The following is a 57,671-nucleotide window of genomic DNA, read 5'->3' as shown; positions in this document are numbered from 1 at the left end:
TTTGTTTGAGAATATCAAAGACCATATTTACCCGTGGGTAAAGGAATCTCTTGTAGATCATGAGGCCTTGAATGGAAAAATGATCTCTGAGAAGGATACGCCTATTGTATCTTTCGTTGGTGATCTTATGGTTATCTTTGTCATAGAGCGCGGGGCAGACACATATGAAATCATAAAAGATAATATGCTCCCGCCGGATTGTGATATTGAGGCTCTCTATTATAAGGCATGTGAAAATCTGGCGCGGGATGTGGAATTTGTGGTATCTCATACCTGGTATGGGGGATTTGGTATTGTGGCAGATGGGCATCATGAAGCCAGTTCTCTTTGCTTCAAACATATCTGGAGTATGTGTGCAGACAAACTGGAGGATGATCTGATTATTATGGCACCGGCAAAGGATACGGTTCTTTTTGTTCCGGCGTCCCAGGAAGAAACTGTCGAGAAGATGGTGGAATTCGGAAAAGAAGCATATGCAAGGAATCAGGACAGAATCAGTACCAGGCTGATGATATTTACGAAAGATGGGAAGGAACTGATGATTTATGATGACAAAAAGCATTAAGATGATCGGACTTGACCTGGATGGAACACTGCTTACCAGCGGAAAGGTTTTGACGGCACATACACAGGAGGTGCTGAGAAAGGCTATTGAACAGGGTGTGGTGGTTCTGCCTGCTACGGGAAGACCCTTTACGGGAATTCCGGGAGAGGTAATCCAATTTCCGGGGATACGTTATGCACTGACCGCGAATGGTGCAAGAGTGATAGATATGCAGGAACACAGAATCGTGTATGAATGTCTGGTGCCTTACGAAACAGCAAAGAGGTTACTGGATATTATGGGAAAGTATGATGCGATTCTGGAAGTCTATTATGACGGTGTGGGATACGCCAGTGAACATATGCTGAACCGGGTAGATGAATTCTTTTCGGAGGCGCCTATGGCAGAGTATGTGAGGAGTACCAGAAGACCGGTGCCGGATGTACGTTCCTTTTTTGAAGAACATCATAGAGGTTCAGATAAGGTACAGGGGGTATTTCTGAATCAGGAAGATAAGAAAAAAGCCTTAGAAGAGATATTGAGGGAAGTTTCGGATGTAGAGGTGACAGGCGCACTAATAAATAATATCGAAGTAAATGCAGCAGGTGTGAGTAAAGGGAAGACGCTTGTCAATCTTGGAAAACTTCTGGGGATCAGTCGGGAAGAGATTATGGCGTGCGGAGATGGAACCAATGATACGGATATGCTTCGGGAGGCAGGACTTGGAGTCGCCATGGCAAATGCGGTCGATGAGGTGAAGTGGTCTGCCGATGTTATTACTGCTTCGAATGACGAAGAAGGGGTTGCAAAGGCAATCGAAAAATACGTATTAAAATAGTAGAAAATAAAGGAGAAAAACTATGTTAGATTTTATCAAGGTTATCATACTTGGAATCGTAGAAGGTATTACGGAATGGCTTCCGGTCAGCAGTACCGGTCATCTGATTCTAGTGGGGGATTTATTAAAACCCGGCATGAGTGATGCGTTTATGGAGATGTTTAATGTGGTCATACAGCTTGGAGCCATTATGGCGGTTGTGGTACTGTATTTTCACAAGCTGAATCCATTTTCGCCGAGAAAAAGCAAGAAACAGAAGCTTCTGACCTGGCAGATGTGGATTAAAGTGGCAATTGCATCTGTTCCGGCGGCAGTCATTGGATTAATCTTTAATGATTATCTGGATGCGATTTTTTATAAACCTTTGCCGGTTGCAGTCATGCTGATTGTTTATGGTGTGTTATTTATTATAGTAGAAAATAGAAATAAAGGTGTAAGACCTAAGGTTACCAGAATTTCTGAACTCACAGTCCAGATGCTGATCTGGATCGGTGTATTCCAGATGCTTGCACTGATTCCCGGAACATCCCGCTCGGGAGCAACGATCGTAGGAGCGCTGCTGATTGGCGTGTCCCGTGAAACGGCTGCTGAATTCACATTCTTCCTTGCAATCCCGGTTATGTTTGGCGCAAGTTTCCTGAAACTGCTAAAATTTGGTTTCCATTTTACCGGTGCTGAATTCGGGCTTTTGATGTTGGGATGCATTGTCTCTTTCCTGGTATCCGTTGTGGCAATCAAGTTCCTGATGGGTTATATTAAGAAGAATGATTTCAAAGTGTTTGGTTATTATCGGATTATACTGGGAGCGTTAATTCTGATAATTTCACTTGTAAAAATAATTATTGCATAAAAATAAGTGGCTTTTCTGCATAAAATTAGGCGGGAAAGCCACTTGCTTTTTGACGGAAACGTGTTAGAATATGTACTAGGCTTGAATTATTATGCAAAAAAATGAATCAAAAATAGTGGAGGAAAGAATCATGAAAATGAAAAAGTTAGTAAGTCTGGTATTAGTAGCAGCATGTACATTATCTTTAGCAGCATGCGGTTCCAAATCAGAAGAGGCATCTTCATCTGATGAAGGAAAGAAAGAAACACTGGTTATGGCAACAAATGCTGAGTTCCCGCCATATGAATATTATGAGGGAGAAGAAATTGTAGGTATCGATGCAGAGATTGCAGCAGCAATTGCTGAAGAGCTTGGCATGGAACTGAAGATTGAGGATATGGCATTCGATTCAATCATCGGGGCTGTAACAAGCGGTAAAGCAGATATTGGTGCGGCTGGTATGACGGTTACACCGGAACGTGAAGAGAGTGTTGCATTTACAGATACTTATGCACATGCAACACAGGTTATCATTGTAAAAGAGGACAGCGAAATTGCAGGTCCTGATGACCTTACAGGAAAGACAGTCGGTGTTCAGCTTGGAACAACAGGTGACATCTATGCAGAGGATATCGAGGATGTAACTGTAGAGCGTTACAATAAAGGATTTGAGGCTGTTCAGGCTCTGACACAGGGTAAGATTGATGCAGTTGTTATCGATGGTCAGCCTGCAAAAGAGTTTGTAGCAGATGCTGAGGGACTTAAGATTCTGGATGAAGCATTTACAGAAGAAGATTATGCAATTGCAGTTGCAAAAGACAACACAGAGCTGGTAGAGAAAATTAATGATGCACTTGCAAAATTAAAAGAGTCCGGAAAACTGGATGAGATTGTTGCAAAATACATTTCAGCAGATGACGCTGAGTAATTGGAAAGATAAGGATAGAGGGTATGTTACAGTCATTTCAGGACAGGTTTGATCTTAACTTCATACAGGATAACCGCTGGAAATACATATGGGATGGCCTTGGAGTTACGCTCAGAGTTACGTTTTTTGCGGTCATTATCGGTATTGTAATTGGTTTTCTGGTAGCAATTGTCCGGTCAACTTATGATAAAACAGGAAAGCTCAGAATCTTGAACTGGGTTTGCAAGGTTTATCTGACCGTTATCCGGGGAACACCGGTCGTTGTACAGTTGTTGATTATTTATTTTGTTATTTTCGGAAGCGTAAACATCAGTAAAGTTCTGGTAGCGGTTATGGCATTTGGTTTTAACTCCGGTGCATACGTGGCAGAGATATTCCGTTCCGGAATCATGTCTATTGATAATGGACAGTTTGAGGCGGGACGAAGCCTTGGTTTTAATTATGTGCAGACTATGGTTTACATCATTATGCCGCAGGCATTCAAGAATGTACTTCCGGCGCTGGGTAATGAGTTTATCGTACTTCTTAAGGAAACATCTGTATCCGGTTATATTGCGCTTCAGGATCTGACAAAGGGCGGCGACATTATCAGAAGCCGTACTTACGATGCGTTTATGCCTTTGATCGCCGTTGCAATTATTTATCTTGTAATGGTAATGATATTTACCAAGCTGGTAAATATTCTGGAAAGGAGGCTGAGAAACAGTGACCACTAATGGAGATACATTAATTAAGGTTGAAGAGGTTCACAAGATTTTCGGAGATCTGCATGCACTGAATAATGTGTCAGAAGAGATTCGGAAAGGTGAGGTTGTAGTAATCGTAGGACCGTCAGGTTCAGGTAAATCTACATTCTTACGTTCGCTGAACCTGCTTGAGACTCCGTCCAGAGGACATATTTATTTTGAAGGAACGGATATTACTGATAAATCAGTGGATATCAACAAACACCGCCAGAAGATGGGAATGGTGTTCCAGCATTTCAATCTGTTCCCGCATAAGACTATTTTGCAGAACATTACTCTTGCACCGATTAAGCTTTTGAAAAAAAGCAAAGAGGAGGCAGAAGCACAGGGAATGGAGCTTCTGAAGAGAGTAGGACTGGAGGAAAAAGCAAACGCTTATCCGTCCCAGTTATCCGGTGGACAGAAGCAGAGAATCGCAATTGTCCGCTCTCTTGCAATGGATCCGGATGTGATGCTTTTTGACGAGCCAACGTCCGCTCTTGATCCTGAGATGGTTGGTGAAGTTCTGGAGCTGATGAAACAGCTTGCGAGAGACGGAATGACCATGGTCGTGGTAACACATGAGATGGGATTTGCTAAGGAAGTAGCGACAAGAGTGATCTTTATGGATGAAGGTCAGATCAAGGAGCAGGGGACTCCGGAAGAGTTCTTTGAGCATCCGAAGGATCCGAGACTTCAGGAATTCTTATCCAAGATCTTATAAAATAATAATGAAAATAACAGCCCTGTCGATTGATAGAGATATTGATCGGCAGGGCTTTTTTATGCTGGGATTAATTATAGATAACGCCTATAAATATATTAAAATTATTGATTAGTGTCTGGATTTATCCCTATGTTATTATAAGAGCAGGAAGGTATATAGTGTCGGTGTAAACCGCTGAAAAGGGAATCCGGTGTAAGTCAGGAACAGCCCGCTCTACTGTGAGATGGACAATGATTCAAATGAGCCACTCGTATGGGGAAGGCAGAATCGGAGGGTGAAGTTAAGTCAGGAGACCTGCTATATATGACAAGGTATTTCGGTGGGGAAAATACAGTATGGACTGTATTTTCTGCACCCTTTTTTATACGATAAAAATGCTCTGCGAGAATACAGGACCAGTGTAAAAGAAAATGACGGAGGAAAATGAAATGGAGAAGAAAGAGGAATTATTGAAAAAGCTGTCAGACTGCGTATTTGATATGGAAGACGAGGAAGTCGTGGATGTGGTAAAAGAGTACATTGCCTGTGGATTCGACCCTCAGGAAGGTATGCTTTCAGGTCTTGTTGATGGTATGAAAAGAGCAAGTGCCATGTATGAAGAGGGTGAGTACTTTGTACCGGAGCTGATTGTCTGTTCAGATGCGATGTATGCCGGTATTGAAGAGTTTCAGAAATATCTTCCGGAATCTGCACATACCAGTATCGGTAAGGTTGTGATCGGTGTTGTAGAAGGTGATACTCATGATATCGGAAAGAATCTGGTTCGGATTATGTTGGAAACGGGAGGATTTGATGTACATGACCTGGGACGTGATGTGCCGACAGATGCATTTGTAGATTATGTGAGAAATAACGATGTAGATATTGTGTGTATGTCTTCTCTGATGACGACGACGATGCCGGGAATGAGTGCGGTAATTGAGAAGCTGAAAGAAGAAGGACTTCGGGATAAGGTGAAATTTATGGTAGGCGGAGCACCGGTTTCTCCGGCATTTGCGCAGAAAATCGGTGCAGATGGATATACCAGAAATGCCATTGAAGCGGTGGCTTTCGCAAAAGAATTAGTGGGTGCATAAATCTGAGGAGGTGTTGAATTATGATGGGGAAACGTGAAGCGGTAAAAGCAATTTTAGAAGGAAGAAGTGCAGACAGAATTCCTGTGATTATGAATGCATTTTCATTACCGGTTATGCAGCATGGATATTCTATGCTGGAGGTTCTGACCACTCCTGAAAAGATGGCAGAGTGTATGATAGAGACGCGAAGAAGATTAGGATATGATGGACTTGTCGCCGGAACCTACAGTATCTGTGGTGCTATTGCGGGACATCTGGAGAATATGGATGGGAATATTTCCATGGATGGAAAAGATACCATACATTCATTGGAGGAACTGGAAAAATTAAAACCATATGATCCGAGTCAGGATTTTATGATGCAGAGTCTTTTAAAAACCATTGAGATCATGCGCAAAGAGGAACCGGATGAACCAATCTATGTCATTACCATGCATCCGACTTCAGAAGCATTTTCACTGATCGGTGCAACACCATCCTTTAAGACTATGATTAAAAATCCGGAATTTTTCAGAAAAGTGGCAGAGTATGTAGAGGATGCATGTCTGGAAGCATGTAAGATGATTGCAGCAGCGGATATTGACTTTTTGTGGTTCCCGACACCGAATTTCGGAGGATATTGTATTTCCAGAAAGACCTATGAGAAGTGTATTTATGAGAGTAATGTCAGCTTTATGAACAGGCTGAAAGAAACCGGGACTAAGGTTGTTCTTCACACCTGCGGACTTTATGATGACAGACTGGATCTGGTATTGGACGAGCATGGAGATGCATGGCATATAGCGGATACTACTACGAAAAAGATTAAAGACGAATATGGGGATAAGGTGTCTTTGATGGGGTGTATTCCAAGTGTTGCGGTCATGATGGAGGCACCGGAAGATGAGTTGTACCGGTTCGCATATCAGGAGTGTATGGACGGAGCGAAGGATGGAAGATTTATCCTGAGTGCAGACTGCGATGTTCCGCCTTCTACCTCGGATGAAAATATGAGGGCGGCTGTGCGTGCGGCAAAAGATGCGGAGAAAGTGCTGTTTGGATAGGAGAATGTGAGCGATGGATATTCAGATTGTCTCAGGGTTCCAGGGAACAGGAAAAACTACATTTTTAAATAAATATCTTCCTTTACTAACGGGAAAAACAGCCGTGATCCAGAATGAATTTGGCGAGGTGCCGTTAGAGACGGGGGAGATGGCAGGAGATTTGCCTGTGAAGGAATTGAATGCAGGGTGTATTTGCTGTAGTCTGGCGTTGGACTTTAGAACCGGTATCATGGAGCTTGCGGCAACTTATCATCCGGATCATATTGTTATCGAGCCATCGGGAATCAGCAGTCTGTCAGATATTATTAAAACCTGTATCAGTCTGCGGGAGAAGGAGGGGCTTTCTCTTGAGATTACAAAGATGATTACGATGGTTGATATTGGAGATTATACCGGATGGGCAGAGGAACTGGGGACATTTTACATGGATCAGATTCGGCGCGGACGCTGCATTCTCCTGCGGGGCTTCGGGGAAACGACGGAGGAAGAACAGTTGGAATGTATTCAGGCACTGGAACAGGAGAATCCGGAAGCGGTAATTTGTAAGGAAGACTGGAGAAATCTTTCGGATCATGAGCTGATGCGTCTGATTGAGGAATCCGGGGATTATCTGGAGGAAGCACGGGATGTGCAGGATAGGAAAACGGCATTGAAAATCCGCAGACCGGGAAAATAAGGATGTGTTTTTGAGAAGGAGCAGATTATGAATTATGAAGAATTAAAAAGAGAAATGAGCAAACAGAAAGATGAGATGACGGCAGCGGAACGTATGAAAGCCTATAATGCAGGGGAAGAGGTGGATTATCAGCCATATACATTGCAGGCACCGGATCCGGCTATGGCGGATATCTTCGGCTATACAACAACTCAGTTTGCAAAAGATTTTGAGGTGAAAAGTGAGATTATCCGGAGACGGAAAGAGGATTTTGGATTAGACAGCTTCAATGTTGGTCTGGGACTGAAAACGATTGGTGCTGCGCTGGGATCTAAATTAATGGCTCCGGAGCATGGTATTGACTATGTAGAAGAGCATGTGTTGAAAGATTATGCGGATTTTGATAAACTGGAAGTAACGGATCCTTATAAAAATCCGGTTCTGGCACCGATTTTGGAAAGCGCAAAGAGGCTGAAAGACCGGTTTCCGGATATCAGTATGACCACCAGTGTGGCAGGCCCCATATCTACGGCTATTGCTGTCAGACCGGTGGAGCTTGTACTTCGGGATACCCGCAGAAATCCGAAAATGCTGCACAAACTTCTGGATTTAACCGTGGAATGTTCCTTGAAATGGTTCGAAGCTTTTAGGCATGAGTTTGGTCCGGTAGCAACTAATTTTTCGGATCCGGTTACCTGCATGGATGTAATCAGTAAAAAGCAGTTTGATGAATACTCCCTTCCGTATATTAAGCGTCTGATCGATGGAACGGAAAAGATCATGGGCTCCAGGCCGGGAGCACACATCTGTGGAAAGACAAGCCCAATCTGGAGTGATCTGGCAGATGCGGGACTGTTTTCCTTCAGTATTGATAACTGTGAGGATCTGGCCAAAGCTAAGGCAGCAGTTGGAGACAGAATGCGATTTGCAGGAAATGTTCCGCCAATTGAGGTGATGAAAGATGGTACGATTGATGATGTAATCGAGTCCTGTAAGCAATGTATGCTGAAATGTGCGGATAATCCGGCAGGCTTTATTCTGAATACCGGATGCCAGCTTCCAATCGGAACGCCAAAACGTAATGTGGAAGCATTTATTTATGCCGCACGGAAGTATGGTAAAGGGGCAAGACTGGGCCATATGCCGAAGGGACTGGAAAACTAAAAATGGGGATATAAGGAGAGAATAGAATCATGGCAAGGTCAAAAGAAGAATTATTAGAAGCTTTATCTGAATGTGTAGTAGAGATGGAAGACGAAGAAGTTGTAGACGTTGCGAAGGAGTACATTGACGCAGGATATCCGGCATTCGATGGAATTATGGAGGGACTTGTGGATGGAATGAATAAAGCCAGCGATCTTTATGATGCAGAAGAGTACTTTGTAACGGATGTCCTGCTTTGCTCGGATGCCATGTATGCAGGTCTGGATGTGTTAAAACCACACCTTCCGGCTGAGGACAGCAGTGTGCAGAAACCGAAGGTGGTTATTGGTGTTGTGGAAGGGGATACTCACGATATCGGCAAGAATCTTGTGAAAATTATGCTGGATACGGCAGGATTTGAAATGTATGATTTGGGAAGAGATGTTCCGTTGGATAATTTTGTGGATAAAGCACTGGAAGTGGGAGCTTCTATTATCTGTATGTCTACGCTGATGACAACTACAATGGTTGGAATGAAGACTGTAATTGAAAAACTGAAAGAAAGAGGAGTTCGTGACCAGTTCAAGATTATGGTAGGAGGAAGTCCAATCTCCCAGAGATATGCAGATGAAATCGGAGCAGATGGATATTCGGTAAATGCTGTAGAAGCAGTGAAACTGGCGAAGAGCTTAATGGGAATCGAGTAGTAGGAGGAAGCGACTTGTTAACAGAAAAAGAACGTTTGGAAAAAGTATTTCATCATGAGGAGGTAGACCGTCCGCCATGCATCTGCCCCGGAGGCATGATGAATATGATTACAGCGGAACTTATGGATACCTGCGGTGTGACATGGCCGGAGGCACATACGGATGCGGAGATGATGGCAAGGCTTGCACTTGCCAATTACGAACAGGGATGTTTCGAAAATATCGGAGTGCCCTTCTGTATGACGGTAGAGGCGGAGGCACTTGGAGCTGAGGTGACAATGGGAACAAAGATATTTGAACCCCATGTGACCGGATATGCCATTGACTCTGTGCTGGATTGGAAGAAGTTAAAGCCGGTTAATATCGAAGAAGGAAGAGCAAAAGTAGTTATCGATGCAATCCGGATTTTAAAAGAAAAGAATCTGGATGTGCCAATTGTAGGAAATATTACCGGACCGATCAGTACAGCAAGTTCCGTTATGGAGCCGGTGAATTTTTATAAAGATCTCAGAAAACATAAAAAAGAAGCACATGAATACATGACATTTGTGACAGAGCAGATTATTGATTTTGCAAGAGCACAGATTGCAGCTGGAGCAGATGTAATTGCTATTTCAGACCCGAGCGGAACCGGAGAGATTCTGGGACCAAAATATTTCGAGGAGTATGCGGTGAAATATCTGAATATGGTTCTGGATGGACTTCAGGATGAGAAAATGGGAACTATCGTTCATATCTGCGGACAGATGAAGAGTGTATACCGGCAGATTGATATGGTGCACAGTGATGCACTCAGCTTCGATTCGGTAGTCCCGATGAAGGAAGCAAGAAAGAATCTGGAGGATCGTGTGCTCATGGGAAATGTCAGTACCTATGCGCTGGAATTCGGTGATCCGGAGCGCGTGGCAAAACTGACACGTAACTGCGTTGCGGGAGGTTCGAATATCATATCTCCGGCATGCGGTTTGGGAACAAAATCCCCGCTTGTGAATATTCAGGCGATTTTGAAAACATTGAAAGAAGATGAGGTAGCAGCTGATGCCTAAAATAACTGTTTGGCCGGAAGGAAAGATTTACGAATATACAAAAGGAAAAACGTTGTTGGAAATCCTTCTGGCTGAGAAAATATTTGTAGACAATCCCTGTAATGGAAAAGGTGTCTGCGGGAAATGCCGTGTGAAAATTTTAAGCGGTAGTGTGCCCGAAATCTGTGAGACAGAGAGTAAGCTTTTGAAAACAGAAGAGATAGAGGCGGGGATCCGATTGTCATGTCTCGTGAACCCGGAGAATGATCTGGAGATAGAACTGCTCACAAAAGAGAAAAAGCATGAGGTGCTGACTACCGGCTATATTCCGGAATTTGACTTTGACCTCGATATTGAAAAGCGGGTTATAGAAATTCGGAAGCCTACTTTGGAGGATCAGACACCCCTTGAAGATCAGATAAAAGAACAGACCGGAATGAGGAAAATCAGTTTCCGGGCTTTGCAGTCAGCATCATTCATACCGGGAAAAGTGACTGTGGTTCTCCATGAGGGAGAAGTCATCCAGATTGAAGAAGGAGATACCACAGATTCTTTATATGGAGTGGCGATTGATATCGGGACAACTACGGTAGTCTGCGCGCTGATCGATATGATCACTGGAAAAGAGCTGGCGAATGCATCCATGATCAATGCACAGAAGCACTTTGGTCTGGATGTTCTTACGAGGATTACTTATGAACTGGAGCATCCTGAGGATGGAGTAGAAAAATTACGCAGCGCGATTGTGGAGTCTATCAACGATATGATTTGTGATATATGCAGTCAGGCAGGGATTTCAAAGGAACAGATCTATGAGATTGCAGTGGGAGCAAACTGCACGATGATGCATATGCTCCTTGGTGTGGATGCAACTCCGATTGGAAAAGCACCATATGCTCCGATGTTCGTTAAAGCCAGAGATATTCCGGCAGAACTGATAGGCATTCATGCTGCAAAAGGGGCAAGGCTTTATTGTCTTCCGTCTGTATCTGCTTATATTGGTGCGGATATTGTGGCAGGGGCCTATGTATGTGAACTGAAGAAAGAAGAGGGAAATGTACTTTTCATAGATATCGGAACGAATGGAGAGATTGTTTTATCGAATCGAGGGGAGCTTCTGTGCTGTTCCTGTGCAGCGGGACCTGCACTGGAAGGAATGAATATCAGCTCCGGTATGCGTGCAGCCGAGGGAGCCATTGAAGATGTGCAGATTACTGAAGAAGGCGTGAAACTGAAGGTCATCGGAGACGAACCTCCGGCAGGAATCTGCGGAAGCGGAATTCTTGCTGTGGTAAAAGAACTTTTAAAGTCCGGGCTGGTACGTAAGGATGGCGCATTTATAAAAAAAGACAAGCTGGAGGAAACGGATTACCGTTATCCTATGCTGCAGCTTGATGGAAGAAAAAGAGAATTTATTATGACCGAAGAGCCGGAAAAGCTTTTGATCACACAGGGAGATGTGCGTCAGGTTCAGCTTGCCAAGGGGGCCATTTTGTCTGGATTCATTGCATTACTTAATAAAGCCGGAATTCAAATGGAAGATCTGGATAAGGTTATGATAGCAGGACAGTTTGGTGCCCACCTGCCGGCAGACAGTCTGACAGGAACGGGAATACTGCCCAAAGAAGTGGAAGACAAACTGGTATATGTGGGAAATTCTTCCAAGACCGGAGCTTACATGGCACTAATGTCTGCAAAAGTAAAACGGGAAATGGAAGAACTGGCTCACGATATGGACTATATGGAACTGGGGGCAACCAAAGGATATGAGAGACTCTTTTCCGATTGCCTGATTTTCCCGGATTTTAACAAATAGTGACAGGAGAAATATAATATGGGAAAAATTGTGGATTTTCAATGTACCTATGATAATGCAGTTGGTATCAGCGGTGCAGTGACAGAGAAACTGAACCTGACATTTCCGGATGCATATCTTCATTGGGATACCATGGCAAAGATCGCGCTGGAAATTAAGAGACAGGAGGATGTATGCTTTTGTGAGCTTCCGTTCTGCCACACTTTAGAAGCGGAAGCCATGGGTGGAATCGTGAATCTGGGAGATGCACTGACAGGACCAAGGGCAAAAGAATATATCTGTGAGACACCGGAGGATATTCTGGCTCTCCCGGAGATTGATTATGAAAAAGGCAGGATCAGCGAGACTTTAAAAGCCTGTAAATATTTGCGGGAGCAGGGTGAGAATGTAGTTCTTCTGATTTCCGGTCCGTTTACGATATTGAATGTGCTGATGGATGCAAGACTGGTGTTTCGATTTATGAGAAAAACCCCGGATAAAATGCAGCAGGTATTTGATAAATTTGCAGAAGAACTGCTTCGTTTTATTGAAAAAGCAGTCGATAATCAGGTAAATATTATCAGCTATGCAGATTCATCCGGCGGACTGAATATAATCGGACCGAAGAACACAGAGTATATGATGGAGAATTTTACATATCCGTTCCTTGAGCGTGCGGAGAAGATCGTTGCCGGAAAAGCACAGATTTTCCTTTGCCCGAAGATATCCTTTGCCCTTCTGGGTACAGAAAAAATGCGGTGGAAGGATATCCCCGTGGAAGAATCCATGCGTTATGTGGATGCGGCGCTCAGTGTGAAAGAACAGGCACCGATCGTGGGACAGATGTGTATAAAAAATACAGGTTTCCGTGTGCAGAAAGAAATAAAAGCAGTGGAACTTGTGTAGGAAAGGGCAGAAAACATGAAAGCAGTAAAACATCCGGCAGATGCGATGACACCGTTAGAGAGAAAGAAGGCCATTGAGGAAGGGAAAGATATTGACAGGGTTCCATGTATACCATTTATGGGAGAATTCAAGTGTTATCTGACGGGGGTCAGTATCTGGGATTTCTGGCATGATCCGTATAAGATGTTGAAGGCTGAAATAGATACCTTTAATCGATATGGTTATGACAGAATAGTAATCGGACCTAATACCAGAGGAGTTACAGAAGCTCTGGGAGGAAAGGTGGTGTACCCTGAAAAAGGTCTTCCATATGCAGATACACCATTTATTCAAGAGTATTCCCAATTGGATAGTATGGAACCGGCAGATGCAGAGCATCATTCCAGACTTTTGACCTTTGCCGAGGCGGCAGAACTTATATGCCAGGCGGCAGCGGATGTTGTCCCGATAGAAATGAGTATCGGTGGTCCATTTACCATAGCTGCCAATCTCCGGGGTGTGGAAATCCTTCTGCGGGATTGTCGGAAATATCCGGAAGAGATTCAGCGTCTTCTGAGAATAGTTACAGATACACAGAAAAGCTGTATAGATATGGCGGCGAAATATGGGCTTGGAATTGCCATGGCGGATCCGGTGGCGAATCCAGCATTGATAGGACCGAGGATGTATGAGAAGTTTGTATTTCCCTATACAAAAGAACTGACAGATTATGCACTGAAAAAAACGGGGAAGAAAGTTTCTCTTCATATGTGCGGAAGTACTTATAGTATTTGGAAATATCTGAGCCGGTATGAACTGAATGAATTGAGTCTGGATAATATTGTAGACCTTAAGCGGGCTGTTGAGGAACTGGGCAGTCTGATCCCGATTGCAGGGAATGTTGATCCGGTACAGGTTGTAATGAATGGAACGAAAGAGGAGATATTCCAGGCAGTGGAATTCTGTATAAATACCGGAAAACAGGCAAAAAAAGGATATCATCTGGCGACAGGATGTGACATTCCGGAAAGTACGAGACCGGAGCAGATCGTTTTCTTTATGGAGGCTGCACGAAGTAATAAATTGAATTAAATAAAAAGTCGTCACAAAATGATATGATGATTACACATATATTTTGTGACGGCTTTTTTTACCCTTTTAATCCACTTAGCGCCATTCCTTCTTCAAATTTTGATTGAAGGAAAAGATAGAATATAAATGGCGGAAGGAATGTGATGGCGGCGCAAGCCATTGTAAGCCCGACATCGGTGTCATATTGTGTTTTCATTGCAGTAAGTGCAAGAGGAAGTGTACGGTATGCATCTTCTGTTGTTATAATGAGAGGCCAGGTGAAATTATTCCATGCTCCAATAAAAGTGAAAATTGCAACCGTAAGCATTGCAGACTTTACAAGAGGAAGAATAACGGCACGTAATATTTTTGCATTAGAAGCTCCATCAATTTTGGCGGATTCGATCAATTCGTCCGGAACGGCAAGGATGGCTTGTCTCATTACAAAAACACCAAAGGCAGTTGGAAGAGGCAAAATTAAGGCTTTGAAAGTATTTACCCAACCAAAGCCCCGGACAACAAGATACAAAGGGACCAAAATAACTTCAGATGGCACCAGTAGTGTCAATATAATCAGAAAAAATAGTAAGTCATTTCCTTTGAACTTAAGTTTTGCAAAAGCATATCCGGCAGTACAACTGGTGAAAAGTGTCAAAAGAACTCCTGCAAGTGCTACAAACACACTATTAAAAAAATAACGGATAAATGTAGGGTCAGAAAAAATTTTCTGATAATGTGCAAAGGTCATGTCTGAAAGTGACAGAGTAAAATCATATGCATTAGTTGTACTTTTTAATGACATTAATATCATATATAAAAATGGAAGTGTACAAATCAATATTACGCATATGAGAAAAATATTGATTATAATGTTTGATATTTTTTTCATTTTGCCACCTCCTATATTTCCGAAGCATTACGTTTCATGAAACGCTGCTGGAATAACACGATTACCAATATCATTGCCATTAATACATTAGACACGGTCATGGCATATCCTGCTTTGCTGCCTTTGAATGTCAGCTGGTATGCATACATTACAAGGGTAGTAGTGGACATGGATGGACCGCCTCCGGTCATGGTATAAATGATGTCAAACACTTGCATGGAACTTATCGTTGCAAGAAAAGTATTCATAATTATGGTTGGTTTTAATAGTGGAAGGGTAATCTTTGTCAGTTGTTGCCAACTGCCGGCCCCATCCACTCTAGCCGCTTCATAATAGTTGTTTGGAATAGACATCAAAGAAGATAAAGAAATAATCATGTGATATCCCATACCTTTCCAGACAATGAGAAGGGCAATTGTAACGATTGCCGTTTCACTGCTTCCTAAGAGCAATGTCGGGTCTATGCCAAAGATACCGAATATTGCTTTAATAGCAGGGTGTCCTCCGTTCAGGATTGCTTTCCAAACAGTTCCGATTACAGCACTGGAAGACAGAACTGGAATAAACAGGCATGCCTTGGAAATCTTGCCTAATAAGGTATCCTGTTTTGCAGCAATCAACACTGCGAATAATGTGGAACAGATTACCTGGAGAGGAACAGTTATAACTGCTATTTTTAAAGTGTTCAGGATGCAAAGTTTTAATTTAGCATCTCGAAATAGTTTTTGATAATTATAAAGTCCGTTAAATTGAGCCGGGGTAATAATATTATATTTAGTGAAACTGAAACATATTGCAATGATCAAAGATCCTGCCACAAAAGTAAGCAGGATCAATGATATTGGCGTTATGTAAAGATAAGGCGTTAAAACGGACAACCCTTTCTTTTTTTTCATAGGAGCCTCGATTCTTTTTATTCGTTGTCAGCCCAGTATTCATCAAGTGTTTCGTCTGCGAACGCTGCGGATTCATCGAGAGCTTCTTTAACTCCCATTTTACCTTCCATGATGGATTGGATATGAGCGGCATAGTTTTCAAGAATTTCGCTGCCGCATGGACCAACCTGAAGTGGGCGCCATTTGTCACGATCTTCAGTAACGATTCTTTCCATTTTTGCATCTCCAACATATTCCTCGCTTGCGGTAAGAGGAGCACCCGGAGCTACTTTGTGATATTCTGTCATGAATTCAGCACTGGTAATGTATTTGATAAGATCGAAAGCCAGTTCCTGGTTTTCGCTGGCAGTCATTACGGATAAGCAGTCAGCAGCACCGAATGTTCCGTAATCTTTATGCTTTAATGATGTTACGTAGTCCCAGTTAAGATCCGGGTAGTCATTTGCGAAAGTAGTTTCGTGAGACTGTGAAGAACGTGTTACACCAAAAGCAGCTTTTCCTGCACCGAATACTGTGCTGAATGCATCTGTTCCGGAGAGAGACATTACATTCTCAGGCATATATGGCTGAAGACTTTTGAAGAATTCAATTGCTTCAACACCGGCATCACTGTTAAATGCAGCAGATTTTAAATCATCGGCATAGATATCTCCGCCTGCCTGCCATAACAAGCTGTAAATATATGAGTTGAGCATATACAGGTTACTCATATCACCACTATTTAAGCCAACAGCGTAACCATACTGGTCGATTTTGCCGTCACCATCTGTATCCTGCGTCGCTTTTTCGCAGATACGCGCGAAATCTTCCCATGTTTCCGGGGCGGTTTCATTAAGGGAGTCCAAAATGTCCTGATTATAATAAAGAACAAAAGGAACACCTGTTACAATTGGAATGCCATATAATCCGCCCATCATCTCTCCGCGGTCAATATAAAGATACTCATTGTAATCATCTTCTGTCACAAGATCAGTTAAGTCTGCAACAGCACCAGCAGAAATATAAGTAGGGTACATCTCGGCGTACATATATCCGATATCCGGGATATCTCCACCGCTAAGACCGGTTGACCATTTTTCTTCGTAGTTGGCCCATGGGATTAATTCCATTTCAACAGTGCAGTTGTTTTCTTTTTCCCAATCTGCCAGTAACTTTTTGAAGTTGCCTTCTGTGTCATCATCGAGAGGCGGAAGCCACATTGTCAGAGTAGTCGTTTCGCTGTCTGATGCTTTCTCTTCACTGGTGTTCTCTTTGCTGCCACAGCCTACGACAAGTGAAGCAACCATGGAAACACAGAGCAGCGTGCTGAGTAGTTTCTTTTTCATTGTTCGTTATCCTCCTTTTATGAATTCGTAGAAAATACGAATCATTTTTCACACTTATTATAAAATAAATGCAGGATGAAGTAAAATAGATAAGATTTATAAAAAATACTTATTTATAGATAAAAACAATAAGTTGGAAATTGCACCCCTAAAAAGAAAATGATAGAATAATCAAAGGAGTATATTTAGACGAAAAAACGAGAGGTATGAAAATGTTAATAGAAGAATTGATGGAGCGAATCTTCCTCCCGGAGGAAGCCAGACAGGCGGTACGTAAGGAAAACATGACGGAGGCAGTTTATACGGAAGAAAAGCAATTGTTTTATGACAATTTTCCGGTATTTTTTGAAAACTGGAAGAAGGAGACTGGAAAAGAAAAGTACACTCGTGTACTGGTTTTTTATTTGCATCTTGCTTGTGAGGTATATCCGAAATACAAAGAAAAAGGGATAGAAGATGCGATTTTTGATAAGACATTCTATGACATTACTATCTGGTGTGAGGAATGTTACCGGAAGCATCAGGTATATGGCTTGGAAGAACTCTGGTGGCTTGCCCAATCTGTGAAGATGAATCTCTTCCGGCTTGGAAGATTGCAGTTTGAACCGATTGTTTTGGAGAAGGACATACATACGAATCCTAAATTGCAGGAAAGTTCGAACATTAGCATTTCAGCGGGAACCAAAGTCCTGAATGTACATATTCCGGCAGGGGAACCGCTGGATTATGAGGCGTGTCTGGATTCTTTCCGTCAGGCGGAAGCTTTCTTTGGGAAAAATCAGATTTATATGTGCGATTCATGGCTGCTTTCTCCGCATTTAAAAGAGGTGCTTTCTGAGGAGAGTAACATTCTGAAATTTCAGAACCTCTTTACAGTAACAAGTGTGTATTATGCATATCCACAGGCTGAGCAGAGGATTTTTCAGAATGTAATTGAGAACAAACAGGAGTATCCGGAGGATACTTCTCTTCGAAGAAGGGCGAAAGCGTATATTCTGTTAGGAAAAGACCTGGGAATCGGTATCGGAATTATTGAAAATATCTATAAATACATTTGATTTATTGAAAATATCAATTTGAGGACCGTTGAAAGCAGATATATAATAGATTTGGATTTGTGAGAGAATCCATTGTAAGCAGTGAGATTCTGTACTCACAGAAAGATAAAAAATTCGGGAGGAAACAAAATGAAAAAGAAACTTTTGAGTGTACTTTTGTGTACAGCAATGGTTGCTTCACTTGTAGTCGGCTGTGGCTCAAAGAGCGAGAGTGGAAACGAAAGTGAAGAGACTGAGGCCGAGGGGGAAAAGATTACACTTACCTTCTGGTGCCACGAAAATGAGCCATGGGTAAAGGCTTACAAGGAAATGGGAGAAAAATTCTCCGAGGAACATCCGGAATATGTAGTGGAGGTTCAGGATTACCCATTTAATGTGTACAATGACAAGATTCAGACTGCACTGACATCCAGTACCGCAGGTCCGGATATTATCGCTGTATGGGGCGGTATGGCACCGTCATTCATTAAGTCTGATGCACTTTCCGAAGTGCCGGAGGATCTTGCGGCAGAGATGAAAGAAGATTATATGGAACCTACTCTTGGTATTTACACCAAAGAAGGAAAATATTATGGAGTGCCGATGGAGTATAACCTGGAATATGGCGGAATGATCGTTAATAAGAAGTTATTTGATGAAGCAGGACTTTCCTATCCGGAGACATGGGAAGAACTTCGTGAGACATCAAAGGCAGTCTCCAAACAGAATGGTGATGTAGTCGAAATGAAAGGTTTTGAGATGGTTGATTCCGATTCCCTGATCTGCAACTATCTTGCCATGATTCTTCAGAGCGGAGGACAGTATCTGCAGGATGATAATTCCATTAACTTTGCAACACCGGAAGGTATTGCTGCAATGGAAGAAATCCTCAGCACTGTAAAAGATGGAGAAGCTGACCTTCAGAATCTGACAAATGATGAGTACTGCTTCAATGATGTATATCAGGATAAGGGATATATGGCGTCCGTAGGTTCCTGGGCAATCGGTGAGGGTACAGATTCCTACGAGCTGACTTATGGTGAGGATTTCGAATATGTTCCGGTTCCGCAGTATGGAGAGAAGATGGCATTTGCATCTGAGACAGGATGGGGTATCATCGTTCCGAAGAACAGTGCAAATGTTGATGCAGCATGGGAATTTGTAAAATTCTTCAGCCAGCCGGAGAATCTGGTACAGCATAATATTGCATGTAATCAGCTCCCACCGAGAAAGTCTCTGCTTGACAGCGAAGAGTATATCGAGGCAATGCCGAATGTAGCATTCCTGCTTGACATTCTTCCGAATGGACAGTGGATGGGACCATATCATACTTCTGATATGAGAACTATTTTTAATCAGATGTTTATTGACTTATGCCAGTCAGAAAACCCGGATGTAGAAGGGGCACTGAAGACAGCATCTGAGAAGATTACAAGTGAATGTCAGCTTGGATACTCTATGGAGTAATCAGTGAAATAAAGTATTCCTGAATAAAACCGGCAGAGAATTCTAAACAGGGTTCTCTGCCTTTTCCCTATTATGATATTTCCTTTAAACAAAAGAGGTTGGCAGTTTTATGAAAAATAATCGTTTTGTGGCATCGGTTCTGGTGCCGGGATTTTTATTCCTGTTTTTATTTTCGGTGTTTCCGGTGATATATGGTCTGGGTATTTCTCTGTATGATTATAATCCGGCAAACACACATAATGTATTTCTTGGATTGGAACATTACAGGCGACTGATTACGGATGAGACGTTTTGGAAGTCTGTTAAAAATACAGTCTTCTTCTGCGTGGCAGCAGTTGGGGCAAATATAGTTATTACGCTGTTTCTGGCAAAAATTATTTCAGTAATACCTTCCAAAGGGATAAAGACTTTTTTCAGAACCATTCTTTTTATTCCCTGTATAGCGCCGATGGTAGGAACTTCAATGGTATGGAAATACGGAATTGTAGGTACGGATGGAGGTCTGTTAAATCAGATCAGAGCATTGTTCGGGATGGCACCGAAAAACTGGTTTCTGACGACAATGCCGCTGATGTTGATCATCATTGTATATACGCTGTGGGCGGATATCGGTTATAATGTAGTCCTTTTCACTGCGGGTATTGAAGGCGTGCCAAAAGAGTTTGACGAGGCGGCGGCCATAGATGGAGCGGGACCGATACGGACATTTCTTTACATTAAGCTTCCCCTGATGGGCAGAACTTTTGCATTTGTGTCGATTATGACTATGGCAAATTATTTTCAAATGTTTGCGCAGTTCAGGATTTTTGCACCTCAGGGCGGAATGAATGATTCGGCGCTGGTGCTTACGAACTATGTGTATCGCACCAGTTTTGAGAGCTTCAATATGGGGTATGCCTCTGCCATAGCTATGGGACTGTTCCTGCTGGTATTTGTAATTGCTCTGATTCAAAATAAGATGATGCGGGCAGATTGGAGTTATGAATAATGAAGAAGAGAAAGAATGAATATAAAACTTATCATTATGTGATTATTACCGGTATGACAATTTTTTCGATATTAATGATGTTCCCGATGATGTGGATGGTAATGACATCTTTTAAATCGAATGCGGATATCAGGAAGAACCGGACAAAGTTTTTTCCGACGGAATGGACTTTAGAGGGATATCAGAAGGCTTTTGAAAAAGCACCTATTGGACACTGGTTTGTAAATAGTGTTATGATTGTAGCATGTATTGTGGCGGCGGTCATTCTGACCAGTACGCTGATTGGATTTGTGTTTGCCAAATATGAATTCCGATTTAAGAAGCTTTTGTTTGTCCTGCTTCTTGCAACGATGATGGTGCCGCCGCAGGTGACCATGATTCCAAGATATCTGATGATCCAGAAGCTTCATCTTTTTAATACGGCGGGAGCTTTGATCGTGCCTGGAATTGTCAGCGCCTTTGCCATTTATCTTGCGAAGCAGTTTATTGCGGATATTCCGGATAGTCTGTGTGAGGCGGCCAAGATAGATGGAGCGGGACCGCTCCGGATCTACTGGCATGTAATTCTGCCCAATATTAAGCCGGCCATTGGATCGATAGGCATTTTCACAGCTATGATGAACTGGAATGATTATCTAAATCCGCTTCTGATGCTGAATGACATTGAGAAGATGACACTGCCTCTGGGACTAGTATTTTTTGACAGCCAGAGGTCAACAGATCTGTCTGCTACTATGGCGGCCGCGACGATGATCATGATACCGATGATTATTATTTTCCTGTTGTTCCAGAAGCAATTTATTAAAGGAATGACCATGAGCGGAATAAAATAAAGAAATGAGAGGTAAAACTTATGTGGAAAAAGAAAGAAATCAAGTATGAGATGAAGCTTTTGAGTTCACTGGCAAAGGTGTTCCAGGATGAGACCCCTGTCTATCGGCCGGAGTGTCTGGGACTTAGCGCTCTTTGGGGAGAAACGGTATCTTTCCAGGCTGCATATACCGGAGACTTTTTCATGAGAGAGCGGCTGGATGTGAAGGTGGTATCTCCGATTGCAGACCATGTCAGGGTCAGAAGCGTGGAGCAGGTTCCGGTAGGGCGTGCTACAAATGGGATTGTGGACGATAATTATTTGCGTACAACATCGGGGCTTTATCCGGATCTGTTAAAGGATATTCCGGATGGCAAGGTGATCGTGTGCTCGAATCAATGGAGAAGCCTCTGGGTTGATGTTGAGGTTTCAGAGGATATTCCGGCAGGTCGATATGAGATAGAGATACAGCTTGTAAAGGAAGAAAAGGTAGTATGTTCGTCCGTGATGAAATTAATGGTAGTGGGAACGGTACTTCCACAGCTGGATATTATGCATACGGAATGGATGCACGCGGATTGTCTGGCAGACTATTATCATGTAGAGGTATTCTCAGAGGAACACTGGCAGATACTGGAAAACTATTTTCATGAGTATGTAAGCCGGGATTGCAACATGATGCTGGTTCCGCTTTTTACATCACCGCTGGATACGGCTGTGGGGTTGGAACGAACCACTACGCAGTTGGTGGAAGTAGAAGTAAAGGACGGGGAATATTTCTTCGGATTTGATAAGGTGAAACGATGGATTGATCTGTGTAAATCCTGTGGAATCCGGTATTTTGAGATGTCTCATCTTTTCTCCCAGTGGGGAGCAAAATATGCGCCTAAGGTGGTTGCAATGGTCAACGGTAAAGAGGAGAAGATTTTCGGATGGCATACTCCTGCTGTGGGAGAATATACAAGATTTCTCGAGAGCTTCCTTCCTCAGTTGATTGAAAAGCTTCGGGAATGGGAGATTGCAGATGTTACGTATTTCCATATTTCTGATGAGCCAAGAGAGGAGCATCTGGAGACTTACCGGGCAGCGAAGGAATCACTGGGACATATGCTGGATGGATTCCATACTTTTGATGCGCTGTCAAGCTATGAGTTTTACAAGCATGGTCTGGTTGATAAGCCGATTCCGGGCAATAATGAAATCGAGGAATTCCTGGAACACGGGTTGACGGATATGTGGACCTATTATTGTACCGGTCAGTTTTATGAGGTGAGCAATCGTTTTATGTCTATGCCTTCTGCAAGGAACCGAATTTATGGCGTGCAGCTTTATAAATACAATATTATCGGAATACTTCACTGGGGCTATAATTTTTATAACAGCCAGTTCTCCATTGAGCATATTAATCCTTATGAAGTGACGGATGCGGGCAATGCTTTCCCATCAGGAGATCCGTTCCTGGTATATCCGGGAAAAGACGGACATCCGGAGGAGTCTATCCGCATGATGGTTCATTATGAGGCGATGACGGATCTGAGAGCCCTTAAGCTTTTGGAGTCTTTAACCAGCAGAGAGCATGTGATGGAGCTTATCGAGGGTGAGCTGGCGGAGCCGCTGACATTTAAGAGATATCCGAAATCCGATATGTATCTGATTACATTAAGAAATCGTGTGAATCGGGAAATTTCGGAAATTGTCAGCAGAAAAGAAGCTTAATAAAGTAAGAGGTTTCTAAAGTAAGGGAGACGAACTATGAGTGAGACAAAAGTCGTAAAAACGAGCTGCAGTACCTGCGGTCCCTGCTGCCAGGTAGATGCGTATGTCAGAGACGGGAAATTGATTTCTGTGGAGGGTTCCAGAAATACTCCGCAACAGTCAGGAAGCCTGTGTGCAAAAGGGGCAGCAGCCCTTCAGTATGTTTATAATAAAGAGCGGATATTGTATCCGATGAAAAGAATCGGGAAAAAAGGAGAAGGAAAGTTCGAGCGTATTACCTGGGAGGAAGCTTATGACATGATTGCAGAGAATCTGCTTCGGATCCGGGAAGAGTACGGTGCAAAGTCGACAGTGTTTTATGTAGGATATCCAAAGTGGTTCCGTCCGGCACTTTTGCGTCTGTCAAATGCCTATGGGTCACCCAATTTCTGTACAGAATCCAGTACCTGTTTTCAGGCGGCGGCGCTGGCATGGCGTTCCGTTTATGGAAATGAAATCTGTCCTGCGGATCTTCAGAATGCAAAGACGATTCTGATGTGGAGTTCCAATCTCTACCATTCTAATACGCCCATGAGCCGCATGTATCAGGGACTTAAGAAGCGGGGAGTCAAAGTAATTAATGTTGACCCACGCCATACCGTAACTGCTCATGAGGCGGATATTCATTTGCAGTTGATCCCGGGAACGGACGGAGCGCTTGCATTGTCCATGGCGAACGTTATAATTGATGAAAATCTGTATGACCGGGAATTTGTAGAAAAATATGTCTATGGATTTGAGGAATATAAGGAGTATGTGAAGCAGTTTCCGCCTGAGCGTGCAGAGAAGATTACGGGAGTGCCTGCAGAGAAGATTATTCTTGCGGCGAGAACATTTGCATCGAATGGACCGGCAGGAATTATGTTTTCGGCATCTCCGGTCGTACATAATATTAACGGTGTACAGAATTACCGTGCGGTATTTATGCTGTCAGCTCTTACAGGTAATTATGATGTGGAAGGCGGAAACCGTTCACAGCCGGGACCATTTTCTCCGGCAAATGAATTCCATAAGGTGAGACGTCTGGACACAGAAGAAGCTATCGGGCAGCAGGATTTCCCTGTATGGTTTGATCTGTCCTGTGATGAAGCGCAGTGCACAAAGCTTGCAGATTATATCCTGGAGGAAAAACCATACCCGATTAAGGCGGTGTTTGGAATGGGGCTGAACCACAGGATGTGGCCGCAGCCATCCTATCTTCTGGAAGCACTTGCAAAACTGGATTTTTATGTGGATGTTGATATTTTTATGTCGGAGTCTGCCAAAGTGGCGGATCTGATACTTCCTGCATGTACATCTTATGAGCGGGAAGAGGTTCATGTGCTGAGGGGAGGAAGATTCTTCTTCTCCAACCGTGCTATTGAACCACTGGGTGAGTCGAAAAATGATATTGAGATTATCATGGAAGTTTTAAAAAGGATGGGGCTTCATGATGAAGTGCTGGAGCGTGGCTATGAAGGATATATGCAGTATATCCTGGAACCGTCAGGACTCACGCTGGAGGAATTAAAAGCTCATCCGGAAGGAATGAATGGCAGGAACATTTTTATGCCAAAGACAAAGACTTATGAAGAACAATCGTTTCATACACCTTCCGGCAAAATTGAATTCTGTTCTCAGGTACTTGAAAAATATAAAGACAGCCATGGATACAGCGGACTTCCGGAATATAAGGATTATCGGGAGATATCCAATATAGATCAGGAGAAATATCCAATGATTTTAAATACGGGCAGCAGGAAACCTCAGTTCTTTCATGCGCGTGTATACCGGATGCCGTGGCTTGCAGGGCTTGAGGAGGAACCGTTGGTAGAGATTCATCCGGAAGATGGGCAGAAGTATGGCATTGATAACGGAAGTCTGGTGAAAGTGATTTCTCCGGCCGGAGAGGTGACGGGAGTTGCTGCTTATCATGTCGGAGGGCAGCCGGGGACCGTTCATCTTTATCATGGAAGCGCAAAAGGGGATGCCAATGAGCTGATCGATAAGGATTATGTGGATCCTATCTCGGGATTCCCCGGATATAAGAGTTATTTCTGTCGACTGGAAAATGTTGCAATTGCGGATGCGGGGGAATTAGGATAAAATGAAGATAAAATTTGATAAAGAAAAATGTGTGGGATGCTATGCCTGTCATTCTGCCTGCCTGGCAGCGCATTATGCTCCGGATCAGGAAGGAGTCAGAAGCTTTCGCTCGATTAAACGGATATGCTGTGAGGATGAAGGTTTCGAGAAGAATGTGTGCCCGGGCTGCATTCACTGTGGCGCCTGTATGCATGTCTGTGAGCAGGAGGCGATTTTCCGGGATGAGAAGACGGGACTGATACTTGTTGATCAGAATAAATGTACCGGATGCAGAAAATGTGAATCTGTATGTCCGATGCAGGTGATATGCTATGGCGAAAATGGGAAAATGGTCAAGTGTGACGGTTGTATCGAACGTATTCGGGAAGGCAGAGAGCCTGCCTGTGTGAGGATGTGTCCGACAGGAGCAATTACCGCATCAAACGCATAAGGAGAATGTATGAAATATTCGAGGATACAGAAAGGGACGTTCATAGAACGTCCCAATCGTTTTATTGCCTATATAGAAATCAATGGAAAAAAAGAAACCGTGCATGTGAAAAATACAGGAAGATGTGCCGAACTGCTGAAATCCGGTGTGACTGTTTATGTGCAGGAAAGTGATAATATTTCTCGTAAAACAAAGTGGGATCTGATTGCAGTGGAAAAAGAGACTACCGAGGGAATACGTATGATCAACATGGATTCTCAAATTCCCAATAAGGCGGTACAGGAATGGTTGGAGAAGAATGAGAGGGGAATCCGATGTATCCGGCCGGAGTATACTTATGGGAATTCCAGAATAGACCTGTATCTGGAGATAGAAGAAGAGCAGAGGGTTCGAAAAATTCTGATTGAGGTCAAAGGGGTGACACTGGAGGAAAACGGAGTAGCTCGATTTCCGGATGCACCCAGCGAACGTGCTGTCAAACATGTGGAAGAACTTGAAAAAGCTGTTAAAGAGGGATATGAGGCCTGCATTTTCTTCGTGATACAAATGAAAGGGGTACGATATTTTACGCCAAATATAGATACCCATCCGGCATTTGGAACAGCTCTGAAAGAAGCAGCTGAAAACGGCGTGAAGATAGAAGCCTGGGACTGTCAGGTGACCTGTGACGGTATCGAACTTGATTGTCGGGTGCCGGTGGTATTGGAGGCGCCGGAACTGCACGAGATGGCAGAGCCTGTGACAGACTGGTACAGGGAGAATAAAAGGGATCTTCCCTGGAGAAATCATCCGGATGCTTACCGGGTATGGGTATCAGAAATTATGCTGCAGCAGACCAGGGTGGAAGCGGTAAAGCCCTACTATGAGAGATTCCTGAAAGCCTTACCGACAGTAAAAGACCTTGCGGAAGCGGAAGAAGATACCCTGCTGAAATTGTGGGAAGGGCTGGGCTATTATAACCGGGTGAGAAATATGCAAAAGGCTGCACAGCAGATTGTGGTGGATTATCATGGTAAATTTCCAGATACTTATGAAGAAATTCTGTCACTAAAAGGTATTGGAAATTACACGGCCGGGGCAATCAGTTCCTTTGCTTACGGAATTCCAAAACCGGCAGTGGACGGTAATGTTCTGCGGGTGGTTTCACGTGTTCTGGGAAGCGAAGAAGATATTATGAAGCAAAGTGTCCGGAGAAAATGGGAAGGATGGCTGGAAGCTGTAATCCCGGCAGATGCTGCCAGTGATTTTAACCAGGGAATGATAGAACTTGGAGCAATCGTCTGTGTACCCAATGGAGAGCCCAAGTGTGATATTTGCCCCGTGGCAAACATCTGTCGGGCTCATGCACAGGGCCGGGAGACGGAACTGCCGGTGAAGACAAAGGGAAAGGAACGTAGGATTGAAAAGCGTACGGTGCTTATTTTCCGGGACGGAGATACGGCTGCCATTCGGAAACGTCCGAAAAAAGGTCTGCTGGCAGGGCTTTATGAGCTTCCAAATGTAGAAGGAGAATGGACTCAGGATGAAGTTATTGCCTATAGCAAGAGCATCGGGCTTACTCCGGTGCGGGTAAAGACGTTGGGAAAAGCAAAGCATATTTTCAGCCATGTGGAATGGCAGATGACAGGATATCTGATACAGGTGGATGAGCTGGAAAAGAACTGTCTGGAGCCAATGATTTTCCTTCATCCGGATAAGGTACAGGAGTCATATCCTATTCCGTCAGCTTTTGAAGCATACACCAGTTACCTGAATATCCGGCTGGGGCAGGATAAATACCGATAGATTTTTTCTATAATTAACCTCTTTTATTATATTTATTGATTAGTGTCATGTATCTTAAAGTGATAAAATAGTACTTAAGGAAAATAATTTAGTCAATGGAGGGACAGCAATGGAAGTAATTAAAGATTTGCCAGAGGTGTTTGAAGAATTCGCAGAACAGCGCAAGAATTCTTTTCTTGGGGTAAAACAGTTAAAAGATAAGGGTGTGCCGGTTGTGGGAGCATATTGTACCTATTTCCCACAGGAGATTGCAATGGCAATGGGAGCAGCAACTGTTGGTTTATGCTCTACATCTGACGAGACAATTGCAGAGGCAGAGAAGTATCTGCCGAAAAATCTGTGTCCGCTGATCAAATCCAGTTATGGATTTGCAATTACGGATAAATGTCCGTTTTTCTATTTCTCAGATGTAGTAGTAGGGGAAACTACCTGTGATGGGAAGAAAAAGATGTACGAGTATATGTCTGAATTTAAAGATGTATTCTTAATGGAACTTCCGAATACTCAGGGAGAGGAAGCGCTGAAGCTTTGGAAGAGTGAGATCATCCGTTTTAAGGAATATCTGGAGAAGAAATTCGACGTGGAGATTACAGAGGATATGATTCGTGGTGCAATCAAGACCAACAATGAAGTAAGACGTTCTCTTCGTTCTCTTTATGAAGTAATGAGGAATGACCCGGCTCCGATTAAAGGACAGGATCTTTTCAAAGTACTTTATGGAAGTACATTCAAATTCGACCGTGCTGCAATTCCGGGAGAGGTAAATGCTCTGGTAGAGAAAATAAAAAAAGAATATGCAGAGGGAAAGATGGAAGAGAAGAAACCACGTATTCTGGTGACCGGATGCCCGATCGGAGGAGCAACAGAAAAGGTAATTCGAGCTATTGAGGACAATGGCGGTATTGTTGTAACTTATGAGAGCTGTTCTGGTGCAAAATCTATTGACAAGCTGGTTGATGAAGATAATCCTGATGTGTACGATGCACTGGCAAGACGGTATCTGTCTATTGGATGTTCAGTTATGACACCGAACCCGAATCGTCTGGAGCTGTTGGGAAGACTGATTGATGAGTATAAGGTAGACGGTGTGGTAGAGATGATTCTGCAGGCCTGTCATACATACAATGTGGAATCCTTCGGAATCCGCAGATTTGTAAATGAGAAGAAGGGAATTCCTTATATTTCAGTGGAGACAGATTATTCTCAAGCAGACATTGGTCAGCTGAATACAAGAATTGCAGCATTTATCGAGATGCTGTAGGATGCTTTTATATCAAATAGAGTTTTAAAGTAATAAAAAAACAGATTGCGCCAAAACGCAATCTGTTTTTGCTTACAGTCTCTCGTTATTATCACGCATGTTCTTATATTCTGCAACGGAGCGGTCAAAGCCTTCGATATGTACGTAAAGCCACTCAACAACCTTTTCCTGAACCTTTGCAACAAATGCCGGGGAAGGACCTTCTTCTTCCTGAAGCATATCCTGCAGATCAGCAATTGTCTGTTTGAATGCATCGTGCTGCGCTTTGTGTTTTGCAAATCCTGGATAGTCGATCTCTCTCTGAAGCTGTTCTTCAGCAGAAAAATGATAATTTGTATACTCTTCCAGGAAATCCAGAGTATTAACGGCAACGACTTTATCATTGCTCTGCTCACAGCTCTTCAGAACAGCGTTGATTTTTTCAATCAGTTCTTTGTGCTGGGAATCAATCATCTCATTTCCTGTAAGTAAGTTTTCACTGAGTTCTGCGTAAATTGTCATGGTTTATTCCTCCTTTATAAATGTAAATACGCCAGTCATGTGAATACATGATTTATATTACCGGCTGATGGGAGAGGCTCGTAGCCTTCCGGTTGGCCGGAACATATACAAATGGATAGACCGCTCCGGCCATCACCATTGCGGCGATAACATCGGTAACGGAATGCTGTTTCAGAAAAACGGTGGACAGAATGATCAGTCCCGCCAGAATATAGGCAGCATACTGAATATAAGGTTTTTTCTTTAACCGTTCACTGTGGGCGATTGCAAAGCTGACACCCAGTGAATTGAATACATGAATGCTGGGGAGTACATTGGTTGGAGTATCCGCCGCATACAACTGCTTTACCATATCCACAAAAATATTATCCCGTGCGAAAGTATCAGGACGGAGATTCAATCCATTAGGGAAAATGGTGCATATAATCAGGAAAATTGTCATGCCGGTAATCAGAAAAGTGGCTAATTTGTAAAATCCCTGTTTATCCGTGAAAAAGAAATACAGTGCAGTGATTGCAATAAATGCAAACCACAGCAGATACGGTATGATGAAATACTCAACAAACGGAATGTAATCATCAAGCGGAGAATGTATCCGATAATAATGAGTTGTTACATGACGTTCCAGGTACAGGAACCATGGCATGTAAATAAATCCATACAGAAGTACCCATGCGTGACTGTATTTCTTTAAGAACTTCTTTAATTTCATTGGTCATTACACCTCTCAAAACATGTGTGAAATACTATACTCATGATTCATTGGGATTATAACATGAAAAAAAGGAATCAACAACCTTGTTCACGGTTTCTTAATAATTTTCAGCTTTTTTCTCGAATATCTGAATGTGATATGATTTCAGCCCCTGTTTCAGTGCACTTTCGGTTCTGAGAGTCCACACTGCAACTGTAATCCCAAAAAGATGACGACACAGTGAGACTGACAGGTTGGGGAGATCCTTCATTTTATATGAAATGAAATCCGGCCGGGCGATCCAGTTGGATAGCAGGTGTCTGACCGGAAAAGTCAGGAACCATGGCTTGTCCGGATCGGAAGCGGTCAGGTTGGAAGAAAGCTGCCCCCGCAGGACGTGAGGAGCATGCAATCGAAACCAGAGAATCCCCAGTGTGTGAAAGGACTGGATCAGATAAACACCTTTATAATCCTTTAATACAGTATATGCAGCCTGGCAGAGTTTTAATGATCTGCCGGGAATTTTTAATTCAATTAAGAGAGGAACTCTTCCGTTTACCAGTGTGAGAACATCTGACAGAAGGGGAATTCGTTCACTGGTATTCAACAGATGAAATTGCTGTAGCTCCTCAAAGGTATAAGACTCTATTTTTCCTGACACATGGCAGATCCGTTCCAGGTCATCATCGTGAAATACGGCAATTTGACCGTCGCGGGTCAGATGAATATCCAGCTCTATTCCGTATCCGTGATCCAGAGCAGCCTTGAATGCAGCCATGGAGTTCTCAGGAATCAGACGGTCTGCACAGTGATATCCCCGATGAGCAAACATAGTGTGATGTAAACGTGCCATGTTCTTCTTTTTTGTAAGGCGGGGACAGATGGCAAAAAGGTATAACAGGATCAACAGACAAAAAATTGTCAGGATAAAAATTTTCATATGGGACTCCTTAACTGGTAATAATCTTTAAGTGTTCTTGTTCCAGAGACATATGGAGGTTCCGCTGCAGGAATACGGGTTCTCCGTCGGTGTGTACGGGAAGAGCCTGTTCGCTTTCTATCTCTGCTTCTTTACAGGTGTATGTATATACTCCGTGAAAATGTGTGTGCCATCCGAAATAAGCGGTTGGAAGGAGCAGAAGAATCTTCCATTTGGGTAGCCCTGCGATGACCGTCACGTTTAGAACATCATCACAGGGATTGGCATTCGGGCAAAATTTGAACCCGCCACCTTCGTAGGGGTGATTCATGGCTGTGGCAAAAAAAGTTTTTTCGAATTCCAGAACCTTGCCGTTATCAAGTATAAGCTTCATATGCCCCGGCGTAGAATGAATGATTCGGTCCAGAGCAATGCCTACGTAAGTCAGGCGGCCAAGATGCAGGCGGTTTAAAATAATCTTAAGCCTGGATATGACAGCCTGATGACAGACGGCAGCATCAAAACCAATACCCGAGCTTACCGCAAAACGCCTGCGCTTATTCTGGTATGTCACGACGCCCAGATTCATATAAGAATATCCGGTGGGGGAAAGGATTCGCTTTAGAGCTTCCACAGGACTTGAGTTCAGGTGAAAATATCGGGCAAAATCATTGCTTGACCCGATGGGAATATAGCCCAGAGTAACTTTGGTGCAGTCTTTAATTCCATTTATAACTTCATTAACGGTACCGTCACCACCCAGAGCGACAATGGTGTGTTTCTGACCATCTGAGGTTAATTCGGCAACAAGCTGCGTGGCATGGCGCTGATATTTGGTGAAAAGTACGCGGTAATCAACATGTTGTTTTTGAAGCTCCGGCTCCAGTTCCGACCAGACCTTGCTGCCGAGACCGGAGCGGGCATTGGGATTTATGATGAATGTATACATGTCTCTTCCTCTGTAAATAATTGCTATGTATTCTGAGATTCTTATAAAAATTATAGCGCTTTTGTCTGGATTCGACAATGTTTTTTGTGGTTGAGCGAAGTTTGTTTTCGGGGATGGTGAATGGAGGAATAGTTGACGGTGTGGAGGGCAGGTGATATATTGAAAACAGAAAAATTGAAGAATCTGGAGGAAAGGTAAATGAAGTTGGGATTTATTGGAACCGGAAATATGGCAAGTGCCATGATGGGGGGCATTATTAAAAATAACATTGTTCCGGCAGGTGAGATTATCGGATCAGATCTGTCGCCGGCAGGGCGGAAGAGAGCGGAAGAAAGCCTTGGAATTCATGTTACAGAGAGTAATATGGAAGTTGTGAGACAGGCAGAGATAGTTGTATTATCTGTAAAACCACAGTTTTACGAAGCCGTTATCTGTGAGATTAAGGATGAGGTCAGGGATGATCAGATGATTATAACGATAGCACCGGGCAAGACCCTGGAATGGCTGGAAGATAAGTTTGGTAAAGCTGTGAAAATTGTCCGGACGATGCCGAATACTCCGGCAATGGTTGGGGAGGGAATGACGGCAGTCTGCTATAATTCCCATGTAACAGATGAGGAGCTGGAGCAGGCAATTACTCTGTTAAAGGGATTTAGCAAAGTAGAAGTTGTGCCCGAACATCTGATGGATGCGGTGGTTTCTACGAGCGGAAGTTCACCGGCATATGTTTTTATGATGATTGAGGCAATGGGAGACGCGGCTGTGTCCGGTGGTATGCCAAGACAGCAGGCATATCAGTTTGCAGCTCAGGCAGTGCTTGGAAGTGCGAAGATGGTTCTGGAAACCGGTAAGCATCCGGGTGAACTGAAAGATATGGTCTGCTCACCGGCTGGAACGACGATTGAAGCGGTAAGAGTTCTGGAAGAACGTGGATTTAAGAGTGCAATCTTCGAGGCAATGAAGGTTTGCGAAGAAATGTCAAAGAATATGTAATTTTGGCGGATTTTGAATATAATAGTAGTATCAGACATCAGGAAAGGAGACAGACAAAATATGCCATCAACGTATGCACATTACCGGTTGGGAAAGGAAGTATGGGGAAAGCTCCCGGCAGAGATCAAGGAAGAGCTTTCGGGACAATTAGATTTATTTAAGATCGGTCTTCACGGGCCGGATATTTTGTTTTATTATGGAGCACTTGGTTCAAATAAGGTGAACCGGACCGGATTTGGAATGCATGATAAACTGGCCAAGGATTTCTTTTTGCCGGCACTTCAGATTATGCGACATGTAAAGGCAGATAAGGAATATCATGCAATGCAGGCGTATCTCTATGGATTTATCTGTCATTTTGCCCTTGATCGGGCTTGTCATGGCTATGTAGAGGAGAAGATGGAGGCGAGTGGCCTGTCTCATTCTGAGATAGAGACGGAATTTGACCGTGCATTGATGCTGGAGGATGGACTTGATCCAATCCGTCAGAAGGTGACGGGACATCTGCATCCGAATAAAGAGGGAGCCAGAGTAATCAGCAGATTCTTCCCCGACATTACGGAGGAAGAAGTCTACAAGGCATTAAAGTCCATGAAAAGGTGTCTGGACTTCCTTGTCGCTCCACATTGGCCCAAAAGAACACTCATTATGAAAGGGCTGAAAGTTAGCGGGCATTATGAGGGGATGCATGGGCTGGTGATGAATCCGGAAGCGAATCCGGAGTGTGCAGACAGCAACAGGGAATTAAGAAAAAGGTATGGGAAGGCAGTAAGGAATGCATTGGAACTGATTGAAGAATTTCGCAAAGAAGAGTCGGATGCAGAACTTCCAATGGATGAACGGTTTGATCATACGTTCGGGGCTGAGAAAGGAACAGAGTAAGATTTATGAGAGGGAAATTAACGAAACTTGAAAAAGCATGGGTTCTGTATGATGTGGGAAATTCGGCGTTTGTCCTGTTGGTATCAACGATTATTCCTATCTATTTTAATTACCTGTCAGAAAGCGCGGGGATATCCTCTGCAGAGTATCTGGCATACTGGGGATATGCGGCGTCCATTGCGACTCTTGCGGTAGCGGTGATCGGACCGGTATTTGGTACATTGGCGGATACGCGTGATTTTAAGAAACCGGTGTTTGTGGTGTCCCTTATGGTAGGTGCGATCGGATGTCTGGCACTGGGGCTTTCAGAATCGTGGATTGTATTTCTGGGTATATTTATTATTGCAAAAATAGGATATTCATCCAGTCTTGTGTTTTATGACTCGATGATTCAGGATGTGACGACACCGGAGCGATTAGATGTTGTATCCTCTCAGGGGTATGCATGGGGATATATCGGAAGCTGTATCCCATTTGTTGCAAGTCTTGGAATCGTACTGGGAGCCGGAAGTCTTGGAATCAGTATGAAAACGGCTATGATGATTTCCTTTCTTATTGTGGCAGTCTGGTGGGTGGGAACGACCATTCCGTTGCTCAGAGGGTACAAGCAGATTTATTATGTGGAAGTCAGAGGCAATGTAATTTCACAGAGTTTTGGACGGTTGTTTGACACAATGAAAGATATGAAGAACGAGAAGAGAATTCTCTGGTTTTTGATTGCATATTTTTTCTATATCGATGGTGTTTATACAATCATTGAAATGGCGACGGCATACGGAACGGCATTAGGGCTCAATACTACGGGACTTCTGCTGGCGCTTCTTGTGACGCAGATCGTGGCGTTCCCGTTTGCGATTATCTTTGGTCGTCTGTCTGAAAAATATCCTACGGAGCGCCTGATTATGATATGTATCGGAGCATATTTTGGAATTGCAGTATTTGCATTGTTCATGAGAACTCAGATACAATTCTGGATACTGGCTGTATGCGTGGGTATGTTCCAGGGAGGCGTTCAGGCATTATCCAGATCGCATTTTGCAAAATTAATTCCGCCTCAGAAATCCGGAGAATATTTCGGGATTCTGGATATCTGTGGTAAAGGTGCTTCTTTTATAGGAACAGCGCTGGTTGGTCTGGTATCACAGGTTACCGGAGATGCGAATAAGGGAGTAGGGGTTCTGACGCTTGTGTTTGTGTTGGGATTCTTCCTTTTCAGAAAATCTGTGAAAGCAGAGCCTCAAAAAGAAGGATAGACATATCCTGTAAAATTGATTTTGAAATATATCTGTGATAGAATATCCGTATCTAAATTGAAAATAAAAAAGTGAGGAAAATGATATGGCAAATCCAGTAATAACAATTGAAATGGAAAACGGAGATATTATGAAAGCAGAACTTTACCCGGAGATTGCACCGAATACAGTGAATAACTTTATTTCTCTGGTAAAGAAGGGATACTATGATGGATTGATTTTTCACCGTGTGATCCGTGGTTTTATGATTCAGGGCGGATGTCCGAAGGGAATCGGAACAGGCGGCCCGGGATATAACATTAAGGGAGAATTCGGACAGAATGGTTTTAAAAATGATCTGAAGCATACCAAAGGCGTGCTTTCCATGGCGCGTGCAATGCATCCGGATTCCGCAGGTTCCCAGTTCTTCATCATGCATGAGAATGCACCGCATCTGGATGGTGCTTATGCAGCATTTGGTAAGGTGACAGAGGGACTTGATATTGTGGATAAGATTGCAGAGACGGCAACTGATTATCAGGATCGCCCGTTAGAAGTACAGAAGATGGCAAGGGTTACGGTAGAAACCTTTGGAGAAGATTATCCGGAGCCGGAAAAAGCGTAGAAATTCAAGAAAAAAAGTCGTTGTAACATAGAAGATTACAGCGACTTTTTTTCATTGAGAGAGGTTCAAGAGGTAATAGCCTCTTCTGTATTAGTTCAGCATTTCAATGAATGCACCAGGTCTTGTATTAATAGAAATTATTGTGTTTGTTTGTATATCACTATCATAGAAAAAAATTCAGAAAATGTACAATAGAAAAAAAGGATGATTGTATTGGATTTGTCTATTATTGAAAAGTCGAAAAAAGAAAATGTCAAAAGTGAGACTGGCGGATTTATTGACAAAATCCCAAGTTATGATACAATATACGTAAATCCGGTGAGAGAAGACCAGCCGATCAGGGAAACCTTTTTGATGATTCGGGTGGTTTTCTTTATTTGACGGAGTGTTATGGAAAATAGAAAAGATTAATGTAACGGAGGGAACAATTATGGTAATTAATAAAAATGTAGAAGGAAAGAATATGACAATCGCATTAGACGGAAGATTGGATACCACTACAGCACCGCAGCTGGAAGCTGAACTGAAAGATAGTATAGATGGAATTGAGAAATTAGTTTTTGATTTTGAAAATTTAGGATACCTTTCTTCTGCCGGTCTGCGTGTTCTTCTGTCTGCTCAGAAGACTATGAATAAACAGGGAGAGATGGTAATTACCAAAGTAAATGAGACCATTATGGAGATTTTTGAGGTAACCGGATTCGTTGATATTCTCACAATCGAGTAAATTACATCGAAGTCTGAGACAAGGATGGAATAAGGAGGATATCGAATGCGTGAAATAACGGTTGATGCAGCCATTGAAAATATTGCAGAAGTAACCGCTTTTGTAGATGAACAGCTTGAGGCATTTGATTGTCCCATGAAAGTACAGATGCAGATAGATATTGCAATTGATGAGCTGTTCAGTAATATCGCACATTATGCTTATAAACCAGAGGTCGGAAAGGCAACGGTAAGAGTGGAGCTTGACGAAGATCCCCGTGCGGCTGTTGTGACTTTTATTGATAATGGAGTTCCATATGATCCGCTTGCAAAAAAGGATCCGGATGTTACCCTGTCTGCAGAGGAGAGGAAGATAGGCGGATTGGGAATATATCTGGTAAAAAAAAGTATGGATGATATGTTCTATGAATATAAGGATGGACAGAATATTCTTATTATCAAAAAATTATTATAAGAGCTGATGCCTGTCAGGCGAAGCAACGGAGGTACAGACGGCATGAACCAGATGGTTCGGACAGAGAATCTTGTATTTGAATATGACAAACGTGATGAAGAAGGCAATGTGATTGGTAAGTCCCGTGCCATTGATGAAGTTAATATTGACGTTGAAGCGGGACAGTTTATTGCGATTCTTGGCCATAATGGATCGGGAAAATCTACCTTTGCCAAGCATATAAATGCAATACTGGTTCCTACGGAGGGAACCATGTGGGTGAATGGAAGAAATACAAAGGAGCCGCAGGAATTATGGAAGGTAAGACAATCGGCGGGAATGGTATTTCAGAATCCGGATAATCAGATTATTGGAACAGTGGTAGAAGAAGACGTGGGTTTTGGACCGGAGAATCTGGGTGTGCCTACAGAGAAGATCTGGCAGAGAGTGGAAGACAGTCTGAAAGCGGTCGGGATGATAGAATACAGACATCATTCACCGAATAAGCTGTCCGGAGGTCAGAAACAGAGAGTTGCAATAGCAGGTGTGATTGCTATGCGCCCAAAGTGTATCGTGTTGGATGAACCAACTGCGATGCTGGATCCTAACGGACGAAAAGAAGTACTGCGAACAGTTCAGGAACTTCGGAAAGCGGAGAAAATAACAGTGATCCTTATTACGCATTATATGGAAGAAGTTATCGATGCGGATAAGGTATTTGTTATGGATCATGGACATGTAGTCATGGAAGGAACTCCCAGGGAGATTTTTTCAAGGGTAGATGAGCTTAAGAAATATCGTCTGGATGTTCCGCAGGTAACCATGCTTGCGGATGAAATTCGGAAACGCGGACTGGACATCCCGGCAGGAATTCTGAGAAAAGAAGAATTAGTGGAGGCGCTATGTCAATTAAAATCGAACATTTAAATTATGTATATGGCGCAGGGACTGCTTATGAGTCACATGCACTGAAAGATATCTGCCTGGAGATTCCGCATGGAGAGTTTGTAGGTATTATAGGACATACCGGATCGGGAAAATCTACTTTGATCCAGCACTTGAATGGGCTTTTAAGAGCGACAGACGGGGCGTTATATTATAATGGAAAAAATATTTATGAAGAAGGCTATCCCATGCGGGAACTTCGTAATCAGGTAGGACTGGTGTTTCAATATCCGGAACACCAGCTTTTTGAGGTAGATGTTCTGACGGACGTATGTTTTGGCCCTAAGAATCAGGGATTGTCGCCGGCAGAGTGTGAGCAGTGTGCTCTGGAGGCATTGAGGCTGGTTGGACTGAAGGAGAAGTACTACAGGTCTTCGCCTTTTGAACTTTCAGGAGGACAGAAACGAAGGGTAGCAATTGCGGGAGTTCTGGCCATGCATCCGAAGGTTCTGGTACTGGATGAACCAACTGCAGGTCTGGATCCAAAAGGGCGGGATGAGATACTGGATCAGATTGCTTACCTGCATAAGGAGAGTGATATGACGGTTATACTGGTGTCGCACAGTATGGAGGATATTGCGCGTTATGCAGACCGCATTATCGTGATGAATAAAGGACAAGTACTCTATAATGATAGACCTAAGGCAGTATTTGCCCACTACCAGGAGCTGGAGAAGGTTGGACTTGCGGCCCCGCAGGTGACTTATATTATGCATGAGTTGAGGGAACATGGAATTGACGTTGGAGTAACGGCGACTACAGTGGACGAGGCTGCAGATGAAATCATGGGAGCGTTAGGAAGATGATTCGAGATATTACTATAGGACAATATTATCCGGCTAAAAGCGTGCTGCATAGGCTGGATCCCAGAGTGAAACTGGTGTGTACACTTTTTTATCTGGTTTCACTGTTTTTGTTTAAAAGTATTCCGGGATACATTGTGGCAACCTTGTTTTTAATATCGGTGGTTCGGCTTTCCAAAGTACCCTTTTCTTATATAATGCGGGGAATGAAGCCGGTGTTTATGCTGCTTATGATAACGGTTTTATTTAATTTGTTTCTGACAAGGGGAGGAGAAGTCCTGCTTCATGTGTGGGTGTTTACGGTTACGGAGGAAGGGCTTCGTACGGCAGTTTTTATGGCAATTCGTTTGATTTATCTGATTGCCGGTTCCTCTTTAATGACTTTTACGACTACACCGAATGAACTGACAGATGGTATAGAAAGCCTGTTGGGACCTTTAAATAAACTGCGTGTTCCGGTACATGAAGTTGCAATGATGATGTCTATTGCGCTTCGTTTTATTCCAATCCTTCTGGAAGAGACGGATAAGATTATGAAAGCTCAGATTGCCAGAGGTGCAGATCTTGAAAGTGGGAATATTATTCAGAAAGCGAAGAGTATGGTTCCTATCCTGGTTCCGCTTTTTGTGTCTGCTTTCCGTCGGGCGAATGATCTGGCTATGGCCATGGAAGCGAGATGTTATCGAGGTGGTGAGGGAAGGACAAAGATGAAGCCGTTGCATTACCGAAAGAGGGATTATGCGGCATATGTTCTGATGCTACTTTATGTGGTAGCAGTTGTTTTGATTGGAAGATATGTACCGTTCCATATATGGATATTCTAAAAGGAATTGGAAATTATGAAGCAGAAAAAGACTCAGAGATTAAAAAGAGTAAAGCTGACGGTTGCATATGACGGCACGGGTTATTGCGGATGGCAGATACAGCCGAATGGTATTACTGTCGAAGAGGTTCTTAATAAAGCGCTTTCCAGATTGACAGGTGAAGAAATTCATGTCATAGGGGCCAGCAGAACGGATTCGGGAGTCCATGCACAGGGGAATGTGGCTGTTTTTGACACGGTATCCTCTATCCCTTCGGAGAGAATGGCATATGCGTTGAATCAGAGACTGCCTGATGATATTGTAATAGTAAAGTCGGAAGAAGTTCCTCCGGATTGGCATCCAAGATATCAGGATGTAATAACCAAGACTTATGAATATCATATATATAATTCGCAGGTGCCGGATCCGCTGAAACGCAGAACAACAGCTTTTGTGTCTTTTTCCCTGGATGTGGAGAAGATGAGGGAAGGAGCTGCATATCTTGTGGGGACTCATGATTTTGCGAGTTTCTGTAATGTGCGAACGAATGTAGAGGATACAGTGCGGACAATTTACAATATTGAAATTCGCCGGGAAGGCAGGGAAATTATTCTGAAAATTACCGGAAATGGCTTTTTGTACAATATGGTCAGAATCATTGCTGGGACTTTGATCCGCGTGGGAAGAGGTTTTTATACGCCGGAGCGTGTGAAGGAAATACTGGAGGCGAAGGAACGGACGGAGGCAGGAGTGACGGCACCGCCTCAGGGGCTGGTTCTGGTGGAGGTACGTTATGGAGAGTAAGAGGAGAAATATCTATTTTGATAATGGAAGCACATCCTATCCAAAGGCACCGGGAGTTGCGGATGCAGTAGCGCATCTGTTGACGCACGGTGCCTTTAATATTAACAGGGGAAATTACGAGGGGGCTTATGAGGTTGCAGAGATGGTGCTGGAAACCAGAGAAAAACTGGCAGCACTTTTCGGAGCGTCAGATTCCAGGCAGGTGGTTTTTACACCGGGAATTACATTCTCGCTGAACTATTTTATAAAAGGTTTATTGAAGCCGGGAGATCATGTGTTGATTTCCGGTCTGGAACATAATGGAGTGATGCGTCCTCTGCATCAGATGGAGAAATGCGGTATTACATGGGAAATTGTGCCTACAGATATGGATGGAACAGTATTACCGGAGAATGTGGAGTCCTGTATTCGAAAAGAAACAAAGGCTGTCATTATGCTACATGCTTCGAATGTGTGTGGAACGATTCTTCCTATTGGAGAAATTGGGGAAATCTGTCATCGGTATGGGCTTTATTTTGCAGTGGATACAGCTCAGAGTGCGGGTTCGATTCCTGTGAAAATGCAGGAGTGGCATATTGATTTTCTTGCGTTTACAGGACATAAGGGGCTGCTGGGACCGCAGGGAATCGGCGGCTTTCTGCTTTCTGATCGCCTGAATGAGGTGCTGGTACCTGTGATAACGGGAGGAACAGGAAGTCAATCGGATTCGTATGATGTGCCGGATACTCTTCCGGATAAATTCGAGAGTGGAACGATGAATCTTCCTGGAATCGCAGGTCTCCATGCCGCGCTGTCTTATATAGAAAAAGTGGGGATGGATAAGATTCATGGAAAGAAAATGGAATTAACGGAATATTTTCTGGAACAAATCGGGCAGTTCTCGGATATACGCGTGGTGGGAAAACAGGGAATCCATGACAGAGTAGCTGTAGTTTCATTGGATTTTCAGGGAAGGGATAATGCAGTTGTAGCATTTGAACTGGAACAGAATTACGGAATCATGACACGGGTGGGATTGCATTGTGCCCCTTTGGCTCATGAGACGCTTCATTCATATCCGCAGGGAACGGTTCGCTTTGCTTTCAGCGCCAGCAATACAAAAGAAGAGATTGATGTGTGTATTCATGCAATACGGGAAATCGACATATAGAAGTTATCAATAAATATTGTTTTTTTATTATAAAAAACAATAAGAGAACCGCCCTTATGGCATTGCCTGACCTCCTAAAAAATGTTACGGTTATCTAAGAGAGAAAGAGGATGCGGAACAGGGGAATCCGCTCTTCGAGAAACGAACATAGGAGGAAACAAAAATGGCAGATTACAGAAAAATGTGGGAAGATCTGGGGATGGATGTGGAGACGCATGATCAGTTATGCGAGGTGCTTCCACAGGCATTTGGAGATGTATATCTCTCACAGGAGAACAGACCGGAATCCATGGATTATTATAACTTTGTGGTAGCGGAAATTCACGGGGTTCGTCCTGCGGAGTTGATCGAGCATCAGAAGAAGGGTGGAAAAGTATTCGGAACCTTCTGCATATATGTGCCGGATGAAATTGTATTTGCTGCAGATGCTATTGCTACCGGATTGTGTGGTGGATCTCAGTTCTGGGTACCGGGAGGAGAGAAGGTGCTTCCTACCAATACCTGTCCACTGATCAAGGCGTCTGTTGGAGCACGACTGGATAAGACATGTCCATTCTTTAGAATTGCAGATATGTATGTTGGTGAAACCACATGTGATGGAAAGAAAAAAGCATGGGAGATCCTGGCAGAGGATGTACCGGTTCATGTAATGGATATTCCACAGATGAAACGTGCAAAAGATATCAAAGCCTGGGCAGAAGAAATCACAGATTTTAAGAAGGTAGTAGAAGAATTTACCGGAAATGAAGTGACAGCAGAAAAGCTGGGTGCAAGCATTCACATGATTAATGAGAAGAGAAAAGCGCTGAAACGTCTTTATGATCTGAGAAAGAACGATAAACTTCCAATCAGTGGAAAAGATGTCCTTTTGATTTCTCAGATCGCATTCTATGATGATCCGACCAGATTTACCCAGATGACACACAAACTGTGTGATGAGCTGGATCAGAGAGTGGCAGACGGAGTCAGTGTATTTGCAGATGGAACAAAACGAATCATGCTGACGGGAACACCGCTTGCAATTCCGAACTGGAAGATTCATAATCTGGTTGAGACCAGCGGAGGAGCTGTTGTATGCGAAGAAATGTGTACCGGAACCAGATATTTTGAGAATCTTGTGGATGAAACAAAGACTACAGTAGATGACCAGATTCAGGCTATCGCAGAGCGTTATATGGGAATCAATTGTGCATGCTTTACACCAAATTCAGCGAGAATTGATGATATTATCCGCCTTGCTAAGGAATATAAGGTTGATGGAGTTATTGATGTAAATCTGAAATTCTGCAGCCTTTATGATGTGGAAGGCTACACAGTAGAGAGAGCATTGAAGGAAGCAGGAATTCCGGTTCTTGGAATTGAGACGGATTATGTGGACAGCGATGCACAGCAGCTTCGTACGAGAATCAGCGCATTTATCGAGATGCTGAATAAATAAGAAAGTCGGGATTTATCATGAAGGAGATACAGTATTATGTGTTGTTTCCCAACCATGATAATGGAATGCGGCTTCATAAGGAACTAAAAGCACTCGGGGTAAAGGCGGTAATAGCCCCAACCCCGAGGGTTGCCAGTAAATGCTGTGGGATTTCTTTGCTGATTCAGAAGGAAGATGTAGAAATCGTTGAGCAGTGTGTCCGGGACCATCATATTGAGATTTTAAAAATCGCCGAGGTGGAGAAGGACGTGAATCCCAACCGGGACAGATATTGTTAAGAATCAATAGAGAAGGAGACAGATATGTATTACGTAGGAATAGACATTGGTTCTACAGCATCTAAGGTAGTGGTGCGGGGAGAACAGGAAAAGCACTTTGTGATGCCTACCGGATGGAGCAGTAAGGAAACAACTGAGACAATTAAAGAAAAGCTGTTAATTGACGGGATAGATGTTCTGTCAGAATCTGTAAAAGTAGTTGCTACCGGTTATGGTCGTGTGGCAGTGGATTTTGCAGATTATGTGATTACGGAAATCACCTGTCACGCAAGAGGCGGAAGAGAGCTGGCCGGAGATAACGGCGCGATTATCGACGTGGGTGGACAAGACACCAAGGTGATTATTGTAGAACATGGAATGGTGCAGGACTTTTTGATGAACGACAAATGTTCTGCCGGAACAGGTAAATTCCTTGAGATTATGGCGAACAGGCTGGGGATTACGCTTCAGGAGCTTTTTGATATGGCGGAAGCAGGAACAGTTCTTCCTATTAGTTCTCTTTGTACCGTGTTTGCAGAGTCCGAGGTTATCAATTACATCGGAGAGGGCAGAAAAAGGGAGGATATTGCTGCGGGAGTAGTAGATTCAGTAGCAGCCAAGGTGGCTCAGCTCAGTCAGAGAAAGAGTCTTCCGGATCAGATTATTCTGACGGGAGGACTTAGCCACAGTACATATTTTACAAAAATATTATCGGAAAAAATAGGAAAAACAGTGAAGCCGACAGAGTTTGGCCGTTTTGCGGGAGCTCTGGGAGCAGCAATTCTAGCGGAAGAGAAGTCAAGATAATTGACTTCTTTTTTTGTGGAATAGAGATGTATTTTATTCATTTGTAGAAACGATTCGGACAATTAAAGAAAGAAAATGAAATTTATTCTCGTTAAAATTTAAGAAAATGGATAACAATAATAATAAAAATTGTCCAAATGTGTTAAAATTGAAAAAATGGATGGAAATTATACATAACCTTGTGTTAGTATAATTAAAATGATTAAATCTGTGGGAGGATTTTAGAAATGGAGATGTTATTAAAAGTGGTTCCTCTTTTCGGAGTTCTTGCACTGCTTTTTGCAGCATACCTTGCGGCAAAAGTAAACAAGCAGGATATGGGAACCGACAGAATGAAGGAGATTGCAGGCGCAATCAGTGAGGGCGCACAGGCTTTCCTCAAAGCAGAGTATAAGATTCTTGTAATCTTTATCGCTGTTGTATTTGTTTTAATCGGACTTGGCCTTAAGAGCTGGGTAACTGCCATCGCATTCGTTGGCGGTGCATTATTCTCTATTATTGCTGGATATTGTGGTATGACAGTGGCTACAAAGGCAAATGTCAGAACAGCAAATGCAGCAAAAGAGAGCGGAATGAACAAAGCACTTTCTATCGCATTCTCAGGCGGAGCTGTTATGGGAATGTGCGTAGCAGGTCTTGGAACACTGGGTGTCAGCCTTGTTTACCTTGCTACAGGTAATCCGGGAGTTCTCTCCGGATTTAGTATGGGTGCTTCTTCTGTAGCACTTTTTGCCCGTGTTGGCGGTGGTATCTACACAAAAGCTGCTGACGTTGGAGCAGACCTGGTAGGTAAAGTCGAAGCAGGAATCCCGGAGGACGACCCGCGTAATCCGGCTGTTATCGCTGATAACGTAGGAGATAACGTAGGTGATGTTGCCGGTATGGGCGCTGACCTGTTCGAATCTTATGTAGGTTCTCTTGTATCTGCACTTACACTTGGAATTGCTGTTTCAGGTGGTGTGAAAGATGCCGGAGTATTATTCCCGTTAGCAATTGCAGCAATCGGTCTTGTTGCTTCTATCATTGCTTCTTTCTTTGTAAAAGGTGGGGAGAATACCGATCCTCAGAAAGCTCTTTCAAAAGGAAGCTATGTTTCAGCAGCAATTGTTGTTATCTGCGCAGTTGTAATGAGTAATGTTTTATTCGGAAATATGAGTGCCGCAATCGCAGTTATTGCTGGTCTCATTGTTGGTGTTATTATCGGTAACGTAACAGAGTATTACACATCGGCTGACTATAAACCGGTTCAGAAGATTGGTGAGCAGTCCGAGACAGGACCGGCTACAACGATTATCAGTGGTATTGCAGTAGGTATGCAGTCTACAGCGATTCCGATGATCCTGATCTGTATCGGTATCTTTATCGCATTTATGGTATCCGGTCTGTATGGTATCGCTCTTGCAGCGGTAGGTATGCTTTCTACAACTGGTATTACCGTAGCAGTTGACGCATATGGTCCGATTGCAGATAATGCCGGCGGTATTGCGGAAATGTCCGGATTAGATGAGTCTGTTCGTGAAATCACAGATAAGCTTGACTCTGTAGGTAATACAACTGCAGCTATGGGTAAAGGTTTTGCGATAGGTTCTGCAGCACTGACAGCACTTGCTCTGTTCGTGTCCTATGCACAGGCTGTAGAGCTTGATGCGATCAATATCCTTGATCCGTTAGTAGTTATCGGTCTCTTTATTGGTGGTACTCTTACCTTCCTGTTCTCAGCTATGACTATGGATTCCGTATCTAAGGCTGCTTACAAGATGATTGAGGAAGTAAGACGTCAGTTCCGTGAGAAACCGGGCATCATGAAGGGAACAGAGAAGCCGGATTATACATCCTGTGTGGCAATCTCTACAACAGCAGCTCTTCACGAGATGCTGGTTCCTGGTATCATGGCAGTAGTAGTGCCGATCCTTGTTGGTGTTGTTCTGGGACCGGAAGCACTTGGCGGACTTCTTGGCGGTGCACTTGTATCAGGTGTTTTGATGGCAATCTTCATGTCCAACTCCGGTGGAGCATGGGACAATGCGAAGAAGTATATCGAGACAGGACATCACGGCGGAAAAGGAAGCGAAGCTCATAAGGCAGCAGTTGTTGGTGATACGGTAGGTGACCCGTTCAAGGATACATCAGGACCGTCTATCAACATCCTGATCAAGCTTATGACAGTTGTTTCACTGGTATTTGCACCACTGTTCATGGCTATTGGCGGATTATTATAAAATACAGATTTTGAATAAAATTGAAAAGCGGGAATTCAGACTTCGGTTTGGATTCCCGCTTTTTGCACCTGAAAATACCATTCACCCGTCAAAAATAACCGTTCAGACAAAATCTATTGATTAATTCTTAAAAAAATATAAAATAAAATCAAACATTTGAAACGGCCATTTCAAAAACGGAATGAGAAAATGAAATAAGGAAAAGGTGACGAGAGATGGAAAAGAAAAAAGGGTTTTCAATACCTCTTACGACGCAGATCCTGATTGCAACGGTAGGCGGTATTGTATTTGGAGCAGTTGTGGGGCCATGGGCTTCTAATTTGAAATTTATTGGTGATATTTTTATTCGTCTGATTCAGATGTCAGTTGTACTTCTGGTTATGTCTGCAGTAGCAGCGGCAGTAGGAAGCGGTGACGGACAGGATGTCGGAAAAATGGGATTCCATACATTTAAGTGGATTATTGGTTTTACAGTAATTTCAGCAGGTTTTGGTGTAGTTCTTTCCATGCTGTTAAAACCGGGAATCGGAATCGAGATTGCAAGCGCTGAGGAAGTGGCAAATGCAGCTGTAGAATCTTCTTCTCTGCAGGAAACAATTTTAGGATTCGTACCGACAAACATCATTGGATCTATGGCAGACAGTGCAATGGTTCCATGTATCGTATTCTCCCTGTTCTTCGGTATTGCAATGGGTGCATACACAAGACAGAGCGGAAACCGCAACATGGTAGAGTGGGTAAAAGGATTAAATTCTATTATCACAAATATTATCAAGACAGTTATGAACATTGCGCCAATCGGTATCTTCTGTCTGCTTGCTAACGTAGCAGGTTCTACAGGACTTAAGGTTATCATCCCGATGATGAAATTCCTTCTGCTTCTCCTGATTGGTGATGCAATTCAGTTCCTGTTATTTGGACCATTTACAGCAGCTCTCTGCAAGGTAAATCCGGCAAAAATGCCGAAGAAATTTGCTAAGATGTCCATTATGGCTGTAACAACAACTTCCGGAGCTATCTGCCTTCCAACTAAAATGGAAGACGAGGTTACCAAGTTTGGTATCAGCCGTAAGGTGGCAGACTTTACAGGACCGATTACCATGTCCATGAACAGCTGTGGTGCAGCACAGTGCTATGTGGCAGCAATTTTCTTCATGGCACAGTCTACTGGAATTGAAATGACTGTATATCAGATGGGTATGGCAATCTTGTTATCCTGTCTCATGTGTATGGGTACAATCTCTGTACCGGGTGGTTCTGTAATCGTATATACATTCCTGGCATCCTCATTGGGACTTCCTCTGGAAAGTATTGCAGTTCTGATCGGTATTGACTGGTTTGCAGGTATGTTCCGTACACTGATGAACGTAGACGTTGACGTTATGGTAGGAATGCTGGTAGCAAGTAAACTTGGAGAACTGGACCGTGACGTATACAACGAAAAGAAAGTAGTTACTTATTAATTAGCCAATCACGTTTACTAAATCATACATAACTCTCAAAAAAGTCTCTGGTGTATCTGGAATAGATGTACCGGGGACTTTTGCTTTATACAGAAAGATGGTATGATAAGAAAAGAAATGTAGTCAGGAGGAAATCCTTATGAAAGCAAATCAGTTAATATTTCAACTGATATTGAATATCAGCCTTCAGGTTATGGTAGCCAGCCTTCTGTCCAAATTGAAGATTGTCCAGGATGTCATTCTTCAGGAACGCAGAAGCTGGAAAAGTCAGGCCTTTTTGGCAGTGATATTTGGCGGAATGATTATTTTGTCCACGTATACAGGAATTGATATTGGCAGCTACAGTCTGAATACCCGTCTGATTGGTGCGATGGCGGCAGGCCTGCTGGGAGGGCCCATTGTGGGTCTGTATGCGTCTCTGATCGGTGCTATTTATGTATATTTTTTCTCCACACCTCAGGCTTTTGCAATGGCATCGGCTTTTTCTACCATGATATTCGGACTTCTTGGCGGTGGGTTTTATCCATATTTCCAAAGGGGAAAATGGAAGTATAAGGATTTGTTTCTGCTTGCCTGCTTTGCAGAGGTGTGCGAGATGGTGGCACTCCTCCGGCTGACGGTGACGGTCCATGTAAAACTGGAGACCATTCTCCCAAAATCGATTCCGATGATTCTTCTGAATGCAATTGGTATCCTGATTTTTATCTCTGTGTTTAACACGGTGTTCATCCAGCAGGATGAGGAAAGCAGCCGGCAGCTGCAGATTGCGTCCGGTCTTTCCAAAAAAGCTCTGCCTTTACTTCGGGAAGGATTCCAGGGGTCGGGTAATATGGAAGAAATGGCAGATATTATGTTACAGGAAACAGACTGGGTCGGTGTGATGATTACAGACCGAACTAAAATTCTGACATGGAAGAAAAAAGAGATAGAGTATGAACCGGAGAACGAAGAAGATATCCTGCAGATTGGAAAGGATGCCATGGAGCATATGGAGATGGCGACTTTGTACCAGGTGCCTCTTACCAGTCCTTTATATGATTGTATGAAAGAATTCTCACTTGTGGCGGTTCCATTTGTAATTCAGGAACAATCCGTGGGCTGTATGATCGTCTGGATGAAAAAGCAGTGGGTATTTCGCCAGAGTGAGCTGGAGCTTCTGCAGAACTTTGTGACAATCGGTTCTTTTCAGATAGCGATGGCGGATTTTGAACATCAGACTATGATGCGCCAGAAGGCGGAGTTCAAGGCACTTCAGTTTCAGGTAAACCCGCATTTTCTCTTTAACGCATTGAACACGATTTCCTGTGTGTGCAGGGAGGATCCGGAGCGTGCAAGAGAACTTTTGATTATACTTGCTAATTATTTCCGCTATAATCTGGACTATGAAGCGTACCTGGTGCCAATGGAGGAAGAGTTGAACCATGTGAGAGATTATCTGGCGATTGAGAAGGCCAGATTTGAGGATAAGCTGGAAGTAAGTTATGAACTTCCGGAGCAGATGAATATTCAGATTCCAACGCTGATTCTTCAGCCGATTGTGGAAAACGCTGTGCGTCATGGCAAGGATGCAAGAGGACGCAGAATCGTTCATATCCGTATCTGGGAAGAGTCAGAAATGTTTGTAGTTGTAATCAGCGATTGCGGACAGGGATTTGCCGATGGAGTACTGGAGAGGCTGGAACAGGGAGAACCCATCGGAAGCAGCATTGGACTTAGCAACGTACATAAAAGGATGCAGAGTATTTACGGAAAAGAACACGGATTAAAAATCACAAGTACTGAAAAAGGCAGCAGTGTCAGGTTGGAATTTGTGAAGGAGAAGACAAAGGAGAAAGAGAATGAGGATAGCGGTCATTGATGATGAGAGACCGGCAAGGAGTGAACTTAAGCATCAGCTTCTGGAACTTCTGCCGGATGCGGAGATTGAGGAAGGGGATTGCGGAGCAGCCGCATTGGAACTGGCAGGCAGCAGGAAATTTGACATCATTTTCCTGGACATTAATCTGGGGGACATTAATGGAACGGTTCTGGTTAATGCACTGAAAAATATGCAGCCGGGAGTAAAAATCGTATTCGTAACTGCATATTCGGAATACGCGGTTCAGGCATTTGAGCTGGAAGTAGAAGACTATGTCATGAAGCCTTATGATAAAAAGAGGCTTGAGAAAGTGCTGAAAAAATGCTTTGCAGAGCAGACAGCAAAACCGGAGCAGGAGGCACCAAAACGGATTGCGATCAACAGCAATGGGAAGACCATTTTCGAGGACATCCAGAACATTGTTTATATTGAAACATACAACCGGGGATGCATGATTCACGCGGAAGGAAATGAGTATTACGAGAGTAAATCTCTTGGAGAGTATGAGAAGCGCCTGGAAGGAATGCAGTTCTTCCGGATGCATAAGAGCTATCTGATCAATCTGGATAAAGTGAGGGAGGTATTCCCGTGGGGCAGTAACAGCTTCTGTCTGAGAATGAAGGGTTACGATGATAATATCCTTCCGATTGGACGGGATAAGGTCAAAGTGCTCCGACAGCTGCTTGGGTGTTGACAAAAGAGTAAAAATGCGATAGCATATCAATCAGGCAAAGAGAGTAAAAGGCTTTGAAAAGAAAAAGTAGCAGCCGGGGCACCCATACAGAAAGCAGCCGGGAGATGAGAGGCGCATGAAGGAACCGTTTGTGAATACATCTTGGAGCTCCGTACCGAAAGAAAACGAGTAGGCTGCGGCGTAAGACATGCGTTATTTGTTCGGGCTGTGTAAGCAGCCGGGTGAGACTGTGGGTGTGAGTCCATGGTGAATCAAGGTGGTACCACGGGAATATAACCTCGTCCTTATTATAAGGACGAGGTATTTTTTTCGTAAAAAAGAGAGTATAAAAGAAGAGGAGAAGAAAGATGGGAATTTATGAAGAATTACAGGCGAGAGGACTGATCGCACAGGTTACAGATGAGGAATTAATCAGAGATCTGGTGAATAATGGAAAGGCAACATTTTACATCGGATTTGACCCGACAGCAGACAGCCTTCATGTAGGACATTTTATGGCGCTTTGCCTGATGAAGCGTCTGCAGGAGGCCGGAAATAAGCCAATCGCTCTGATCGGCGGAGGTACTGCCATGATTGGAGATCCGTCCGGCAGAACAGATATGCGCCAGATGATGACACCGGAGACCATTCAGCATAACTGCGAGTGCTTTAAAAAGCAGATGAGCCGTTTTATTGATTTTTCAGATGGAAAGGCATTGATGGTAAATAACGCAGACTGGCTGATGGATCTGAATTATATTGAAGTTCTGCGTGAAGTGGGTGCTCATTTCTCCGTTAACCGTATGCTGGCAGCGGAGTGTTACAAGCAGAGAATGGAAAAAGGACTCAGCTTCCTGGAATTCAATTACATGATTATGCAGAGCTACGATTTCTATGCATTATACCAGAAATATGGATGCAATCTGCAGTTCGGTGGAGATGACCAGTGGAGCAATATGCTTGGCGGTACAGAGCTGATTCGCCGTAAACTTGGAAAAGATGCAAGTGCTATGACGATTACTCTTCTTCTTAACTCAGAAGGAAAGAAGATGGGAAAGACGCAGAGCGGTGCTGTATGGCTTGATCCGAATAAGACATCTCCGTTTGATTTCTACCAGTACTGGAGAAATGTTGCGGATGCAGATGTATTAAAATGTATCCGTATGCTGACCTTCCTCCCGCTTGAGGAAATTGATAAGATGGATTCCTGGGAAGGTGCTCAGCTTAATACAGCAAAAGAAATTCTTGCATACGAGCTGACCAAACTGGTACACGGCGAAGAAGAGGCGAAGAAAGCACAGGAGTCTGCGAGAGCGCTCTTTAGTCAGGGGGCGGCAGCAGATATGCCGACCGCAGAGCTTACGGCGGATGATTTTACAGATGGCAATATTGACATTCTTACTATGATGGTAAAAAGTGGTCTGGTTCCGTCCAAGTCTGAGGCACGCCGCGCAGTACAGCAGGGCGGTGTGGCTGTAGACGGTGAGAAGGTGACTGACATTTATCAGTCATTTGCGGCAGCAGACATGGAAGGCGAAGGCCTGATCGTAAAGAAAGGTAAGAAGAATTTCCGTAAGGTTGTTGTGAAATAGGAGTGAAAGATATGGAATTTAAAGAAATAAAAATAGAAGATTTATCATTTAATCCGTTTAATAAAATCGGAAAGCAGTGGATGCTGCTCAGTGCCGGAACGGAAGAAAATTGTAATACAATGACGGCCAGTTGGGGTGGTCTGGGTATTATGTGGGGCAAGCAGGCAGCTACAGTATACATCCGTCCTCAGAGATACACAAAGGAATTTGTGGACAACAGTGAGTTATTCACCATTTCTTTCCTGGCAGAAGATTACAGAAAAGCGTTGAATTTCTGCGGAAGCTTTTCGGGAAGGGAAGTAAAGGATAAATGGGAGATGGCAGGTCTGCATCCGGTAGCTGTAGATGGAACAGTCGGAGTGGATGAGGCAGAAATGATCTTTGTATGCAAAAAGATGTACCATCAGGAAATGAAACCGGAGTGCTTTGATGCGCCGGAAAATGATGCAAAATGGTATCCTGATAAAGATTACCACACCATGTATATTGCAGAAATCCAGAAGGTTTTGGTAAAAGGTGAATAAGCGCAGGCGGGATTAGTCGATGGATATCCCGGGGCAGCGCTCTAAAATCTGATCTATATTTTTAATAATTCCGGAGGCTCCAACCTGTTCAATACAGATGGAGGCTCCGGAATTTGCAAATTGACCGCATTCCGGCAGGGATAATCCTTTTCTGAGTGCGTACAGGAAACAGGCAGTAAAGGTGTCGCCTGCACCTGTGGTATCTATGCATTTTGCGGAAGGATAAGCCGGAATCCAGAAACGTTCGGATTTGGACTTGATAAAACATCCTTTTTTCCCCGCTTTCAAAATGACATGTTTTACGCCGCAGTCCAGAAAGGCCTCTGCAATTTCGTCCCAGTCGTTCAGACCGGTCAAAAGAGCTGCCTCCTCATAATTGGGGAAAATATAATCCAACAGCGAGAGACAGTCTTTCATATCTGCAATATTCTCACCGTTTTTTCGCTTGGTCATATCTGCACACAGAATCATACCTTTTTGTTTTGCATAAGAAAATAGATTTGCGAGTGCCGCATTATCAAAGGTAGGAGCTACGAAAATGCTGGCAAAGCACAGGATGGCGCCGTCTTCCAGTGCATCATCAGGGATGTCAGACGGACAGAGTTTTCTGAGACTTCCGTTTGGAGAAGTGATGAAATGCCGTTCTCCGTCTGCGTCAACAAAAACCACATTGATTCCTGTGGAAATAGCCGGGTCCTGTGAAATGCTGTCTGTTTTTATTCCGCGTTTACGGCAGGTGTCCAGCAGAAACTCCCCGGCAGAATCCTGGCCGATTTTGCTGACGAGGCGAACAGATCCGCCCATAGCAGCCAGAACTGAAGCTTCATTCAGGGCGTCGCCTCCGGTCTGCATGGCAATCTGATCCGCAGGATGTGATCCGGTAGAGAAAACGTCCGGGTTTACCGGCTGCGCCAGAACATCGATGATAGCTGCGCCTATTATAATAAAATCTGTTGAATTTCCCATACTGTTTTCTCCTTTCTTATCCGGACACCTGATTGTATTAACAGAACTTCAAATATTTTACACTGTAAGGAGGCATATCAAGCTGACCATTCAGCTGCATCTCCTCATTGGTCAGGAGGTCTGTTACACTTCCGTTTAAATCTCCGTGACTGGCTGTAAATGCATCTCCGGAGGCATTGATCGCAACAAAAACTTTCTCATTTTCAGAAGCCCGTTCAAAAATGAGCTGGTGGTTAGTAAGAACCACATTGCGATAAGAACCATTGCAGAGACCGTCACTTGACTGGCGGACACGGATGAGATCTTTTATAAATGAAGTGAGCTCATTCGGTTCCGGTTTCTCGAAACATGGACGAAGTGCGTAGTCATTGTCCGGTGCTTTCTGTCCTTCTGCGCCCCACTCGCTTCCATAATAGATGCAGGGAACCCCGGGCATGCCAAGCAGCAGTCCATAGGCAAGCGGTATATGAGCCTTGTTAGTAAGGATGCTGGCAAGACGGGTGACATCATGATTATCCGCAAAGGTCATCAGATGCTTACCACGGTAAATACACCATTGGTCAGAACCGAACTGCCGGTGCAGGGAATGGGCGATCTCAAACATATTCATAGAATTAAAGCTGGAAAAAAGCCCTTTATAACATTCGTAATTGGTACAGCTGTGCAGCATCTCGTCATTAACGATTAAATTATAATCCCCAAACAAAACCTCGCCGATCAGGGCAAAATCCGGTTTTATTTCCTGTGAAAATGTCCGGAGTCTTCGCATAAAGTTATGATCCAGACAGTATGCAACATCCAGGCGAAGCCCGTCGATGTCAAAGGTATCAATCCAGAATTTGACGCAGTCAAGCAGATAATCTACGACGGCAGGATTCTGAAGGTTCAGCTTAACAAGCTCATAATGTCCTTCCCATCCCTCATACCAGAAACCATCATTATAGCAGCTGTTTCCGTCAAAATTCAGATGGAACCAGTCTTTGTACGGGGAATCCCATTTCTTTTCCTGAACATCGCGAAATGCCCAGAAACCGCGACCTACATGATTAAAAACACCATCCAGAACGATTTTAATATTGTGATCATGCAAATCCTGACATACCTCGGCAAAGTCTTCGTTTGTTCCAAGTCGGCAGTCAATTTTTCGGAAATCCCGGGTGTCATACCCGTGGTTATCGGATTCGAAAATTGGATTCAGTAATATAGAAGAAATGCCCAGATTTTCTAAATACTCGGTCCATTCCTTCAGCTTCAAAATCCTGGGAACGACCTTTCCGTCATTTGAGGTCGGTGCTCCGGTAAATCCAATCGGATAAATTTGATAAAATACACTGTTATAAGCCCACATAAGCAGTCCTCTCTTTCCAAATTGCTGTCATTGCATTATTTTAACATTTTTTATTGGATATTTACAGACTTCTTTCAGAAAAGTATAATAAAAAGAGTAAGGAAAAAGCGCAGAAAAACGCAAAAAAATGGTTGACAGGAAATAGAGGATGGAATATACTATAACAGTATGACAAAAGGAGAAACAGCGCAGCCAAAGCCCCGGAAGCGACTGATTTCGATAGAAAGATAATAGTAAAGAGATGTAATGATTCATAGGAGGTAAACCAATGAAAACTTATATGGCTAGTCCAGACAAGATTGAAAGAAAATGGTATGTAGTTGACGCTGCAGGATATACATTAGGACGTTTAGCTTCCGAAGTAGCTAAGGTTTTAAGAGGAAAGAACAAACCTGAATTTACACCACATATCGACACAGGAGATTATGTAGTAGTTGTAAACGCAGAGAAGGTAAAAGTAACTGGTAAGAAAATGAGCCAGAAGGTATACTACAATCACTCTGATTATGTTGGAGGAATGAGAGAGACAACATTAGCAGAGATGATGGACAAGAAGCCGGAGAAGGTTATCGAACTCGCTGTAAAAGGCATGCTTCCGAAGGGACCTTTAGGAAGATCCATGATTAAGAAACTTCATGTATATGCTGGACCAGAGCATGAGCAGCAGGCTCAGAAGCCAGTAGAACTGAAATTTTAATTAGGAATGGTCGAAAGGAGGATATAAAATGGCTACAGCAAAATTCTACGGAACAGGAAGAAGAAAAAAATCAATCGCAAGAGTATATTTAGTACCGGGAACAGGTAAGATTACTATAAATAAAAGAGATATCGATGAGTATCTTGGACTTGAGACACTGAAAGTTATCGTTCGTCAGCCGTTAGTTGCTACAGAGACAGACGGAAAATTTGACGTAATCGTTAACGTAAAAGGTGGCGGATACACAGGACAGGCAGGAGCAATCCGCCATGGTATCTCCAGAGCTCTTCTTCAGGCAGATGAAGATTACAGACCGGTTCTTAAGAAAGCCGGATTCTTAACACGTGATCCACGTATGAAAGAACGTAAGAAATACGGTCTCAAAGCAGCTCGTCGCGCACCACAGTTCTCAAAACGTTAATTTGGAGCGAAGCGACAACGAGAGAAAACGAAGTTTTCTCGAGTCTGTTTCAAAGCGACAACGAGAGAAAACGAAGTTTTCTCGAGTCTGTTTCAAAGCGACAACGAGAGAAAACGAAGTTTTCTCGAGTCTGTTTCGAAGATATCAAAAAGATTTTTGTCCCGGAAGCAATTTTGTTTCCGGGATTTCTTCATATCTTGTCAAGTCGTTGACCGTAGATTCAATTATACTTTAATCAAGTCACCTGGGTCAGGGTTAGATGATGACCGCAAATCCAAGAAATCTCAAACAAGTCACTCAAGTCGTCGAAGAAGGATGACTGCAAATCCAAGAAATCAAAAACAAGTCACTCAAGTCATCGAAGAAGGATGACTGCAAATCCAAGAAATCAAAAACAAGTCACTCAAGTCATCGAAGAAGGATGACCGCAATTCCCAAAATCAAATATAAGTCAATAGAAGGAGAAAAAGCTATGCGAGGTTTAAAACATATGCTCTTACAGGAGCAGAAGTATCTGGAAAACATTGTTGAAAAAGCAAAAGAAGGCTTGGCTACAGCACCGGATGGGCACCTTAGAATTTCCAAAGATAAAAACAAAATCAGATATTATCATTGTACAGAAGATAATAGTGGAATCTATATTCCGAAATCAGACAAATACTTACCTCAAGAGCTAGCTCAGAAAACTTACAACTTATCTGTGGTAAAAAAGGCAGAATCGAGACTAAAGCAGATTAAGAAAATCATGAGAGATTATTCAGATGATGAGATCGAGGAGCTTTTCACATCTCTGCATGCAGGCAGGCAAGCCCTCATTACGCCTGTGGAGCCAACATGGAAGCAGCTTGTTGACGAATGGAATGTAGAAAAATACCAGGGAAAAGAATTTCAGGAAGGACTTCCCTTGATATTAACAGAACGCGGTGAAAGAGTACGTTCGAAATCTGAGAAAATCATGGCAGATTATTTCTTCAGGAACAAAATCGAGTATAAGTATGAATGTCCACTGTACTTAAAGGGTTACGGAACAGTTTATCCGGACTTCACATTCCTTTCGCAAAAAACAGGGGGAGAAATATACTGGGAACATGACGGGAGGATGGATGATCCGATATATGCAAGAAATGCAGTTAAAAAGATAGAAGCATATGAAAATAATAATATTTTCCCGGGAGAAAAATTAATTCTTACTTTTGAAACGGAAAGTACAATCCTCAATACAAAAACAATAGAAAAACTGGTGAATAAATATCTGGTGTAAAAGATTTTGAAAAAATTCACGGGCTTTTTATCATTTTATATAAAGCTGTGGTAGAATCTATATAAATGAGTTGCAAAGTTATGAAGTAAAATCGAGAGGTATGAGACTTTATGTTAGCGCCAAGAAAAGTTAAATTTGAAGCACAGAAAAGAGAGAATGAGAATCTGGAATTCAGAACATTTTTAAAGTGTAATGCAGATGAAAAAGAATTGGATCAACAGTTTTTAGCATTGCATGACGAGTTGTTCGCACAATATGATTGTAATAGATGTAGAAATTGCTGCAAGATGTATCATGGAAGTATTCCGGAGGAAGATGTTGAGAAAGACGCACTGTATTTGGGAATAGACGTTACAGATTTTACTGAACAATATTTGTTGGGGAAAGATTCCGAGGGGAATTACCAGACAAAGCATAAGCCATGTGACTTTTTAATCGCAGACGGGAGTTGTAAATTGGGGGATTGCAAGCCTGAAAGCTGTAAAAAATATCCGTATACGAATCAGCCGGAACGTTTGTGGAGTTTATATAGTGTGTTAGATGTGGTGTCTGTTTGTCCGGTGGCTTTTGAAATCTATGAAAGGCTGAAAAAGGAATATGGGTTCAAAAAATAAAATGAAATGGTATACACTATTTAGACAACACATTTTAGGATAAAAAAGCGGGAATCCTCGGTAATTCGATTGCCGAGATGAAAGCTCTATAGTGCCAGAGGGACGTCGTGAAAGGTAAAAGATTCAAGTTTGTAAAATTGCAGACGGTCTCTCTGGCGTGTTATGTAATAACAGAACAAATATTCGAATTTTGATTGCGGTAAAATTGCTCATATGATATACTATGTGTATGAAAGAAATTTAATACATTCAGGGACATGTGTATATAATATTAATTACCATGTGGTGTAGTCAGTCAAACATAGAAAAAAGATACTTTCTGCTGACATTGTTTTGTATCTGGGCCTCCTAAGC

General features: G+C 43.1%; 58 protein-coding genes, 1 riboswitch and 1 other annotated feature (1 of these 60 running past the window's edge). Of the genes, 49 read left to right on the top strand and 9 right to left on the bottom strand.

The window, feature by feature from the left end; all coding sequences use genetic code 11:
- From ACQRCC_RS07170 to ACQRCC_RS07100, 15 genes are all read left to right on the top strand, one after another.
- Positions 1–565, top strand: partial view of a hypothetical protein gene (locus ACQRCC_RS07170; protein ID WP_427850132.1) — the 3' portion only. It extends 26 nt beyond the left edge of the window; 565 of the gene's 591 nt are visible here — the last part of the coding sequence; its start codon lies off the left edge, out of view; its stop codon occupies positions 563–565.
- Positions 549–1,382 carry a Cof-type HAD-IIB family hydrolase gene (locus ACQRCC_RS07165; protein ID WP_427850210.1) on the top strand — a complete coding sequence of 278 codons (834 nt, stop codon included), beginning with the start codon at positions 549–551 and terminating at the stop codon, positions 1,380–1,382. Before ACQRCC_RS07170 ends, ACQRCC_RS07165 begins: the two co-directional genes overlap by 17 nt.
- Positions 1,383–1,404: 22 nt before the next feature.
- Positions 1,405–2,232 carry an undecaprenyl-diphosphate phosphatase gene (locus ACQRCC_RS07160; RefSeq protein WP_427850131.1) on the top strand — a complete coding sequence of 276 codons (828 nt, stop codon included), beginning with the start codon at positions 1,405–1,407 and terminating at the stop codon, positions 2,230–2,232.
- A 130-nt stretch (positions 2,233–2,362) separates the two neighbouring features.
- Positions 2,363–3,139 carry a transporter substrate-binding domain-containing protein gene (locus ACQRCC_RS07155; RefSeq protein ID WP_427850130.1) on the top strand — a complete coding sequence of 259 codons (777 nt, stop codon included), beginning with the start codon at positions 2,363–2,365 and terminating at the stop codon, positions 3,137–3,139.
- A 23-nt stretch (positions 3,140–3,162) separates the two neighbouring features.
- Positions 3,163–3,855 (top strand): amino acid ABC transporter permease, encoded by a 693-nt coding sequence (locus ACQRCC_RS07150; RefSeq protein ID WP_427850129.1) that lies wholly within the window; start codon positions 3,163–3,165, stop codon positions 3,853–3,855.
- Positions 3,845–4,588, top strand: coding sequence for an amino acid ABC transporter ATP-binding protein (locus tag ACQRCC_RS07145; RefSeq protein ID WP_427850128.1), 744 nt, complete (start codon positions 3,845–3,847; stop codon positions 4,586–4,588). The genes ACQRCC_RS07150 and ACQRCC_RS07145 overlap by 11 nt, the downstream gene beginning before the upstream one ends.
- A gap of 142 nt (positions 4,589–4,730) precedes the next feature.
- A riboswitch (cobalamin riboswitch) is annotated at positions 4,731–4,907 on the top strand.
- Positions 4,908–5,019: 112 nt separating this feature from the next.
- Positions 5,020–5,667 carry a corrinoid protein gene (locus ACQRCC_RS07140; protein ID WP_427850127.1) on the top strand — a complete coding sequence of 216 codons (648 nt, stop codon included), beginning with the start codon at positions 5,020–5,022 and terminating at the stop codon, positions 5,665–5,667.
- 20 nt (positions 5,668–5,687) lie between these two features.
- Positions 5,688–6,710 carry a uroporphyrinogen decarboxylase family protein gene (locus ACQRCC_RS07135; protein WP_427850126.1) on the top strand — a complete coding sequence of 341 codons (1,023 nt, stop codon included), beginning with the start codon at positions 5,688–5,690 and terminating at the stop codon, positions 6,708–6,710.
- Positions 6,711–6,723: 13 nt separating this feature from the next.
- Positions 6,724–7,386, top strand: coding sequence for a GTP-binding protein (locus ACQRCC_RS07130; RefSeq protein WP_427850125.1), 663 nt, complete (start codon positions 6,724–6,726; stop codon positions 7,384–7,386).
- A 27-nt stretch (positions 7,387–7,413) separates the two neighbouring features.
- On the top strand, positions 7,414–8,529 hold the full coding sequence (locus ACQRCC_RS07125; RefSeq protein ID WP_427850124.1) for a uroporphyrinogen decarboxylase family protein: 1,116 nt from the start codon (positions 7,414–7,416) through the stop codon (positions 8,527–8,529).
- A 29-nt stretch (positions 8,530–8,558) separates the two neighbouring features.
- The gene (locus ACQRCC_RS07120) at positions 8,559–9,215 is read left to right on the top strand and encodes a corrinoid protein (protein ID WP_427850123.1); all 657 of its coding nucleotides are present in this window, start codon (positions 8,559–8,561) and stop codon (positions 9,213–9,215) included.
- 14 nt (positions 9,216–9,229) lie between these two features.
- A complete protein-coding gene (locus ACQRCC_RS07115) occupies positions 9,230–10,261 on the top strand; it encodes a methylcobamide:CoM methyltransferase MtbA (RefSeq protein ID WP_427850122.1) in 1,032 nt (343 codons plus the stop codon).
- Positions 10,254–12,056, top strand: a complete 1,803-nt coding sequence (locus ACQRCC_RS07110) for an ASKHA domain-containing protein (RefSeq protein ID WP_427850121.1) — start codon at positions 10,254–10,256, stop codon at positions 12,054–12,056. The genes ACQRCC_RS07115 and ACQRCC_RS07110 overlap by 8 nt, the downstream gene beginning before the upstream one ends.
- Before the next feature lie 18 nt (positions 12,057–12,074).
- Positions 12,075–12,941 carry a uroporphyrinogen decarboxylase family protein gene (locus tag ACQRCC_RS07105; protein WP_427850120.1) on the top strand — a complete coding sequence of 289 codons (867 nt, stop codon included), beginning with the start codon at positions 12,075–12,077 and terminating at the stop codon, positions 12,939–12,941.
- 15 nt (positions 12,942–12,956) lie between these two features.
- A complete protein-coding gene (locus tag ACQRCC_RS07100; protein ID WP_427850119.1) occupies positions 12,957–14,012 on the top strand; it encodes a uroporphyrinogen decarboxylase family protein in 1,056 nt (351 codons plus the stop codon).
- A gap of 58 nt (positions 14,013–14,070) precedes the next feature.
- Here ACQRCC_RS07100 and ACQRCC_RS07095 read toward each other — a convergent pair whose 3' ends face one another.
- Genes ACQRCC_RS07095 through ACQRCC_RS07085 form a run of 3 tightly spaced genes read right to left on the bottom strand, consistent with a single transcriptional unit; the run spans position 14,071 to position 17,101 of the window.
- Positions 14,071–14,880, bottom strand: a complete 810-nt coding sequence (locus ACQRCC_RS07095) for a carbohydrate ABC transporter permease (RefSeq protein ID WP_427850118.1) — start codon at positions 14,878–14,880, stop codon at positions 14,071–14,073.
- A gap of 11 nt (positions 14,881–14,891) precedes the next feature.
- Positions 14,892–15,776, bottom strand: coding sequence for a carbohydrate ABC transporter permease (locus ACQRCC_RS07090; protein WP_427850117.1), 885 nt, complete (start codon positions 15,774–15,776; stop codon positions 14,892–14,894).
- Between the two features lie 17 nt (positions 15,777–15,793).
- Positions 15,794–17,101, bottom strand: coding sequence for an ABC transporter substrate-binding protein (locus tag ACQRCC_RS07085; protein ID WP_427850116.1), 1,308 nt, complete (start codon positions 17,099–17,101; stop codon positions 15,794–15,796).
- 212 nt (positions 17,102–17,313) lie between these two features.
- On the opposite strand from ACQRCC_RS07085, the gene ACQRCC_RS07080 reads away from it, so the two are divergent.
- The 9 genes from ACQRCC_RS07080 to ACQRCC_RS07040 all read left to right on the top strand — a co-directional run bounded on the left by ACQRCC_RS07080 (position 17,314) and on the right by ACQRCC_RS07040 (position 28,720).
- A complete protein-coding gene (locus tag ACQRCC_RS07080) occupies positions 17,314–18,159 on the top strand; it encodes an acyltransferase domain-containing protein (RefSeq protein WP_427850115.1) in 846 nt (281 codons plus the stop codon).
- 129 nt (positions 18,160–18,288) lie between these two features.
- Positions 18,289–19,605 (top strand): ABC transporter substrate-binding protein, encoded by a 1,317-nt coding sequence (locus ACQRCC_RS07075; RefSeq protein ID WP_427850114.1) that lies wholly within the window; start codon positions 18,289–18,291, stop codon positions 19,603–19,605.
- A 109-nt stretch (positions 19,606–19,714) separates the two neighbouring features.
- Positions 19,715–20,593, top strand: coding sequence for a carbohydrate ABC transporter permease (locus ACQRCC_RS07070; protein WP_427850113.1), 879 nt, complete (start codon positions 19,715–19,717; stop codon positions 20,591–20,593).
- Positions 20,593–21,426 (top strand): carbohydrate ABC transporter permease, encoded by an 834-nt coding sequence (locus ACQRCC_RS07065; RefSeq protein WP_427850112.1) that lies wholly within the window; start codon positions 20,593–20,595, stop codon positions 21,424–21,426. Before ACQRCC_RS07070 ends, ACQRCC_RS07065 begins: the two co-directional genes overlap by 1 nt.
- 20 nt (positions 21,427–21,446) lie before the next feature.
- Entirely contained in the window at positions 21,447–23,120 is a 1,674-nt protein-coding gene (locus ACQRCC_RS07060) for a DUF4091 domain-containing protein (protein ID WP_427850111.1), read from the top strand.
- Positions 23,121–23,156: 36 nt separating this feature from the next.
- Positions 23,157–25,244 (top strand): molybdopterin-containing oxidoreductase family protein, encoded by a 2,088-nt coding sequence (locus ACQRCC_RS07055; RefSeq protein ID WP_427850110.1) that lies wholly within the window; start codon positions 23,157–23,159, stop codon positions 25,242–25,244.
- A gap of 1 nt (position 25,245) precedes the next feature.
- Positions 25,246–25,674 (top strand): 4Fe-4S dicluster domain-containing protein, encoded by a 429-nt coding sequence (locus ACQRCC_RS07050; RefSeq protein ID WP_427850109.1) that lies wholly within the window; start codon positions 25,246–25,248, stop codon positions 25,672–25,674.
- Between the two features lie 9 nt (positions 25,675–25,683).
- Complete coding sequence (mutY, locus tag ACQRCC_RS07045; RefSeq protein ID WP_427850108.1) at positions 25,684–27,459, top strand: A/G-specific adenine glycosylase; 1,776 nt, start codon at positions 25,684–25,686, stop codon at positions 27,457–27,459.
- A gap of 109 nt (positions 27,460–27,568) precedes the next feature.
- A complete protein-coding gene (locus ACQRCC_RS07040) occupies positions 27,569–28,720 on the top strand; it encodes a double-cubane-cluster-containing anaerobic reductase (protein ID WP_427850107.1) in 1,152 nt (383 codons plus the stop codon).
- Between the two features lie 72 nt (positions 28,721–28,792).
- Here the strand turns inward: ACQRCC_RS07040 and ACQRCC_RS07035 are convergent, their stop codons facing one another.
- From ACQRCC_RS07035 to ACQRCC_RS07020, 4 genes are all read right to left on the bottom strand, one after another.
- Positions 28,793–29,215, bottom strand: coding sequence for a bacteriohemerythrin (locus ACQRCC_RS07035; protein ID WP_427850209.1), 423 nt, complete (start codon positions 29,213–29,215; stop codon positions 28,793–28,795).
- A 58-nt stretch (positions 29,216–29,273) separates the two neighbouring features.
- The gene (locus ACQRCC_RS07030) at positions 29,274–29,933 is read right to left on the bottom strand and encodes a phosphatase PAP2 family protein (RefSeq protein WP_427850106.1); all 660 of its coding nucleotides are present in this window, start codon (positions 29,931–29,933) and stop codon (positions 29,274–29,276) included.
- 100 nt (positions 29,934–30,033) lie between these two features.
- On the bottom strand, positions 30,034–30,855 hold the full coding sequence (locus ACQRCC_RS07025) for a glycerophosphodiester phosphodiesterase (protein WP_427850105.1): 822 nt from the start codon (positions 30,853–30,855) through the stop codon (positions 30,034–30,036).
- Positions 30,856–30,865: 10 nt separating this feature from the next.
- Entirely contained in the window at positions 30,866–31,783 is a 918-nt protein-coding gene (locus ACQRCC_RS07020) for a diacylglycerol/lipid kinase family protein (RefSeq protein ID WP_427850104.1), read from the bottom strand.
- 198 nt (positions 31,784–31,981) lie between these two features.
- Between ACQRCC_RS07020 and proC the strand changes: the two genes are divergently transcribed.
- From proC to ACQRCC_RS06915, 21 genes are all read left to right on the top strand, one after another.
- Positions 31,982–32,776: a pyrroline-5-carboxylate reductase gene (gene proC / locus ACQRCC_RS07015; RefSeq protein WP_427850103.1), complete on the top strand. Its 795-nt coding sequence runs from the start codon at positions 31,982–31,984 to the stop codon at positions 32,774–32,776.
- Between the two features lie 60 nt (positions 32,777–32,836).
- Positions 32,837–33,658, top strand: a complete 822-nt coding sequence (locus ACQRCC_RS07010) for a zinc dependent phospholipase C family protein (protein ID WP_427850102.1) — start codon at positions 32,837–32,839, stop codon at positions 33,656–33,658.
- A gap of 5 nt (positions 33,659–33,663) precedes the next feature.
- A complete protein-coding gene (locus ACQRCC_RS07005) occupies positions 33,664–34,911 on the top strand; it encodes an MFS transporter (protein WP_427850101.1) in 1,248 nt (415 codons plus the stop codon).
- An 85-nt stretch (positions 34,912–34,996) separates the two neighbouring features.
- Positions 34,997–35,515 (top strand): peptidylprolyl isomerase, encoded by a 519-nt coding sequence (locus tag ACQRCC_RS07000; protein ID WP_427850100.1) that lies wholly within the window; start codon positions 34,997–34,999, stop codon positions 35,513–35,515.
- A gap of 213 nt (positions 35,516–35,728) precedes the next feature.
- Complete coding sequence (locus ACQRCC_RS06995) at positions 35,729–35,896, top strand: hypothetical protein (protein WP_427850099.1); 168 nt, start codon at positions 35,729–35,731, stop codon at positions 35,894–35,896.
- 49 nt (positions 35,897–35,945) lie between these two features.
- On the top strand, positions 35,946–36,242 hold the full coding sequence (locus tag ACQRCC_RS06990) for an STAS domain-containing protein (RefSeq protein ID WP_427850098.1): 297 nt from the start codon (positions 35,946–35,948) through the stop codon (positions 36,240–36,242).
- Positions 36,243–36,287: 45 nt separating this feature from the next.
- Entirely contained in the window at positions 36,288–36,695 is a 408-nt protein-coding gene (locus tag ACQRCC_RS06985) for an ATP-binding protein (RefSeq protein WP_427850097.1), read from the top strand.
- Positions 36,696–36,746: 51 nt separating this feature from the next.
- Positions 36,747–37,601, top strand: a complete 855-nt coding sequence (locus ACQRCC_RS06980; protein WP_427850208.1) for an energy-coupling factor transporter ATPase — start codon at positions 36,747–36,749, stop codon at positions 37,599–37,601.
- A complete protein-coding gene (locus ACQRCC_RS06975; protein WP_427850096.1) occupies positions 37,577–38,425 on the top strand; it encodes an energy-coupling factor transporter ATPase in 849 nt (282 codons plus the stop codon). The genes ACQRCC_RS06980 and ACQRCC_RS06975 overlap by 25 nt, the downstream gene beginning before the upstream one ends.
- The gene (locus tag ACQRCC_RS06970) at positions 38,422–39,246 is read left to right on the top strand and encodes an energy-coupling factor transporter transmembrane component T family protein (RefSeq protein WP_427850095.1); all 825 of its coding nucleotides are present in this window, start codon (positions 38,422–38,424) and stop codon (positions 39,244–39,246) included. Before ACQRCC_RS06975 ends, ACQRCC_RS06970 begins: the two co-directional genes overlap by 4 nt.
- A gap of 15 nt (positions 39,247–39,261) precedes the next feature.
- Entirely contained in the window at positions 39,262–40,029 is a 768-nt protein-coding gene (truA, locus tag ACQRCC_RS06965; protein WP_427850094.1) for a tRNA pseudouridine(38-40) synthase TruA, read from the top strand.
- A complete protein-coding gene (locus ACQRCC_RS06960) occupies positions 40,019–41,179 on the top strand; it encodes an aminotransferase class V-fold PLP-dependent enzyme (protein ID WP_427850093.1) in 1,161 nt (386 codons plus the stop codon). The genes truA and ACQRCC_RS06960 overlap by 11 nt, the downstream gene beginning before the upstream one ends.
- 163 nt (positions 41,180–41,342) lie before the next feature.
- On the top strand, positions 41,343–42,617 hold the full coding sequence (locus tag ACQRCC_RS06955) for a double-cubane-cluster-containing anaerobic reductase (RefSeq protein ID WP_427850092.1): 1,275 nt from the start codon (positions 41,343–41,345) through the stop codon (positions 42,615–42,617).
- 17 nt (positions 42,618–42,634) lie between these two features.
- Positions 42,635–42,895: a DUF3343 domain-containing protein gene (locus ACQRCC_RS06950; RefSeq protein WP_427850091.1), complete on the top strand. Its 261-nt coding sequence runs from the start codon at positions 42,635–42,637 to the stop codon at positions 42,893–42,895.
- A gap of 24 nt (positions 42,896–42,919) precedes the next feature.
- Positions 42,920–43,681 carry an acyl-CoA dehydratase activase gene (locus tag ACQRCC_RS06945; RefSeq protein WP_427850090.1) on the top strand — a complete coding sequence of 254 codons (762 nt, stop codon included), beginning with the start codon at positions 42,920–42,922 and terminating at the stop codon, positions 43,679–43,681.
- A 227-nt stretch (positions 43,682–43,908) separates the two neighbouring features.
- Entirely contained in the window at positions 43,909–45,900 is a 1,992-nt protein-coding gene (locus ACQRCC_RS06940; RefSeq protein ID WP_427850089.1) for a sodium-translocating pyrophosphatase, read from the top strand.
- 215 nt (positions 45,901–46,115) lie between these two features.
- Complete coding sequence (locus ACQRCC_RS06935) at positions 46,116–47,363, top strand: dicarboxylate/amino acid:cation symporter (RefSeq protein ID WP_427850088.1); 1,248 nt, start codon at positions 46,116–46,118, stop codon at positions 47,361–47,363.
- 139 nt (positions 47,364–47,502) lie between these two features.
- Positions 47,503–49,221 (top strand): LytS/YhcK type 5TM receptor domain-containing protein, encoded by a 1,719-nt coding sequence (locus ACQRCC_RS06930; RefSeq protein WP_427850087.1) that lies wholly within the window; start codon positions 47,503–47,505, stop codon positions 49,219–49,221.
- Entirely contained in the window at positions 49,202–49,915 is a 714-nt protein-coding gene (locus ACQRCC_RS06925; RefSeq protein ID WP_427850086.1) for a LytR/AlgR family response regulator transcription factor, read from the top strand. Before ACQRCC_RS06930 ends, ACQRCC_RS06925 begins: the two co-directional genes overlap by 20 nt.
- Before the next feature lie 44 nt (positions 49,916–49,959).
- Positions 49,960–50,204 (top strand) — a binding site (T-box leader).
- Positions 50,205–50,262: 58 nt separating this feature from the next.
- Positions 50,263–51,486, top strand: coding sequence for a tyrosine--tRNA ligase (gene tyrS, locus ACQRCC_RS06920; protein ID WP_427850085.1), 1,224 nt, complete (start codon positions 50,263–50,265; stop codon positions 51,484–51,486).
- A gap of 11 nt (positions 51,487–51,497) precedes the next feature.
- A complete protein-coding gene (locus tag ACQRCC_RS06915; protein WP_427850084.1) occupies positions 51,498–52,010 on the top strand; it encodes a flavin reductase in 513 nt (170 codons plus the stop codon).
- Between the two features lie 12 nt (positions 52,011–52,022).
- On the opposite strand, the gene ACQRCC_RS06910 is transcribed toward ACQRCC_RS06915, so the two are convergent.
- On the bottom strand, positions 52,023–52,976 hold the full coding sequence (locus tag ACQRCC_RS06910; RefSeq protein WP_427850083.1) for a carbohydrate kinase family protein: 954 nt from the start codon (positions 52,974–52,976) through the stop codon (positions 52,023–52,025).
- 37 nt (positions 52,977–53,013) lie between these two features.
- The gene (locus tag ACQRCC_RS06905) at positions 53,014–54,324 is read right to left on the bottom strand and encodes an alpha-amylase family glycosyl hydrolase (protein WP_427850082.1); all 1,311 of its coding nucleotides are present in this window, start codon (positions 54,322–54,324) and stop codon (positions 53,014–53,016) included.
- Between the two features lie 268 nt (positions 54,325–54,592).
- Here ACQRCC_RS06905 and rplM point away from each other — a divergent pair, with 268 nt between their 5' ends.
- From rplM to ACQRCC_RS06885, 4 genes are all read left to right on the top strand, one after another.
- Entirely contained in the window at positions 54,593–55,021 is a 429-nt protein-coding gene (gene rplM, locus ACQRCC_RS06900) for a 50S ribosomal protein L13 (protein ID WP_427850081.1), read from the top strand.
- A 28-nt stretch (positions 55,022–55,049) separates the two neighbouring features.
- Positions 55,050–55,442: a 30S ribosomal protein S9 gene (gene rpsI / locus ACQRCC_RS06895; protein WP_427850080.1), complete on the top strand. Its 393-nt coding sequence runs from the start codon at positions 55,050–55,052 to the stop codon at positions 55,440–55,442.
- A gap of 421 nt (positions 55,443–55,863) precedes the next feature.
- On the top strand, positions 55,864–56,703 hold the full coding sequence (locus ACQRCC_RS06890; RefSeq protein WP_427850079.1) for a hypothetical protein: 840 nt from the start codon (positions 55,864–55,866) through the stop codon (positions 56,701–56,703).
- Between the two features lie 110 nt (positions 56,704–56,813).
- Positions 56,814–57,317 carry a YkgJ family cysteine cluster protein gene (locus ACQRCC_RS06885; RefSeq protein ID WP_427850078.1) on the top strand — a complete coding sequence of 168 codons (504 nt, stop codon included), beginning with the start codon at positions 56,814–56,816 and terminating at the stop codon, positions 57,315–57,317.
- Positions 57,318–57,671: the final 354 nt, after the last annotated feature.

Source organism: Sporofaciens sp. SGI.106 (assembly GCF_050314255.1).
Classification (GTDB): Bacteria; Bacillota; Clostridia; order Lachnospirales; family Lachnospiraceae; genus Claveliimonas.
Note: the sequence above shows the minus strand (reverse complement) of the source record. Positions and strands in the feature narration are given on the sequence as shown.

What these genes read in the sequence shown, in the direction of transcription:
- ACQRCC_RS06940 (WP_427850089.1), top strand. Translation starts at nt 43,909, where the DNA reads ATGGAGATGTTATTAAAAGTGGTTCCTCTTTTCGGAGTTCTTGCACTG.
- ACQRCC_RS07165 (WP_427850210.1), top strand. Translation starts at nt 549, where the DNA reads ATGACAAAAAGCATTAAGATGATCGGACTTGACCTGGATGGAACACTG.
- ACQRCC_RS07000 (WP_427850100.1), top strand. Translation starts at nt 34,997, where the DNA reads ATGGCAAATCCAGTAATAACAATTGAAATGGAAAACGGAGATATTATG.
- ACQRCC_RS07020 (WP_427850104.1), bottom strand. Translation starts at nt 31,783, where the DNA reads ATGTATACATTCATCATAAATCCCAATGCCCGCTCCGGTCTCGGCAGC.
- ACQRCC_RS07080 (WP_427850115.1), top strand. Translation starts at nt 17,314, where the DNA reads ATGTTAATAGAAGAATTGATGGAGCGAATCTTCCTCCCGGAGGAAGCC.
- ACQRCC_RS06950 (WP_427850091.1), top strand. Translation starts at nt 42,635, where the DNA reads ATGAAGGAGATACAGTATTATGTGTTGTTTCCCAACCATGATAATGGA.
- truA (WP_427850094.1), top strand. Translation starts at nt 39,262, where the DNA reads ATGAAGCAGAAAAAGACTCAGAGATTAAAAAGAGTAAAGCTGACGGTT.
- ACQRCC_RS07050 (WP_427850109.1), top strand. Translation starts at nt 25,246, where the DNA reads ATGAAGATAAAATTTGATAAAGAAAAATGTGTGGGATGCTATGCCTGT.
- ACQRCC_RS07155 (WP_427850130.1), top strand. Translation starts at nt 2,363, where the DNA reads ATGAAAATGAAAAAGTTAGTAAGTCTGGTATTAGTAGCAGCATGTACA.
- ACQRCC_RS07055 (WP_427850110.1), top strand. Translation starts at nt 23,157, where the DNA reads ATGAGTGAGACAAAAGTCGTAAAAACGAGCTGCAGTACCTGCGGTCCC.
- proC (WP_427850103.1), top strand. Translation starts at nt 31,982, where the DNA reads ATGAAGTTGGGATTTATTGGAACCGGAAATATGGCAAGTGCCATGATG.
- ACQRCC_RS07160 (WP_427850131.1), top strand. Translation starts at nt 1,405, where the DNA reads ATGTTAGATTTTATCAAGGTTATCATACTTGGAATCGTAGAAGGTATT.
- ACQRCC_RS06960 (WP_427850093.1), top strand. Translation starts at nt 40,019, where the DNA reads ATGGAGAGTAAGAGGAGAAATATCTATTTTGATAATGGAAGCACATCC.
- ACQRCC_RS06985 (WP_427850097.1), top strand. Translation starts at nt 36,288, where the DNA reads ATGCGTGAAATAACGGTTGATGCAGCCATTGAAAATATTGCAGAAGTA.
- ACQRCC_RS07040 (WP_427850107.1), top strand. Translation starts at nt 27,569, where the DNA reads ATGGAAGTAATTAAAGATTTGCCAGAGGTGTTTGAAGAATTCGCAGAA.
- ACQRCC_RS07010 (WP_427850102.1), top strand. Translation starts at nt 32,837, where the DNA reads ATGCCATCAACGTATGCACATTACCGGTTGGGAAAGGAAGTATGGGGA.
- ACQRCC_RS06990 (WP_427850098.1), top strand. Translation starts at nt 35,946, where the DNA reads ATGGTAATTAATAAAAATGTAGAAGGAAAGAATATGACAATCGCATTA.
- ACQRCC_RS07135 (WP_427850126.1), top strand. Translation starts at nt 5,688, where the DNA reads ATGATGGGGAAACGTGAAGCGGTAAAAGCAATTTTAGAAGGAAGAAGT.
- ACQRCC_RS06945 (WP_427850090.1), top strand. Translation starts at nt 42,920, where the DNA reads ATGTATTACGTAGGAATAGACATTGGTTCTACAGCATCTAAGGTAGTG.
- ACQRCC_RS06890 (WP_427850079.1), top strand. Translation starts at nt 55,864, where the DNA reads ATGACCGCAATTCCCAAAATCAAATATAAGTCAATAGAAGGAGAAAAA.
- ACQRCC_RS06970 (WP_427850095.1), top strand. Translation starts at nt 38,422, where the DNA reads ATGATTCGAGATATTACTATAGGACAATATTATCCGGCTAAAAGCGTG.
- ACQRCC_RS07105 (WP_427850120.1), top strand. Translation starts at nt 12,075, where the DNA reads ATGGGAAAAATTGTGGATTTTCAATGTACCTATGATAATGCAGTTGGT.
- ACQRCC_RS07005 (WP_427850101.1), top strand. Translation starts at nt 33,664, where the DNA reads ATGAGAGGGAAATTAACGAAACTTGAAAAAGCATGGGTTCTGTATGAT.
- ACQRCC_RS07025 (WP_427850105.1), bottom strand. Translation starts at nt 30,855, where the DNA reads ATGAAAATTTTTATCCTGACAATTTTTTGTCTGTTGATCCTGTTATAC.
- ACQRCC_RS07090 (WP_427850117.1), bottom strand. Translation starts at nt 15,776, where the DNA reads ATGAAAAAAAAGAAAGGGTTGTCCGTTTTAACGCCTTATCTTTACATA.
- ACQRCC_RS07095 (WP_427850118.1), bottom strand. Translation starts at nt 14,880, where the DNA reads ATGAAAAAAATATCAAACATTATAATCAATATTTTTCTCATATGCGTA.
- rplM (WP_427850081.1), top strand. Translation starts at nt 54,593, where the DNA reads ATGAAAACTTATATGGCTAGTCCAGACAAGATTGAAAGAAAATGGTAT.
- ACQRCC_RS06930 (WP_427850087.1), top strand. Translation starts at nt 47,503, where the DNA reads ATGAAAGCAAATCAGTTAATATTTCAACTGATATTGAATATCAGCCTT.
- ACQRCC_RS06935 (WP_427850088.1), top strand. Translation starts at nt 46,116, where the DNA reads ATGGAAAAGAAAAAAGGGTTTTCAATACCTCTTACGACGCAGATCCTG.
- mutY (WP_427850108.1), top strand. Translation starts at nt 25,684, where the DNA reads ATGAAATATTCGAGGATACAGAAAGGGACGTTCATAGAACGTCCCAAT.
- ACQRCC_RS06925 (WP_427850086.1), top strand. Translation starts at nt 49,202, where the DNA reads ATGAGGATAGCGGTCATTGATGATGAGAGACCGGCAAGGAGTGAACTT.
- ACQRCC_RS07125 (WP_427850124.1), top strand. Translation starts at nt 7,414, where the DNA reads ATGAATTATGAAGAATTAAAAAGAGAAATGAGCAAACAGAAAGATGAG.
- ACQRCC_RS06955 (WP_427850092.1), top strand. Translation starts at nt 41,343, where the DNA reads ATGGCAGATTACAGAAAAATGTGGGAAGATCTGGGGATGGATGTGGAG.
- ACQRCC_RS06885 (WP_427850078.1), top strand. Translation starts at nt 56,814, where the DNA reads ATGTTAGCGCCAAGAAAAGTTAAATTTGAAGCACAGAAAAGAGAGAAT.
- ACQRCC_RS07085 (WP_427850116.1), bottom strand. Translation starts at nt 17,101, where the DNA reads ATGAAAAAGAAACTACTCAGCACGCTGCTCTGTGTTTCCATGGTTGCT.
- ACQRCC_RS07030 (WP_427850106.1), bottom strand. Translation starts at nt 29,933, where the DNA reads ATGAAATTAAAGAAGTTCTTAAAGAAATACAGTCACGCATGGGTACTT.
- rpsI (WP_427850080.1), top strand. Translation starts at nt 55,050, where the DNA reads ATGGCTACAGCAAAATTCTACGGAACAGGAAGAAGAAAAAAATCAATC.
- ACQRCC_RS07075 (WP_427850114.1), top strand. Translation starts at nt 18,289, where the DNA reads ATGAAAAAGAAACTTTTGAGTGTACTTTTGTGTACAGCAATGGTTGCT.
- ACQRCC_RS07150 (WP_427850129.1), top strand. Translation starts at nt 3,163, where the DNA reads ATGTTACAGTCATTTCAGGACAGGTTTGATCTTAACTTCATACAGGAT.
- ACQRCC_RS06910 (WP_427850083.1), bottom strand. Translation starts at nt 52,976, where the DNA reads ATGGGAAATTCAACAGATTTTATTATAATAGGCGCAGCTATCATCGAT.
- ACQRCC_RS07110 (WP_427850121.1), top strand. Translation starts at nt 10,254, where the DNA reads ATGCCTAAAATAACTGTTTGGCCGGAAGGAAAGATTTACGAATATACA.
- ACQRCC_RS07100 (WP_427850119.1), top strand. Translation starts at nt 12,957, where the DNA reads ATGAAAGCAGTAAAACATCCGGCAGATGCGATGACACCGTTAGAGAGA.
- ACQRCC_RS06980 (WP_427850208.1), top strand. Translation starts at nt 36,747, where the DNA reads ATGGTTCGGACAGAGAATCTTGTATTTGAATATGACAAACGTGATGAA.
- ACQRCC_RS06975 (WP_427850096.1), top strand. Translation starts at nt 37,577, where the DNA reads ATGTCAATTAAAATCGAACATTTAAATTATGTATATGGCGCAGGGACT.
- ACQRCC_RS06905 (WP_427850082.1), bottom strand. Translation starts at nt 54,324, where the DNA reads ATGTGGGCTTATAACAGTGTATTTTATCAAATTTATCCGATTGGATTT.
- tyrS (WP_427850085.1), top strand. Translation starts at nt 50,263, where the DNA reads ATGGGAATTTATGAAGAATTACAGGCGAGAGGACTGATCGCACAGGTT.
- ACQRCC_RS07140 (WP_427850127.1), top strand. Translation starts at nt 5,020, where the DNA reads ATGGAGAAGAAAGAGGAATTATTGAAAAAGCTGTCAGACTGCGTATTT.
- ACQRCC_RS07065 (WP_427850112.1), top strand. Translation starts at nt 20,593, where the DNA reads ATGAAGAAGAGAAAGAATGAATATAAAACTTATCATTATGTGATTATT.
- ACQRCC_RS07060 (WP_427850111.1), top strand. Translation starts at nt 21,447, where the DNA reads ATGTGGAAAAAGAAAGAAATCAAGTATGAGATGAAGCTTTTGAGTTCA.
- ACQRCC_RS07130 (WP_427850125.1), top strand. Translation starts at nt 6,724, where the DNA reads ATGGATATTCAGATTGTCTCAGGGTTCCAGGGAACAGGAAAAACTACA.
- ACQRCC_RS07120 (WP_427850123.1), top strand. Translation starts at nt 8,559, where the DNA reads ATGGCAAGGTCAAAAGAAGAATTATTAGAAGCTTTATCTGAATGTGTA.
- ACQRCC_RS07070 (WP_427850113.1), top strand. Translation starts at nt 19,715, where the DNA reads ATGAAAAATAATCGTTTTGTGGCATCGGTTCTGGTGCCGGGATTTTTA.
- ACQRCC_RS06915 (WP_427850084.1), top strand. Translation starts at nt 51,498, where the DNA reads ATGGAATTTAAAGAAATAAAAATAGAAGATTTATCATTTAATCCGTTT.